The organism is Acetobacter musti (assembly GCF_011516835.1).
GTDB lineage: Bacteria > Pseudomonadota > Alphaproteobacteria > Acetobacterales > Acetobacteraceae > Acetobacter > Acetobacter musti.
In genome coordinates this window covers 1-46,313 of sequence record NZ_WOTB01000027.1, presented here as the reverse complement: position 1 = coordinate 46,313, position 46,313 = coordinate 1, and the positions used below count along the sequence as shown (strand labels likewise).

The window sequence follows — 46,313 nt, the reverse complement described above, 5'->3', positions numbered from 1 at the left end:
GCAGCACACGGCGCTCAGAATCGAGCACATTGAGGAAATTCGTCATCCCGTGACGATACTGCTCCGACGCCAGTACATAAGATCGACGGTTGGTGCCCACCTGCGCAGACAATTCTTCCCGCCGGGCCTGATCCTTCGAATACACCGTCAGTGCATCATCAACGTCCTTCCACGCAGATAATACCGTCTTGCGGTAGGCAATCGCGGCGTCTTTCTGCGCCGCCTTTTTCAGCTCAAGCTGCCCCGACAGACGCCCCCCCTGAAAAATCGGGAGCGTAATAGATGGCCCGACATTCCAGGCCCGCGCGTTCCAGAATCCCATGTCGCGGAACGACAGGGACTGAAAGCCAAAACTCGCGTCGATCGTGACCTTGGGATAGAAATCCGCCTCAGCCTGCCCCACTTCAGCCGTCGCCGCATGAAGCTGGGCGTCCGCAGCACGAATATCGGGGCGCCGCCGCGCAAGATCCGATGGAATCCCGACAGGAACGCGGGGTGGAACCGGAGGAATGGCAGCCGTCGATGACAGTTCGGCAGTCAGGGTGCCTGGCGGCGACCCCATCAGCAGGCTGATCGCATTGATCTGCAAAGTAACCTGCTGTTCCAGCTGCGGAATATCCGCCGATATGGCCTCGACCTGCGAACGGGCAGTCTGCTCGTCAAGCTCGCTGACAAGACCAGCCTGATATCGCGCCGTGCTCAGCGCCAGCATTTTCTCCGCATCGTCCCGGTTGGCGCGCATCACTCGAAGACGCTCCTGCAGACCCCGGAGCATCATATAATCGCTCGCCAGATCCGCCTCACGCGCAATCAGCAGTGAACGCCGCTGCTCGCCGCTTTCATCAAGATAGGCCTGTGCCGCCTCATACTGACGACGCACCCGCCCCCACAGATCGACCTCCCAGGTCGCATCGAGCCCATCCCGCCAGCGATCAAGCAACGGAATACTCGCATTGCTGGCCGACTGATTCAGCAGTTCCCCGACACCGCCTCCCGTACTTTCACCGATACGGGATACGATCCGCTGAAGCGTCTTCGTGCTGTACTGGTTACGGGCATAGGACCCGTTGGCGCTGAGGCCGGGAAACCGCTCAGCGCCGGCAAGGACAAGCTGCGCCCGACTCTGGGCCAGTTGCTCGGCAGCCCGCTGGACATCCAGATTCTGCGAGGCGAGCCGCTGTTCAAGTGACGAAAGCTCTGCATCGTGGAACACATTCCACCACTCAGCATCAGGCGCGTCAGGCACTGTGATGCTGGCGGTTTTCTGATCAGCCGTCAGAGTGGACCGCCATCGTGGCGGCGTCCATGTCTGCGGTTTCTGGTAATTCGGTCCCACGGCGCAGCCCGAAAGAAGCATGGCAAGCCCGGTCAGAACCCACTTAGACTTTACTGTTCTCACCTTCCGCCTCTCACAATCGACGTCCCTGCCATGCTTCCTCTCCGGTACCGCTGTCACCGCCGGGCGGATGACAGAATGGAAAATCCATCCTGTCTGCCATTCCTCTCCGTATCTGACATGGGCAGTTTCCGGAGGTATTCTGATCCGTCCTTGACGCTGACCGAACCGATCGGTCAGCATGCAAACCTATCGGCTTTCGTCCGGTCGTCAATCTCGGAACGAAGTCAGACACAGAGGATGGTATGAAACCCAAAGGCTCCGGAAACGGGGACGCGAAAAATAATCTGACCTGTCCCCTGACTTCGGACAGGGACGACACAGCTGCATCTGCGGACGATATGACCGCCAAGTGCCAGCAGATTCTGACGGGTGCGGGTGAGATTTTCGCTGAGTTCGGCTATGAGGGAGCAAGCATGTCCCTCATAGCCAGGCGCGCGGGCGTCTCCAAAGGCACGCTGTATAATTATTTCGATGGCAAAGCTGCACTCTTTGCTGCGTTTGTCAGGCGGAAAGCATGTCAGGAACTTCCTCATGCCTTCCGTTCCGTCCGCGAAGATCTGCCTCCCCGTGAAACACTGATTGATGTCGGCCGTGCGATCATTGCTCTGATGACGTCTCCGACAGCGCTGATGCTGTACAGGATTGTTGTCTCTGAAGCCGCGCATTTCCCTCTGCTCGCGCAGACATTCTGGGAAAACGGACCGGCAGTGGCAATCGGGACGCTGGCAAAATGGCTGACTGAGCAGAGTTCCAGAGGTCAGCTCAGAACAGATGACCCGGTCTTTGCCGCCGAACAGTTTTTTGCGCTCTGTCAGACGCGCATTGCAATGCGCCGGCGCCTTCAGTTGCCGGTCGATATGTCGGAAGCCGAAATTGAGCACATCGCCACAAGTGCTGTGGACATGTTTCTGGGCCTGTATCGGGCACCCTGACTGCGAAACTGTTCATGTCTGCCCGGTCATGTGATCGAACATGCCCCGGAGATTATGCATAACCGGGACGGAAACAGCGCCTGGCACATCCCGGAGATTGCCGCAGAGATGTCTGCTCTGTAGAGTCTGATCTCTCGTCGTATGTGACGATATTCCCTGCCATACAGACTGCGATGGTGATCACAGCGCTTCAGGCGGGAACCTCACAACATCAGAATACGGTTTTCACTATGCCGCAGCTGTCGGATAATCCTGCCCTTCCGGTTAATCTGAAATCGCTCTGGACTCAGATGGTTATCGAGTCCCAGGTCTGTTGCGATCCGCTGGTAATGGGCCTGCTGGCGACCGGTATCAGCAATCATGACAACTTCGCCATGGCGCTGGCGGCCATGATCGGGCGAAAGCTGGGCGACCACTTCGTGAGCCGGGAAGATCTGACCGGCCTTGTTCTGGAGTGTTATGACGCCTTGCCGGAAACGGTATGTGCAGGCGCGGCGGATCTCCGGGCGATCCGGGAGCGCGATCCGGCATGTCCTGACTATGTTACACCGTTTCTGTTCTTCAAAGGATTTCACGCGATACAGTGTTACCGGGTTGCGAGCTGGCTCTGGCATTGCAACCGCCGTCATCTGGCACTGCATCTTCAAAGTCGGGCATCCGAACTGTTTGCTGTCGATATCCACCCGGCGGCTGTGCTTGGGCGTCGGATTCTGTTCGATCATGGCACGGGAATCGTCGTCGGCGAGACTTCCGTCATTGAGGATGACGTTTCCCTGCTGCAGGGAGTGACACTGGGTGGAACCGGCAAGCACGCGGGGGACCGGCACCCGAAAATCCGGCGTGGGGTTCTGATTGGCGCGGGCGCCAAGGTTCTGGGTAATATTGAAGTTGGCGAGGGAGCCAAGGTTGGCGCGGGATCGATCGTTCTGGAAGCCGTACCGCCTTATACGACGGTGGTAGGAAATCCTGCTAAACGCGTCGGAACACGCCTTCTGGAGCTGCCGTCTCTGACGATGGATCAGACGCTTCCCCCGATTGATTACATGATCTGACTTTCCGGCGACTGAACCCGGTTACGAAAAGAAACAGCTTTCCCATACGCGGAGCGCCTGAAGCATTGCAGCATAATCATGTACACGCAGCACTGTTCCAGGCAGGCACAGACCAGGCAGTGAACTTGCAACGGTGCCGGGATCACGCTGCGACGCCTGGCTGACGCCGGTCAGCGTGCCGATGAAGCGTTTACGGGAGGTTCCCAGAACAAGCCGGCAGCCAAGATTTGCGAAAATCGGGAGACGACGCAGCAACTCGCAGTTTTGCTTCACATCCTTCGCGAAGCCGATTCCGGGATCAATCATGATCCTGTCTTTAGAAATGCCTGCACGTAAGGCACTCTCAATACGAACAGCGAGTTCCCGAACGACATCAGCCGCGACATCTCTGTAGGAAGTAAGGTCGTTCATTGTCTCCGGGGTACCGCGCATATGCATCAGAATCATCGGACACGACCTCTCCGCGAGAAGAGGGAGCGCGTCAGGGTCATATGTCAGCGCGGAGACGTCGTTGATCAGAGCAGCTCCGGCATCCAGCGCTGCTTCCATTGTTCTGGCGTTTCGGGTGTCAACCGAGATGGAAACACCCTGCCCGCATATTTCGGCGAGCACAGGAGCCAGCCGCCGCCATTCCTCCTCCGGCGTGACAACTTCCGCCATAGGACGGGTACTTTCGGCGCCCAGGTCAATGATACCGGCTCCGGCTGCCATCATGTTCCGGGCGCACCGGACCGCGTGCTCAGCGTCAGTATAATTTCCGCCATCACTGAAACTGTCCGGAGTGACGTTCAGTATTCCCATCACCATGGGGTCTGGTTCGAGACCGGCTGCCGGCGGCAGATGTGTGACGACGGCCAGTTCCTCGTGCCAGGAGGCCGGGATGCGGTCGACAGGTATGGGGGCTGTCGTCGTTTCACCTTCAATCAGTGTTGCGATCGTGAAGGCGCATTTTCCGCCAGCGAGCGGCAGAGCAATGCCTTCACGGATCGCGTCACCGGCGTCACTCCCATACAGCAGTCCTGCAGGCTCGATCAGTCTCGGACTGTTCATCATTTACTCTGTTCCCCGAGGCCGCAAAAAAAGGCGTTTGTATACTTTGCAAATATTTAGGTGTGGAGGCTTCTCGGGGCTTTGCCCCGAACCCCACAAAGGGACACAGTCCCTTTGATCCCGGTTTGTTAAAACAAATAACCGTCGTACCAGGCAGGGCAGAACCCGGTTCCGCCTCCCGGTTACAAAATATCGAAACACCATAAAAAAGGCGGGAGCATAACTGCTCCCGCCTGTTCCGGATTATCAGCCCTCAGCCGGGCTGTGCGGACGCGCCCTCCAGCGGGGGAACCGGTCGGCCGCCGGGCTTTCCGATCACCGGGGGAACAGATGAGCGGCGGTTCTCCGGCATGGCATCGTCAACCTCAACGCGCTCAATCGGCTCACCACGCAGAACCTGACGAATCTCTTCACCACTGAGCGTTTCATACTCAAGCAACGCTTCGGCCAGACGATGCAGTTCGTCAATATGGTCGATCAGCAATGTACGCGCACGGACATAGGCGGCATCAATGAGCTTTTTGACCTCGGCATCAATTTCACGGGCTGTTTCTTCCGAGACATTCTTGCTCTGTGTGACAGAGTGACCAAGGAAAACCTCCTGACCGTTATCACCATAAGCGATCATTCCGAGCTTCTCGCTCATGCCCCACTCGGTAACCATGCGGCGGGCCTGATCGGTCGCCATCTTGATGTCACCTGAAGCACCGGTACAGACATTCTCCGATCCGAAGATAATTTCTTCAGCCGCACGGCCGCCCATAGCGAGATCAAGTTCCGCCAGGCATTTGAATTTACTCTTCGAATAGCGGTCACCTTCCGGCAGACTCATCACCATACCCAGCGCACGGCCGCGCGGGATGATGGTCGCTTTATGGACCGGGTCCGTTCCTGGTGTCAGAATGGAAACGAGAGCGTGGCCGCCTTCATGATAGGCGGTCATCTTCTTTTCATCCTCACTCATGACCAGTGAACGCCGCTCCGTGCCCATCAGCACCTTGTCCTTAGCGTTCTCGAACTCGCTCATGGCGACGGTACGCTTCCCCTGTCGGGCCGCAAGCAGAGCCGCCTCATTGACGAGATTGGCCAGATCCGCACCGGAGAAGCCTGGCGTTCCGCGCGCAATGACTTTTGGATCGACGTCAGACGCGAGCGGCACCTTGCGCATATGGACGCGCAGGATCTGTTCACGGCCATTGACGTCCGGATTGGGCACCACGACCTGCCGGTCGAAGCGGCCCGGGCGCAACAAGGCCGGATCAAGAACGTCCGGACGGTTCGTGGCGGCGATCAGAATCACACCTTCATTGCTCTCGAAACCATCCATTTCGACAAGCATCTGGTTGAGTGTCTGCTCACGCTCGTCGTTGCCGCCGCCGAGACCTGCACCTCTGTGGCGGCCGACCGCATCGATCTCGTCGATAAAGATAATGCAGGGGGCAGCTTTCTTACCCTGCTCAAACATGTCGCGGACACGGGAAGCGCCGACACCAACGAACATCTCGACGAAATCCGAACCGGAGATCGTGAAAAACGGCACATTTGCTTCACCGGCAATGGCACGCGCCAGGAGCGTTTTACCAGTGCCAGGAGGGCCAACCAGCAGGACGCCTTTCGGAATTTTACCACCGAGACGGGTAAATTTCTGCGGGTCCTTCAGAAATTCGACAATTTCCTCAAGCTCAGCCTTGGCTTCGTCGATACCGGCCACATCGGCGAATGTGACCCTGCCCTGCTTCTCGGTCAGCATCCGGGCCCGGGATTTACCGAAGCCCATGGCCCGGCCCCCTCCGGATGGCATCTGACGCATCATGAAGAACCACAGACCGATCAGAACCAGGAACGGCGACCAGTTCAGCAGGTAACGGAGGAAAGGATTTCCCTCAGCCTCAAGCGGCTTGGCGATCACCTCCACACCCTTATCGGTGAGACGCGACACAAGCCGCGGGTCATCAGGCGCATAGGTTTCAAACGCAGTACCGTCGGTCAGTTTGCCGGCGACATTGTGTTCCTGGATGGTGACGGAACGGACACGACCCTGATCAACATCCGCGACGAAATCCGAATAGGGCAACTGCTCGGTCGCATGCTGGACGCTGCCTGGCTGAAACATATTGAACAGCAGGAGGAGGAGCACGATGACACAGACCCAGAGGGCCAGATTGCGTCCAAAATTGTTAATCACAGCATCTGTTCCAAGCTATTCCTGCCTTATGTTCGCTCAAACGGCGCTGGGCCATGAGACCGGTTTCGGGCGGCGATTGCAATCCTGAGTCATCAGATGGGGCTTCCATCCTGCTATGAAAGGCATCTGTTACCTAAATATACGTTCATTCGCGTTCGCCACGAAAGTGTGCTCCGGTTATGGCGGAGAAAACGACGACCACATTGCGCAGGTGGTCGCGGCGACAGGAGGAGTGAACCGGAAGGCGGCGCTTTGCAGCGCATCCTCCTCGCAGAGGCCAAGATGTGGAACACAGACGCGCCGCTGTCCACGCCACAGGGCGGGGAGCGTGGCGGTAAGAGAGGCCGGCAGCCCATCGCGAATCTCGCGTTTCATTCCCCGGCCTGCGGCACCGATTGTGAGGCCGTTCAGATCACCGTCATACTGAAGCGTGAAACGCCGGTCCCATGTTGCGCCGGCTCTGGCCGGGATTGCTCCTTCCATCGCTGTATATTCCCGGAACAGAATCCATTGCTCTGACTGACCCGGGGTTAAGCGAGCCCGCAGAAGGCGCACTCCGGCAAGAGTGCCTGCTTTGTTCCGAGCTCTGAGAGCGGAGACAGAGCGTGCGGAGGGAGGATAATCTTTCGCTCCTATACAGCGGATCAGTGCGGACAGCGCTTCGCAGCCAGGCAGCGTTTCACCACAGACAGCCCAGCCCATGGACGAAAAGCTGATATTATTCGCAAGCTCAGAAGCGATCCGGATTTCACGGGCATGTCTTACTTCGCCGGTCTCAGCGCTCAGCAATAACAGATCGCGACGTTGCCGCCCCGTGAGACTTTTTCTGACACGAACACGTTCCGCCCGCTCGTTTTCATTGGACGGGTCATCGCACCATGAAATCCCGGCCTGACGGAGTGTCGTTCTGAGAGCGGCGCGAGACACGTTGAGTAGAGGCCGGACGAGCCGCAGATCCGCCATTTCCGTGGTCCAGGCCATTCCGGCAAGACCGTCCCCCTCCCCTCTGGCTTTCCGCATAGCAACGGTTTCTGCCTGGTCATCTGCCTGATGACCCAGCAGTAGATTCACTGCCCCTGCGTGCCGACAGGCTTCGGTCAGAGCGACATACCGGGCATGGCGGGCACGCTCCGCAATTCCGGAGCCGGGTCTTAATGTGTCAAGGGTCAGAAGATGACCCTCAATCCCGATCTCGCACAGGGTCCGAAGTGCTGCGACAGCTTCAGCGCGCGATTCCGTGCGCAGACCGTGATCAACGACGAAGGCTACGAGATTATGACGCCATTGGCGGGAAAGCCAGGCGAGCGCCAGGGAATCTCCTCCGCCGGACACAGCCAGCGCGACTGGTCCGGCAGCCGGAATGTCGGGACTCCAGGGACCGAGCCGGTCCATCACCGCATTGAAGCGGGTCGGGGTGACGGCCTCATCTTCATGCCTGAGTGGACCTGGAGTCATCGAAGCCTGAACTAAAACGGGAAGACTGATCGTCTGACCGGCTGTGCGATATTAAGAACAACCGCCCCGTTTACTATAAACAGAAGCCGCCTTCGCCACCCGCTCAGATGGTGAAGGGAATTCGGCGTGCAGTTTGTCCAGCGCCTGACAGGCTGCTTTCTTCTTATCGAGAGCAAGCAGAGAAGCACTCACACCAAGCAGTGCTTCCGGAGCCCGTGTGCTTTTCGGTGCCTGCTTGTACGCATCATAATAAGCTGTCGCCGCCTGCCCGTACTGCTTCTGTCCGGCGAGTGACTGCCCCAGCAGGAACTGTGCGTCTACTTTCTGTGTACCTTTCGCGTGAGCGACCGCAGCCTCGGCATTTTGCTGAGCGGTGGTATAGTCCCGATGCATCAGGGCAGTATTGCCGGCCTTCAGATAACTTTCGGGCGTCTGAGTCGTACCGGACGATGCGGTGTCGGTATGAGGTGCCGCAGTCGTTTCCTTTGCGGGCAACGGGGCAGCGGCTCCGCCACCGCTTTTCCCGTTCTGCATCGCAAACTGCATATCGCCCATCTGTTTGGACAACGCTGCGCTCTGTTCTTTGAGCTGATTGGTCAGTTCGTCGATCTGACCGTGCATTTCCCGATTTTGCTCTTCAAGGTTGTTTACCCGGTCAAGCAGCTGGGCCGTAAGATCACCGCCTGTTCCGGCATTCGGACTGCCCGCAGCAACAGGGGCAGGAAGCGATCCTCCGCCACCCGTTCCGGATCCGGACTGAAGCTGACTCAGCTGCTGTTTCAGTTCCATGATCTGGTCCTGGAGAGCGATACCTTCCCGGCTACTGACCTGGGCGTGAGCCGCCAGCGGACAAGACAGGGCAAGGACAGTTGCGCACGTCAGATTCAGACGATGCCTCCTGAAAAGGTTTTGCTGGAAATATCCTGTCAGTGCGAGCATCGCGCGGCTCATAGTTCCGGTTCCCTGCCGTTATTTTCTGCTGCGGTTCCGACGGCTCGGACTCTCGCCGGTCGCTGAATGGAAATCTGTCCCGGCCGGTTCAGGCGGCCATATTGCTGACTTAAACTGGCCCGATGGCAAAATTCCGGCTGATCACATACCGAAATTCAGGCAACAGGACAAAAAAAGCCGGACAGACGCGTTGCGCATCTGTCCGGCCTCCCAGATAACCGGACGAGATCTGTCCGGAGAAAAATTTACTGAACCGACGTGATAGCGTTACGGTTCTGGCTCCAGACATCTTCGCCCTCACCGGTCGCTGTCGGACGATCCTTACCGTAAGAGATTGTCGTCATGCGTGAACCGGCCGCACCCTTCGCGACGAGATAATCATGAGCGGCATTTGCACGGCGCTGGCCGAGGGCGAGGTTGTATTCCTCGGTGCCGCGGTCATCGCAGTTACCGGCGATCTGGACGGTCACCTGCGGATACTTCGCAAGCCAGTCAGCCTGCTTGTCGAGTGTTGCTTTCGCATCGCTCGTCAGACCGCTCTGATTAAGATCGAAGAAGACGCGATCGCCGACATTGGCAACCAGGTCGGCTTCGCTTCCCGGCACCGGGCCGCTGGGCTGAACGGCCGCGCCCGTACCCGTGGCAGCGCCAGTATTGGCGTGATCGTTCGCACAGCCAGCCAGAAGGGCTGCCACAGCGAGGGTACCGATAAGTTTCAGTCTCATTTGCTTTGATCCTGGGATCAGTTCCACAACCGGAACATAATAGGGATTAAGACACAGGAACACGCTGGATTTCTCCAGCAATCTCATCTGGGAAGCCGCGTACGCGAAACAATTCGCGCATGCGACATCCACTACCGAAGACTACCTTTGCCTAAGCCATACCCCGAAGCCCTGGTCAAGCGTGTTCTGGTGCAGATACGCGCTTTTATCAGCTCACTATTGCAGGAATGGAACATCTTGTCTGAGCAGCGTGCTGCTCAGACGTCTTTACTTTCAGACATTCAGAGGCGACCAGGTGGGGCTGGACGCTCCTTCAGGTGTTGAGATGGCCTGTTCATGGAATCCGGTAATATCGATAGTGTGAATACCTGCGCTGCCATTTTCGCCGCCTGTTCTTCTGCAGAATGCGAGAACCCGACCGTTTGGACAGAATGTCGGCGATTCGACAGTGTAACCCTGCGTCATAATCCGTTCACCGGTGCCATCCGGGTTCATGACGCCGAGCGAGAACTGTCCTCCGGCGATGCGGGTAAATCCGATCAGATCACCGCGTGGCGACCATACCGAGTCGCCATAATTCCCGCTGCCATAAGACAGACGACGGACACCGCCGCCGGACGCGCTCATGATATACAAAGCCGGCGAACCACCCCGGTCCGAGTTGAATACGATCTGAGACCCGTCCGGACTGAAGCTGGGGCTCACATTGATGGCCCCCCCGGATGACGTCAGCTGGCGTTTCGCACCGGAAGCAATGTTCACGGAGTACAGCTCCGATCCGCTGCCGCGTGCGACCGGAACGATGATTGTGCTGCCATCAGGACTGTAATGGGGGCCGAGCGGCACACCGCTGAAGTCCCCGAGAATATGCTGGCGGCCGCTGGCAAGATCAAAAATGTAGATACGCGGAACGGTCGTTCCGTAGGACAGGAACGCGATCTGGTCCCGCACGGGATTAAAGGCTGGCAGCTTGGTCTGGCTGCTGCTCAGCACACGATAATTAGCGCCATCCTGATCCATAACGGCCAGGCGCATCCGCGGCGAATGGACAGAACCGGAGCGGGAGATAAAGCCGATCCGTGTATCGAAATATCCTTTCTCACCCAGCATGCGTTGATAGATGACGTCACCGATAATATGAGCAATACGCCGCCAGTTCGCTGAGCTGGTCGTGTAAGCCGTTCCCTGAATCTGCTGGGCCGTCAGAACATCCCAGAGCCGGAATTCCACCCGCACGGTGCCGGAACCGGAGGCGGTCCCGGTTACAGCTGCGCGGGCTCCCATCGCCTTATAGGGCGCGAAGTCGGGTGTCCCGGAATTCGTTGCGGCGGGAATGACTTTAAACAGACCGGTATTCGAAAGGTCGGCCGTCAGAACACTGGTGATCTGTTCACCGATACCAGGCCCGAATGACGGAATAATGATCGGGATCGGGGCCGTACGGGCCTGGTCGACCGTAATTTCCGCTGCCGGCGCATCGGCAGCCCGCGCTCCGAGCGGCATAACGGTCAGGCCACCGGCGAGTCCTGCGCCGAGCAGCGCACCGCCACCGAGCAGCGAACGGCGTCCCATTCCCTCCGGACCGAAAGTGCGGGTCAGCGCCTCGGCCTGACGATCGGAAATATAGCTGTCGCGAGTCGAACCCATGGTCATTTAGTCCTCTCTTTTCTGTTTCCGGATTTTATGGCCGGAAGACGAATTTCAGCTGATGCGTCTGGCCCAGCAGATTCTTCGGAATTGGCAGTTTCGAACAGGTCGGGCTGAGCACAGCGGCCCGCGCACGCTCCGCAAGAGCGCGATAGGACGGGTCTGCAGCCATTTTCGCCTGTGTTTCCGGAGCAAAAGCGACGATGCGGGCCTCACCTGTCGCATCGACTGTCACGATCAGATGGGCGGAGAACGTCGCGTAGTCCTTTGCCGCCGTGTCCTCGGTGTAACAACGACGGACCTCGCCGCCGATGGCACGCTGATCGCCGGCACTCATCTTGCCGGTGACATCGCCATCCGGCGTTCCGCCACCATCAGGCGCCCCTCCCTGGCGCGGGTTGGCACTGGCCTTTGGTGCGTGAGTCTGTTTCGTATCGGAACGGAACGAATCAAGCGTCTCCAGCAGAGAGTGGGTATCCGGCTCCGTTTTCTTCGCCTTGTTCGGCTGCGTGATATGCGATGGCAGCGCTACGTCAGGCAGCGCGTCCGTCGGCTGCGTCTGCGGCGAAGGCGGCGCGACGGCATGCGATTTCTGCGGCGGGGCCGGAGGTGTCGGCGGCGCTTTGATGGCATCCGGAGACGGCGCTTCCACCTTTGGCGGAATCGGGGTGTCAGGCAGCGGTGGCGCCTCTGTCTGCGGTGGTGGAGGCACTGGCGGCGGCGGTGGTGGCGGCGGAGGTGTCTCCTCTTCTGGCGCAGGCTTCAGCGGCGCGGGCGCCGGAGGTGCCTCCACCTTTTCGGGTGCCGGTGCCGGGGCGGGCTTCGACGACGGTGTCGAGGACTTCGCCGGAGGGCCGTTATCGCTCGACGCGCCCTCGAACTCCATCTGGATCGGAGGGGGTTCGGGAGGTTCCGGCGGTTTCGGCAGAGGCGGAATAACGACCAGAAACGCCATCAGCACGAGGAAGTGCAGCGCGCCGGAAGCCGCGAGCGAACGTCTCATCAGGACGGTGTCGGAACGGCGGGGCCGAACCATGGAGTTTCTCCGCTCCGCGCTCAGACCGGGCCGCCAGCCGTCTCGCAACGGCAAGCGGACCGGTATGCAGACAGAAGTGACCTTACGACCAGGAGCATGAAACGAGTCCTACTGCCCTGCTGCAGGCTGCTGCGCGAGAAGAGCAACATGCGTGAATCCGCCTGCGGTGATCTGTCCCATGACCTGCATGACCTTGCCATAATCGATATGGGCATCGGCACGAACGAAGATGCGATGGGCCGGGTCATTATCAGCAGCGGCTTTCAGCTGCTCGACGAGTTCATCCGGCGAGACCGGGTTATCGCCCAGATAGAGCGAACCATCGGATTTGATCGAGACCGTAATCGGTTTTGTATCCGTATTAACGGGTTTGGCATCTGTCTTTGGCAGGTCAACATTGACGCCGCTGGTCATCATCGGGGAGGTGACCATAAAAATGATCAGCAGCACCAGCATGACGTCGACAAGCGGCGTGACATTGATATCCGACATCGGACGCCTGCGACGGCGTGAACCGCCTCTTCCCCCTCCTCCGACAGACATGCCCATGGATCAGGCCCTCTCTTCGGACTGGCGGGAGAGAATCGCTGCAAACTCCGTGCCGAAGCCGTCGAGCCGATCCTGAAAACGCGCCAGCGAATTATTGAGTACGTTATAGGCGATCACGGCGGGAATGGCTGTTGCAAGGCCGATCGCCGTGGCGAAGAGCGCTTCGGAAATACCAGGAGCGACAACGCTCAGATTGGTATTATGCATCGCCGCGATGGAGCTGAATGAGTGCATGATGCCCCAGACCGTGCCGAAGAGGCCGATAAACGGCGCGACAGGCCCGACAGTGGCGAGGAAAATCATCCAACGCTCAAGACGGTCCATCTCACGGGTAATGGTAATGTTCATCGCGCGGTCGACCCGCTCCTGAACACCGCCATGCACCAGGTCTATGCCGGGGATGCGGGCGGAACGACGCCATTCACCCATTGCCGCGCCAAAGACGGCCGCCAGCGGATGTGTCGGCTTGGCTCCTTCACTTTCGTAAAGGTCGTCAAGATTACCACCTGACCAGAATTTATCCTCAAACACCGTGGCCTGCCGTTCGATGCGACGCATGGTCACGATCTTGCTGAAAACGATAGCCCATACACCGATGCTGCTGCCGATCAGCCCGATCATCACGAATTTGACGACGATCGACGCCTGCATGAACAGGCCCCACAGCGATAAGTCCCCGGCCGCAGCCACGCCAAGATTTGCTGCGTCTACCGCATGATCCAAAAACGCCTCCTGTCCTTACGGCCCTGCCGTCCTGTCATCGTCACACCGGCCGAACCGGCCCGACTCGGCAGGACATCAGATGATGTCGCGTTCCTTACTGGCTTCCCGCTAAAAGCAGAAGGGACCTTCGATCATCTTCCGGAACCCGCCTGTCGGGCACCCGGCGTTTCATCCGCGAGCCGGGCAAGAAGAGCACGCCAGGGTGGCGGAAATCGGGCAGCCTTTCCGTCGGCGACACGAATACATGCGAGACGGACATCGATATGCACGAACAGGTCCTCTCCATGATAGATTCCCTGATCCAGGCGACAGCTCGCGGCTCCCTGATCGGTGAGACGGGTTTTCACGGTCAGGATGTCGTCAAGACGAAACGGCGCCCGGAAATCGATCGTCGCATTTCTCAGCACGAAGGCCAGCCCGTAATCATGGATGAGATCCGAGGCGGCCATGCCGAGGCTGCGGATCGCCTCGGTCCGGGCGCGTTCGGCAAACGCAAAATAGCGGGCGTGATAAACGACGCCTCCCGCATCCGTATCCTCATAATAAACGCGAAAGTCGATGCTGTGCGTCGTCAAGAGCTTAGCCTCCCTGAATCTCGTCATCGGCAAGCAGATCGAACTGGCTCGCCTGCGATGAAGCCGGTGGAACGAGACCAAGATGCCTCCAGCCCCTTTCCCCGAGCACGCGGCCCCGGCTGGTCCGGAGCACAAGGCCTTCCTGAATCAGATAAGGCTCAATGACGTCTTCTATGGTATCTCTTGCCTCGGCAAGAGCCGCGGCAAGGGTTTCGACCCCTACCGGACCGCCATTGTGGAATTCGGCGATACGCCTCAGATAGCGGCGGTCCATCGAGTCCAGCCCGAGGCTGTCGACTTCGAGACGCGTGAGCGCGGCGTCAGCAAGCCCGGCCCCGACGGCCTCGCCGCCTCCGTTTCCCACGGAAGCGAAATCCCTTACACGGCGCAGCAGCCGGCCGGCGATGCGGGGCGTTCCGCGTGAACGACGGGCGATTTCAAAGGCTCCCTCATCGGTGAGGGCGAAACCGAGTTTCCGGGCGCCGCGCGATACGATCAGTTTCAGCTCTTCCGGCGTATAGAACACCAGCCGGAGCGGGATGCCGAAACGATCCCGGAGCGGCGTTGCCAGCAGACCGGCCCGCGTCGTGGCCGCGACGAGGGTAAATGGCGCCAGATCGATCCGCACGGAGCGGGCGGCCGGCCCTTCCCCGATGATAAGATCGAGCTGGAAATCCTCCATTGCGGGATAGAGGATTTCTTCGATCGCAGGCTGAAGACGATGAATCTCGTCTATAAACAGAACATCGCGCGGCTGCAGATTGGTCAGAATCGCGGCGAGATCCCCGGCACGCTGAATCACCGGGCCGGATGTGGCGCGGAAACCGACGCCCAGTTCACGGGCAACGATCTGAGCCAGAGTTGTTTTTCCGAGCCCTGGCGGCCCGTGCAGAAGGACGTGATCGAGCGCTTCGGCGCGGGCGCGGGCCGCCTCGATAAAAATCGCGAGATTTTCGCGGCTCGTTTTCTGACCTGTGAAATCTGCAAGGGTTTGTGGGCGAAGTGCCCCTTCCCCGAGATCTTCCTCGTTGCGGACAGGATCCATTGTCCGCTCTGCTTCGGGACGGTCGCTCATCGGGCCAGTTCTTTCAGAGCATCACGAATGACCGTATCAAGCATGACCCCCTCCCCCGCTCCCGCGATGATTCTGGCGACGACGGGCCAGGCTTCCGCACGGCGAAATCCGAGACCGGCAAGAGCGAGCAGAGCATCGCCTTCGATGGTGGCCGGCTGCTGTGACTGAGCGATGATCGAGGCGGTTGCCACCCCGGAGCCACCGCCGGGCATTTTCGGAGCTTTATCCCGGAGTTCCGTTAGCAGACGTTCGGCGAGACGCCCGCCGACGCCCGGCGCCCGGGTGAGGCTGGCTTTATCCGCACTGCTGATTGCGGCGATCAGTTCAGAAGGGGACATCGTGGAAAGCAGGCCCAGAGCGACTCTGGCGCCAACACCCTGGATTCCGGTGAGCAGACGGAACCAGTCCCGTTCCGCACTGTCAGAAAAGCCGTAGAGCAGGATCGCGTCTTCACGCACAATCGTTTCAACGAGCACGCGTGCGAGTTCGGGCGGAGCCGGCAGGGCGGAAAGCGTCCGGGTGGAGGCGAAAACCAGATACCCGACACCATTGACGTCGATGACACAGCGATCGGCTTCGACCTGCGCGAGGCGACCGGCAAGCGAGGCGATCATCCGGCGGCTTCCGGGGTCGGCCGGGAACGCGCCGGGCCAGACCGGCGACCTGGGCGCGTGCCGGCCGGACGGCTTTGGGCCGCAGCCTGTCCGGCGGCGATGCGCAGTGCGCTTGCACGATGATGTGCATGACAGATCACGACAGCAAGCGCGTCCGAGGCGTCTGCACGGCGGATGGTGGCACTGGGCAGCAGGCGACGGACCATCATTTCGACCTGTTCCTTTGTAGCGGCCCCTGTGCCGACAACGGCGCGTTTGACAGCCATTGCACCATATTCCGAAACTGAGAGCCCTTCCAGGGCCGGAGCCAGCAGAGCGACACCGCGGGCGTAGCCGAGCTTCAGGGTCGAGGAGCCGTTACGATTGACGTAAGTTTCCTCGACGGCAGCTTCCTCCGGCTTATACGTCTGAATGAGTGCGGTCAGCGCATCATAAAGGGCACAAAGACGGGCTGGCACGGGATCTTCCCCATCGGTTGCAATTACACCGTCGGCAACGTGGATCAGATGGTTTCCCTCCACGTCGATAATCCCCCAGCCGGTGAAGCGGAGGCCGGGGTCAATACCGATGAGGCGTGTGCGTGACGTCATGTCCGTGTCTTAACGACCGTTTTGCACGGAGACCAGAGCTGTTCATGATTTGTGCTACTGATCTCCGTATGGTGTGCCACAGCTTCCGACGACGCATAAGGTTGCGAAGCCGGGCAGGGCATGGCAGCGACAGGCCGGAGAAGTTCGGATACGGAGCAGCGTTACACGGGTGCAGAAAGGTCTGACGATGGCGCGGGTCAGATGCGTGATGATGCAGAAAGATGAGAATCTGCTGCTCGATTCGTGGTTTCGCTATTACGGCTATCTGTTCGGTTTCGAAAATCTTGTTGTCCTGGACAACGGCTCCACAGAGCCATCAGTCGTCGAGACACTCCGGACCTATGAGCGTGCCGGGGCTGATATCCGACGCGGATATAATCGTATCGAAGATTTCCACGCCAAAGGAACTCACGTCCGGGACGTTATCGCGGAATGGGAGTCCGGCGCCGGTTATGATTTTGCCCTTCCTGTCGACTGTGATGAATTTTTCGCCACTTACACCGCCGATGGTCTCTCCTGCTCCCGGGCAACCATTCATGCGAAGCTGGATGCGCTCATCGGAGTCACTCAGGCTCTCCGCTTCAATGCCAGCCTGCTGAATGTCCCGGGCCGCCCGGGATGCTTTCAGCCCCATCATTATCAGAAGACCTTTCTGGCCGCCGGAACCGGCATCCGGCAGATCGATCGCGGGTTTCATGCGATCACCTCCCGCGCCGGGGAGGGATGGGTGGATACGGATTTCACTTTTCTCCATATGCATCATAAGCCGTTTGCCGACCTTCTGCGTCATGCCCGTGACAAACTGATGCTGTCTGTTCCGCTCGATAATCCTGATGCGCTACGCGCCCATAAAGGGCTGGGCAGCCACCTGACCGCTTATTTCTTTATGACAGAACAGGAATACCTTGATCGTTTTGCCAGCGGCGTCTTCCTGCGTGTCCCCGGATTCGTAAATCACATGCGGGCGCTGGGAATCGTGGACGCGTATCTGGGAACGCTGCAATCACTCGAGCCATCAGAACCGCGGGATGCTGTCGAGATTGTCGGTGTCAAAGCGGGAGAATTTGAGCACGTCGTGCCATTTGACGGACAGGCTTATCTTCGGTTCAGCCCTGACGTGGCGGCGGCGCATCTTGCTCCGCTCCGTCACTATGTCGAACATGGAATGGCAGAAGGTCGCCGCTTTACAGAGTTTACGTTGCCCGGAATGCAATAAAATCGTGGCGATGAAGTTGCGAAAAAGGCTGGTCCGGGGCATGCGCATCCACCGTATCCCGAATGACCGGAATTGATTTTTATGCGGGAAGCACATCTGCGCTCAATGCAGCACAACAGATTTTCAGTACCGTTGCATGGTCCCAGTATCTCCGTATGGCAAAAATATAACATCGTACAGATACAAAGAAACACATTGGTTACATATAAATACATATCTGATGTTGCGTAACATATTCGCCCTTGTTGATGCCCTCAGTTCAGTACCGTTATACCCGGACGTGTCTTAGAACGCGTGTGTCACACGTCGGCAGGGAAATTTTTATGCAGCTGTCACTTTCGGATATTCAAAGCGTCGTTGCATCAGATCGGAAGGTCAGTTTCTCACGCGTTCTGCCAAGGTTGTTTGGCGTCAGACTGCTTGGCGACATGCATGAACGATGTTCCGAGCTGGGTATTCCGCTGCCTCAGGGACAAAAGCGCATGGCGCGGCATGAAATGATCCGCGAAGCTGGCGTACTCTTTATCCACGTTCCGAAGAATGCGGGCACGGCAGTGTGCCGTACCCTGTATGGTCAGGAACTGGAGCACCGCAGCATCCGTTATTTTCGGCGCAGTGTCTCTTCGCTGTCGGGTATACCCAGCGTCGCGATTATCCGGGACCCGGTGGATCGTTTCATTTCGGCGTACCGCCATGCAAAAGGCGGTGGGGGACGACACCGTGACCTCGCGGAGACATTTGCCGCCCGGTATATGGCTTTCAGATCTCTCGATGACGCGCTCGATCATGTTGAACGCGCGACCGACTGGTATGATGTGGACCATATTTTCCGGCCGCAGAGCTGGTATGTCACCGATGGCCGGGGCAAAGTTATCGTCGACAGACTGTTTCACATCACTGAGCTTCAGGCGCTGTCACGCCACCTGTTTCCATCCGGAAGGTCTGACATTCCACGCCTGAACGATTCAGTCACACCTTTTCTGGTGCCGACGCGGCGCCAGACTGAACGCATTCAGGCGCTGTATAGCCGGGATTACGAAATTCAGAAGCAGGTTCTGACGGCAGGCTGAAGCGTTTCGCAGGCGGCGTCCACTGACTGAGTTGCAATGAGTCCCGATCGTGTTGTGTTTATTGATCTGAAAAATCTCACGCTAACACACGCTGAGTCTCGCCATAATCCCTGTTCAGAGAAGTGCATCGGTGTTCTGTTCCACGACGAAAACCAGGTTTGTCTGATTATGTAAGCCCCGCGCTTCATTACCGGCACATGTTGCCGCGCCTGAAACCCGCTTTTAACATCATCCCAATAAGCAGTGTCTGCCGGACTGTCCTTTACGGGACGTCAGAACGGGATGGGAAAAATTTTCGATGGCGCGGGTAAAGTGCGTGATGATGCAGCGGAACGAAACGCTGCTGCTCGACGCCTGGTTCCGACATTACGGTAATCTGTTTGGCTTTGAAAATCTCGTCGTTTTCGACAACGGTTCATCTGACCCGACGGTCAGGGAGATTCTCGCCGCGAACGAACGGCTCGGGGCTACCATCTTCCGGGATTTTACACGTGGAGTCGATTTTCACTGCAAAGGTGAATATGTCGCGCGGGTGATCCGTCACTGGGACGAGACGGAGGATTATGACTTCGCTCTTCCTCTTGACTGTGACGAATTCATTTCGGTCTACACCGAAAGCGGGCTCGACTGCTCGCGTGAAGCTATCCATGCACATTTTGATGAACTGGCGGGAGAACAGCGTGTTCTGAAGCTGGATTATTGCCTGATGAATGTGCCGGGACATCCCGGATGTTTTACCTCCCGTCTGTTTCCGAAGCGTTTTCTGGCCAGTGGCACCGTCGATTATATCGACCACGGATTTCATGCCCTCACCTCGGGAAAACAACCAGGAGAACGGGAGACCCGCTTCACATATCTGCATATGCACAATAAGCCTTTCAAAAACCTCATTGAACATGCCCGGCAGAAACTGAAACCATTCGTTGATGTTGATGATCCTGTTGCGTTACGCACATTTTCAGGATGTGGCATCCATCTCGTCGATTATCTTTTCATGACTGAACAGGATTATTTTGCCCGCTATGAACAGGGTTCGTTTCTGCGCCTGCCTGGTGTCGCCAACCATTTCCGGGACCTAGGCGTACGAGATGCATTTTTCGGTGCGGACAGACAGATGGAACCTGCTGAACCGCCGGACGGAGCCGGTGTGCTGGAACTTGCGGCCGGGCTTCCGAAAAAACTGACATTATTTGATGCGCAGATGTACCTTCTCCTGAACCCGGATGTAGCGGCAGCTGGTCTGCCCGCATTACAGCATTTTGCTACATTCGGATTAGCAGAAGGCCGGCGAATAACAGACCTCCCATCAGATGAAGCACGGAGACAGGCGGAAGAAACTTACAGGACATTTTGTACGGCCTGAATCCCGCTGCCATCCGATCTGTCTGAGGCAGCGGATTTACGGAGGGTCCGAGATGATTGCAATCCGACCTGAACGGCTTCTTCCTGCATCTCGCTGTGATCTGGCGATTCACAAAAACGCAGAAAGCAGGCTTACTGCGCAGGAAATGCCTGTTTTCCGCTGTGCCAGACAGAGACGATCTGATCGACGGCAGTGATGTCATCTGTCGGATCGGCTTTCAGGATAACAAGATCGGCACGTTTACCAGGCGCAATCGTACCCCGATCGGTAAGATGCATAAGGGAAGCCGCCTGTTCTGTAGCAAGATGCAGGGCTTCGAGCGGCGTCAGTCCGGCTCCCGTAATCAGTCGCAATTCACGGTGCTCGGCAAAACCGGGAATGCGGAGTGGCGTGGCGCCAGAATCGGTCCCGAAGCCGACATTAATGCCGGAATGAATAAGAAAAACGAGATTTTTCTGGTTCATGGCGACGGCTTTGCGGGCTGCGTCGGCCAGCGGATCGGCCAGTGTTTTCTGACGCCAGGCAGGATCAGCGAATTCCATTCGAAGAGCCGGATTCAATGCCGGGGCCAGTTCAGGATCATTCAGAAGATCTGGTTCCTGAGCAAACAGATAAACCGATTCATCCAGGCTGATCGTAGGAATGTACCACGTGCCAGCACTTTTCATGGCGCTGATGAGTGCCTTGTCAACCGGCTTGTCGCGAACACCGTGCGCGAGGATATCGGCGTGTTCTCCAACAAGTTCTTTTGCATAATAGAGATCGTGAATATGTGCTGCAACACGCAGGTTTTTTTCATGTGAACGGGTAATGACTGCTTCCGTAATTTCCGGCTTCATGACGGGAAGTCCGGTTTTTCCTGGAACGCCGTTTTTGAAATTATCGACCCATATTTTAACCAGATCGGTGCCTTCAGAAGCCATTTTATCAACGTCAGCGCGGGCTTCTTCGGGAGTGGCTGGGCGCAGAACCTGTGAATCACCAACATGCATCATGCCAACAGGCGGCGCGCCGTCGGGCACACCGATCCCCTGATCGACGCCAAACAGGTCGGCACCGGGATTGAGGCCGGCGTGCTGTTCACGACGAAGATCGTCAAACAGGGGAGATTTTGTCACACCCAGCGCGACAACAGTCGTAACACCGTAACGCTCGAACTGACGAAGCTGCGCCAGAATATTGTCACGGGTGAAATTATCACTCCCGGAAGTCGTGCCGGAGACAAGCCCGACATGACTATGATCGGAAATCAGTCCCGGGATCATGGTCTCTCCGGCGAGATTCATAATTTTCGCACCCGGAACTGAAGGTGCCTGGGCTGCGGGTGTGACGGCCGTGATTTTACCATCCTGCACAAGCACAGCCATGTCTGTACGGGCGGGGGCGCCGGTACCATCTATAATGCGTACATGTTCAAACAGGATCGGCGTTTCGCTGGCGCAGGCGGGAGCGATCACACCCAGGGTCAGAGCGCTCATACCGAGAAGCAGTAATTTTTTCATCGCGGTCACATTTCCTGCTGCAGGTGTGTCATTGCATTATGTCTGAACGCATCAGCGTGACGCCCGGATATACTGCTGTCCAGCCATTCCCGATGACTTCGTGGCAAGAGTCCCTGGGAAGGAAGAGCCTTCCGGTCTCATGATCATGCTTCCGGACCCGTTCAGATCTGAGAAAGCAGGATGTATTTTCTGACTGACAGACAGTTTCACTGTCGGAGAAATCTGCGACGGATGTGTTTGCGCAATCAGAAAGCCGTAAAATCAGTCGGGCGCAGAAACTGGCTGCCTGAAGCACTGTGAGTCAGGTGACTTCTGTCTGTTTTCACATTTTTGCGCCTGTCTGACGGACTTGTGATCGTATTTTATAACCGACGCGGATGATCAGCAGAATGCTTCCGGACAGAACATAAAGCAGTGCCTCCGGATGCCACGTTTTGAACGCCATAAGGAAATGCGCTGATGCTGCGACCAGCGCCACATAGACGATACGGTGAAGGCGTCTCCAGTTTCGTCCCAGTTTGCGGATTAAAAACTGGCTGGAAGTGGCGGCCAGCGGGATCAGACAGAGAAAAGCGATCATCCCGAAAACCAGGAACGGCCGCCTCGTCAGATCGCGCCAGAGAATGGCAAAATCGAACTGTAGGTCCAGCGCGATATAGGTTGCGACATGCATGAGGGCGTAGACGAAGGCCAGAAGTCCCAGCGTACGGCGATACCTGATGAGACTGTAACCAGTCACAAGACGCAGCGGAGTTATCGCCAGCGACGCCAGCAGGAAACGAAAGGCCCATAACCCAAGAAGGTGTTCGAAACTGCGAACCGGATCCGGGCCAAGTTCGTTATCTGCACCAAGCCAGAATGACCGGAATGCCGGGACAAGGCCTGCGATCCAGAGCGTCAGGATGATAACCCCCGGGGGGGTCCATCTTATACTGGAAGCCATCTCAGAAGCACCAGGAGATCATTCGGATGAGTCCGCGCTAAAAAAAGGTTTTCAGATCCATCCCGGCGTAAAGGTGGGCAACCTGATCGCCATACCCGTTAAACAGACGCGTCGGTTGTCTCCTTTCACCGAAGAACCCTCCACTTCCGATGACCCGTTCACTGGCCTGGCTCCAGCGCGGATGATCAACATCAGGGTTCACGTTGGCATAAAAACCATATTCTTGCGGCGCAAGCTGATTCCATGATGTTGGCGGCATAGTTTCCATGAGTGTCATTGTCGTTATCGATTTGATCCCCTTAAAACCGTATTTCCACGGCACGACGAGACGCAGAGGAGCGCCATTCTGGGAGGGAAGCGTCTCACCGTAGAGGCCAACGGCAAGTAACGTGAGGGGATTCATGGCTTCGTCAAGCCGCAGGCCTTCCACGTAAGGCCAGCTGATACTTCCGTAACCGCTCCGCTGACCAGGCAATTCATCGGGCCGCAGAACCGATGTGAACGCGACGAATTTCGCTGAGCCAAGAGGCTCAGCCTGACGGAGAATGTCTGCAAGCGGAATCCCGTCCCATGGAATCACCATGGACCAGGCTTCCACACATCGCATGCGGTAGATCCGGCTTTCGGGCTGATGTGTGGCGATGAGCTGATCGATATCGATAATCACCGGTTTCGCGACAGCGCCCTGAATACGCAGTGTCCAGGGGCGGGAATGAAACGACCCGGATAATCTCGCCGGATCGGACTTATCGAGACCAAATTCGTAGAAGTTGTTGTAATGCGTAATATCCGCAAGAGACGTCGGCGTCTCTGCCTTACCGAAACCACCGGGACGCGTCGCCAGACTCGCGGCCTTCACAGTGCCAGTTGCAGCTCCGGCGGAGAGGAAACCGGTCACAGCGAGAACCATGCGACGTCTCAGATAATATTCTTTTGGAGTAATTTCGCTCGGTCTGGGTTCGGAAAATGAACGGGAGATCACGATGTCTCTCCTGATAAATGGAAGCGGTGTCCAGGCAGAGAGAAATCTTACAAAATTCCCCGTCTGCCGGTTTCCGCGGGGTTTGGGCCAGGGCCAGATCTGGACCATGCCGGCTTTTACGCTGTGAGGTTACGGCTGAGCATGCAAGAGAAAACCACGCAGGCGAAAAAGCCGTTTCCGGACTCAGCAATATGACCGGAATATCATCGACGACCCGACGCGGCTGAAATCCTTATGATACGGGATGCGTATCACCCAGCTTACGGGGAAAAGCAACCGGACTGAACACTGTCAGGAGGATGCCGATCAACGCAATACTGACCGACGCGAGGCAGAGTACGCTGAAGCCAAGCGTTATAAGCAGATGACCGCCAATAGCGGACCCAAAGAGAATTCCGATATTACTGCTGGAATTGATGGCGGCGCCGGCGACATCCGCACTGGTTGCGCGGGCACGAATCGCACCGGCCATGACAAACGGGATTACGGCCGCATAACCGGCGCACCAGAGGCCCACTGCCGCAACCGACATCCATCCGGAAAGCATGTGATCGTAGACGAGGCTCATGCCTGTCAGCATGGCAATCCCCCCTCCAAACAGCCCCGCGGCCGGGAAACTGTCCACGAGACGACCAGCACCCCATAAACCAGATACGCTGACGGCACCCGTAATAAGCAGTGCAATACTCAGATCACTTTCGGGCAGTCCATGAGCAAGCAGAAGCGGCGCTACATATGTATAGAGAAGATTATGAGCGAAAAAGAAAATGGTATTAACAGAAATAACGATCGCAAAAATACGTGCGGCGTGACGGGATCTCAGGGTTGGCAGACGTGGAGAACCTCCTGCAGGAGCACGGACTCGCGGCAGGAACAGGGCGATAAAGATCGTCAGCATCACGGCAAGGCCAGAAATAACCCAGAGAGCAGTGCGCCATCCCGCAAGTTCGCCGATTGCCGCTGCTCCGGGCACACCCAGGACCGAACCGAGGGACGTTCCCCCATATACGAAAGAAATAGCCCGCCCGGTCATCCGTTCGGGCACGAGATAAGAGGCGTAGGCGGCGGCGATGGACATCAGCACCGCGTGGGATAATCCCCCCAGTGCCCGACCGAGGCACAGAACGGGGAAAGTTGGTGCAACAGCGCATATCAGATTGGAGACAACATATCCTGCAAGACAGAGCAGCATCAGCATTTTTCGGTCCATGCGCGCCGTCACGATTGTAAGTGGAACCGCTCCGAGACCGACCAGCAGGGCGTAAGCGCTGACGGCGAGACCAGCGTGGCCTTCTTCGATATGAAACGCCTGCGACATGTCAATCAGAAGTCCAACCGGCGCAACTTCCGTCGTGACAGCAATGAATGTCGAGGCAAACAGAGCGCAAAGACCCGCGATGGCCTGACCGGGCAGAGTTTTAAAAAGCATCGATTTCCTGACAGAAGCGGCGAACCGGCTATGCCGGATATGATCGGCTTTTTGCACATTCTGAGACAGAACGGAAAGCGCCGTAATAAATTTGCGTCATAAAAAATCTGTCACCCGACCGGTTTGGCTCCGTCATTCCGCAAGGAATCGCAATCTGCTTTGATTGTTACAATATATTAATTCAAATCCAGAAAGATAAATTTATTTATACTTGGTTAAATTATAAAACTACCTAAAATAAACCGGTATTTCAAAAACATAGCACTTTTATTTAATTATTAGAAAAAATTATATCTTTATAAGAAATAAAAAGCATTTACAATATTATTGGAAACTTAATATTATACTTGTGATTAATTCGAAAATACTTTCCTCACACACCAGAAGTGCTTTACCTACTCAGTTTCATTTTAGGAGAATCTCACCGGTCGAATTTATACTGGGCCAGAATGATCTGCCTGCACCTTGCAAGGTCAAAGACTGCCAGCGTCCTGCCTGTCGGGATCAGGGCATCGCACCAGCGCCACCAGTTCCGTAAAATCCGGAAATATGGTGGCGCGGATTGATCTCACGTGTCTGACATGCCGTCAGTACCAGAAGCAGGAATAAAGCAGCTTTCATGTTACAATTGCTCCCGGGTCAATCTGGCCGCAGACGCAGTTTTCTTCGCAACGCAGTATTATCTGGCAGTACTGCCGACAAATGAACGGGCAAGCACGGTCCGGTTATGGCTGAGGAGAAACAGATGGTGCGGAAGTCGTCGCAGGCGGCGATACCGGACTCCCTTCCTGGACTGTTACAGAGGGAGATACAACGCGATTCATCACAGTGAACGAAACAGCATCCATTGTAGTCACATCTACGAGATCGCCAGCCTTCAACGTGGACAGCAGAGGCTGAAACGCCTTTTGCTGCACCGAGACAGTCTGATTTTCACCCGATGCCCGTGCAATGGTGACGACTTTCTGAGCGGCATCAACGGCAATGACCCGGACACGTTTACGTCGGAAAGAAATCAGAGTGCCGTGCGGATGACGGTTCCGGAAACCATGTGCAGCAGAAACTGTCGAGACTGGCGCCGGACTGTCAGGTGCTGCAAGCGTAGCATCAAGAGTCTGGAAGAAACGGATCCTGATCTGATCACCCGGCTGCAGGTGAGGCAGATTATGCGTACCTTGCGGGATTTCGATCGTTATCAGGCCGCCATCGTTATCCCGCAGCAACAGATCGCCTTCTGCCGGATCGATTGTTTCAACGGTCGCAACCATCGTCTGAGCGCCGGTAATGGTGCCCTGAGCATGGACCGTACCACTACCCGGCGCGCCGCCGCAGGACAGTGCAAGCGCAACAAGAAAAATGCCACCGCGCCGCTTAACAGAAGGAAACAGAACTCCGGAGATCATAGCTTTACCTGTGGTTCGTCGTATTCACTTCGCAGCACATTACAGCTTCCCGCTGATTGCCGCCACTCCCTGCCGCATCAGCAGATCAGACCGATGACCTGACTGTCCCAAACCGGAAATATTTTTCATTAGCTGCCAGAAACACGACCTCATGGATCATCAACCGACCGGATCCGCGACTGTCCGAATGACCTGTGTTATTTCATTCTGCCGTTTCAGGTAACCTGGCTGAAGTTACCGAACGCCGGGCTCCGAATGGAGTAAGCCCGGTGTAGCGGCCTTACCGGCAGCCGTCGCGATGGAAGACTGGCCGCCTGAACGGCGCTTCAGTTCCCTGCGAAGGAATGATGTCACCGGACGCTCTATAGCAATACAGACGATGCAGCCAAGCACCACACCCGCGATAGCTGCCGAGGCACACGCAACACTTTCACTCACATAAAACGAATGACTCAGAAAAAGGATTACCCGCCTTACGATATCGGCGGCAATTTCCTGAAACAGATAAATGGAATAAGAAGCTTCCCCGAGAAATAATAGGACCGGAACCGCTGTTATCCTGCCGGATCGTTCAGCGAATACAACAGCGATAAAGATAGCAGAAATAATGGTTGCAGGCAGCAGCACATGAAAGAACAGGGTAGCCAGACTTAAAGCGGCAACGACTATCGCCGACAACATTACCTGATCACGTGGATGCTGATTTTTCAGACCGAGTCCGAAAACTCTTCCAAAAATACATCCTGTTCCAAATTCAAGTATACGCGGATCCGTATATGTCAATGCAGCTGCAGACTGAAAATTATTAAGACCACCTGCCGCAGACAGAGCAACAAGAGTCGCTATTAAAAACAGAATTCTGACAGATGATGTAAAAATAAGAAATAATGCGAATAATGCGTAAAAAAACATTTCATAATTAAGCGTCCACCCCAGATACAAGGCTGGATATATCTTGTTCTCTTTATCGAAATCCGGAAAAAAAATTACCGACTTAAAAACATGACTCGCATTGCTTGTAACAAGATGCGGGACATAAATATGCACAACAGCCAGTGCCAGCGTTACAGCTGTAGCAATAAAATAAAGAGGAACAACCCTGATGACTCTGTTTAGAAAAAATCCGGCCGGGGTTATCTTTCTTCCGTCTGTTAATGCAACTATAATAAATCCACTTATAATGAAAAACAGATCGACCCCATATCGCCCAAGCTGCGTAGCAGGAATAATATACTGAAACTGATGAAAAACCACGACACAAAGAGCAGCGGCAGCCCGCATATACTGTATTGTTACAATTTTTGGTGTTCCCTGATTATACAAACCTGAATCTCCGAACACCTGTCAGAAAGAACGGGGATTTTTACAAAAATCACATTACTGCTATGATCTGATTCAGATTACGTCAACAGAAAACTCTAGGGAAACGTTTCTATTATAATAAAATAAATAACATTTGATGAAATTAAATAGATTTAATTTATTATTTTTTATTTGTATAAAAAATAATACTTCATTGTTAAAATAAACAATTCCGGAAATTATAAGATTCAGAAATGATCTGTCGCTTCTTATCATAGAGTATGTTCGAAAGGTCAGTAAATAAAATCTGGCAAGAGATACTCCGGATGACATGTTCAATCCATGTAAACAGCGATGCGCTTTGCAATCGCCCGCATCAGCGGACCTCACTTTACGCCCCGATAACTCCAGTTTCAGGATATGCAAAATCTGAATCGAAGAAGATGCTCGCTTTAACAATTCGGCGCAGCAAAAGACGTTTTAGAAAAATGGTAAAAGCCGCCCCGGAATGGGACGACTTTCATTGGTTTAAATAACGGGTCAGACTGTCGGACGATGATCCCACGCCGCTCCGACAGGCCAGGCTGCCTGAGCATAAATCTGTCCATAACCATGCACTTCAGAAAGGAATGTCCGATCACCTTCGAGACTGATCTTCACTGTTGGGGCAAGCGTACCTCCAATTCTGAAAGTCTGAGGATTATTGGGATCATTCCCGGGAGCAGGCAGTGTATCGATAAACGCCTGCACATAACCATCAGGATCGACGAAATGCGAATACGTTTCATACGGAGCGGCTGACGGGTTACCCAGAACCAGACCAGACGAGTTCAGAGGCTTATAGGGACCAAAGAGTCCGGTTTCTGAAACAAAACCATAGACGCCATCCGGTCCCGAGAGGCCGCCGCTGTATGTGCTGTGATGACTGATGGTAAACAGATAGGTATAATTATCCTTAAATACCACGTGGGGACGTTCCATCTGATCGTTTACCCCGAGGGCCGTCACCAGTGGATCAAGCTGTGTCCATTGATCACGCGAGAAATCACCACGTTTGTAAGCACCGTCGTCCAGCACCGCAATTCCGATTGACGCTGCACCATACTGCGCACCGGCGGAAACACTGAAACCAGGCGGAAGAACGCCCTGCTCCTCACTGCCTATGGTAAAGGCACCGCGCATTCCGGGAACATTGCTTTCGTAAAGACAGTAGATGCGCCCGTCGTCCGGATTCATAAACGGATGCGGGTCACGGAAATCGAAATACTCATCCTGCTGGGCATTAGCATTATGCACGCCATCCGCAGAAAACATCTCTGTCGTAGTCTCGAAACCGTCGAACCAGACACCATTTGCATCGGCGTAAATCTGCCCGCTCGATACGGACGGCACGGACTGATTAACCGGAGAATCCGCTTCCGATGTATAGAACATGTCGACGACATTGCCAGTGCCTTCGCGCATGACAAGACCACCGGACCATTCATGCGGACGGAGGTCAGCTGTTGTTTTCAGAAGACGGCCGCCCCACTGCCAGTCATCGCCGCTACCGGTTTTAGAAAACCAGTACCCGATATAAGCGCGATCATTCCGGGAATGCCACTCGTCGTAAATATCTGCGTCTGAGAGATCAATCTTATCAACCGCCAGCGACCAGATTACATGCCATCCTTTAAATGTGACTGTCTGACCATGGATATTTCGCAGTGCACCTGTATCCCAGATCATTACCGCTTCATCCATCGTTGGAAAATCCTGATCGATCACCGGCATGGTCGTTGTCGGGTCGTCAGCGTGAACTTTCAGCGCATCGGCGATTGTCCACCGTGACGTGTAGGAAGTCATTTATTGCTCCGAATGGGGTTGTGTCGAATCATCGACGTGGCGGATGATGCCCGTCTTCACCCGGAGATTTGCGTTTCAGTTCATGGTGGAAATCTGTGGTCTCATGCAGCCTTTTCGATGCAATACTTGTATTAATTTGATATGTTAGACTTTATTTATTATTAAAATATAATTTATATTTATTAGTTTATTTTTCTAAATTAAATAATACAGATATTTTTTTACGGTATACAATGCCAATTCCTGACGAAATTACTTTCGATCTGGCAAAAAATTTTCAGATCGGCAGAATGCCATTGATGTGAATTGGGAGGCAGCAGAATCGATATGACATAGCAAGCGTCGATATCCTGGCACCTGACAGGTTCGGAGCGACTATTGATCGTACCCGTCATTCTGCCTGCAAAGCGGTCCGTAGAAAACGGACAGTAAGTATCCTGGGAAATGGTCAGCAGGCTCACATATATCTATGCGGGAACGACAGTTGCCAGTTGTGCGCAATCAGGGAGACTGATTGCCGTCGGGCGCGGTAATCAGTTACGCCTTTCCACAACAAGCCGGCACAGCTCAATAACCAGAGATCAAACACCCGGAATGGAATAGTCCGCGTATTGATGCGCCGGTCGTTCAGAACCGGATATTGTGAAAACTAATTCCGGATAGCTGCTCTCGCAGAAGCCTGAAACCGCACTCTTCGATCTGCGCTTCGTGATTGCCTGAACAATCTTATTTAAATGTATGTTTTATTGGTTTTTTTGGCGGACCCGAAAGGATTCGAACCTTCGACCTTCGCCTTCGGAGGGCGACGCTCTATCCAGCTGAGCTACGGGTCCATTGCTGGTGTTCCTACCTCAGTCGGGACCGGGTTGCCAAGAGGGTTTCGCGCAGAGGCGAAAAAACGCGCTTATTGCGGAGTCAGAGTATCAATCCGGGAAGGCGTAAGAAAGAAAGGGTCCGTATCAGCGGAGCCGTTCGCCCCCGGATTTGCCTCATGGAGACTGGCCCATGTGGCAGCGGAGGCATCTCCGCCGGACGGAAGCGGCGCGTCCGGTCTGCTGAGCCAAGAAAGAATATCAGCTACAACACGATAGCCGGATTTATCGCGGAGAAGCAGGTGATGGCCGCCGGGAATAATGTCGCGGCGCACAGTCTCTGGAAGCTGTCGCCAGACCTGCGCCATAGCGCTGACAGGCACCAGCTGGTCATGATCTCCGTAGATGATCAGTTCTGAGCCGTGCTGCTTGCCTGCGCTGTCAGCGGCTTCTGACATCAGAGCAATGAGGCCGCGCAAAGCGACAAGTTTTGTAGAGTGAAGAGTGAGAGGATCAAAATAGAGGCGACGAAGAGCTGCGATATTGTCGCTGGCCGTAACATGTACAGGCAGTTCCCGTCCGGTCACACGTCCATTGGGGGCCAGAGCGGCGAGCAGCCGGACAGGAATGTCGGCACCAGGCCCAAGTTTCCAGACGGCGGGAGCGAGCAAGATCGTTCCGGCAATCTTCGGCATGGGGGCAGCGACAGCTGGCCGGGTCATGGTCAGCATGGCAATCGCGCCTCCCATGCTTTCTCCCATAAGATAAAGCGGGACATCTGCATGTTCCCGGACAATCAGCGTCAGCTCCTCGACGGCGTCCTGAACCATACGCCCTGCTCCGGGCCACCCTTCCCTGCCAGGTGCGGCACCAAAACAGCGGATGTCCGGAGCCCAGAGCGTAAAACCACTGGCAGCAAATGCTGGTGCTGCCATTTCCCATGCATCGCGACTGTCGTTGAAACCGTGAAGGGCGAGAATAATTCCACGTTCGGAACCGGACGACGGCCAGATCCGGACCGGAATGCGCGCACCGTCCGACAGTGTGATGATACGATCAGGTGGAACGAGACGAGCATCCCGGGCATAGCGTGCCGGGACGTGGATGACAGGCTCGCTGGCACAGGCGGCCAGATTCAGACAACTCATCACCACCACTGCTATCCGGGCATAGCGGCCGGTCATAGTGCGATCATCCTGCCGGCGCAGAAACCGACATAAGGACACAAAGACGTGGGGACGGTTTGAACTCACAGCGTTCCTGCGTATCATCCTCCTGCATTCCGGGCCACCGGGCCCTGCTTTCAGGACAGGATATTTTCATGCTCATCCAGCCGGCAAACCCGTCCCCCCGACCGCGCCTGGGGCATGTTGAAACGGTGATCGTGCAAACGCACAAAATCTCCTGTGATGGAGGTCTGGGGGCTCTTGGTCATCCGCGTGTGTGGCTGAAAATTGGCGGTCATCAGACATTCTGTCCGTACTGTTCGCGACTGTTCGTCGTGGACCCAAACGCAGAACCGGAAACAGGACACTGACACCGACAGGCAGTCACTGACAGTCAATAAACAGGTCTTCTGACTGAAATCCGGGCAAGCCCCGTATCTCTGTAATCGGGCTTAGCCGCGGACAGCACCGGATTTTCTCCCCCGGCGCGCAATCTTTTCACGCCTGTGTTATCTGACGCTTTCATGACGAGCAGGACGTATTCTGATCGTCTCCCCATTTGCGGGGTTTTGGCTGTCCGCTTTTCGTTTTATCCGGGAACCTTTCCGGGTCAGACGGAGACGTCCGGCCGGGCTTCAGTTTTAGGGCGATTCATTCATGGCCGATACGGGCGCGCCGCACCTTGTTCTGGTTGACGGCAGCGGGTTCATTTTCCGGGCATTTCATGCCCTGCCTCCGATGACAAATCCGGATGGCGTTCCGGTCAACGCTGTCTTTGGATTCTGCAACATGCTGACCCGACTGATGCGCGAGCATGTCGGGACACATCTTGCGGTTATTTTCGATGCAGGCCGGGTGACATTCCGCAATGAAATTTACCCCCAGTATAAGGCCCATCGGCCAGACCTTCCCGAAGATCTGATTCCCCAATTCGGTCTGATCAGAGAAGCCACAGCCGCTTTTGGCGTGCCTGGAATCGAACTCGATGGATTCGAGGCTGACGATCTTATTGCCAGTTATGCACGATCGGTCGCTGAAACGGGCGGTCAGTGTACGATTGTTTCCTCTGACAAGGATCTGATGCAGCTGATCGGGCCTCATGTCGACATGATGGATCCGATCCGGCAGAAGCCAATCGGACCAGCCGAAGTCGAAGCGAAATTCGGGGTCGGACCGGACAAGGTTATTGATGTTCAGGCTCTCATGGGCGATCCGACCGACAATGTTCCGGGCATTCCCGGGATCGGACCCAAAACAGCGTCGGCGCTGATCAACGAATTCGGCTCCCTGGAGACCGTTCTGAGTGCAGCTCCGGAAATGAAGCCTTCAAAACGAAAAACCTCGCTCATCGAGCACGCTGAAGCCGCACGAATTTCGCTGAAGCTGGTTACTCTGAAGACGGATGTTCCATTACCGTTACCGGTGTCTGATCTGGCGGTAGACGACCCGGATGCCACAATCCTGGGTGACTGGCTGGATCGGATGGGCTTCCGCTCAATCCGTCACCGGTTTGGACTCGGCGATGGTTCTCCGCTGACCCAGGCAACGGCGCGGGCGTCGATGCGTGCTGCGGCAATCTCTCTTCCGCAGACCGCCGTACCGCCGGCAGAGCCGGAAAAACTGCCTTACGGGCCGTATGATACCGTAACGGACCTCGCGGCGCTGGCGACATGGATTGAGGCTGCGGAGCAGACAGGTGTCTGCGCTGTCGACACCGAGACAGACGGGCTTGATCCGTTGCGGGCGCGAATGGTCGGACTGTCTCTTGCCGTGGCTCCGGGACGCGCCTGTTATGTGCCATTTCTGCATGAAGGCACGCTCGAAGCTCCGTCGGGCATACAGATCAGCGTGCAGGATGCATTGGCTGCGCTGAGACCGCTGTTTGCTGATCCGTCCGTTCTGAAAGTGTTTCAGAACGCGAAATTTGATCTGCTGGTATTCCGGCGTGCCGGAATTGAAACCATCACCCCGATCGACGACACGATGCTGATTTCCTATGCGCAGTCGGCTGGCCTGCATGGTCAGGGCATGGATGAGCTGTCGAAACTGCATCTTGGTCATGCCCCGATCACATATGATGATGTCACGGGGAAAGGGCGCAACCGGATTCCTTTCCAGCAGGTGACGCTGGATCGCGCGACAGCCTATGCCGCGGAAGATGCGGACGTCACATTGCGGTTATGGCAGGTGCTACGCCCGCAGCTTCGGACCAGCCAGGCGCTGGCGCTTTACGAGGAGATGGAACGCCCGCTGATTACCGTTCTGGCCGATATGGAGCAGATCGGAATTAAAGTCGATGCGACAGAATTGCGCCGTCTGTCGGAGAATTTCGCGGGCCGGATGACGGTTATCGAAGCCGGAATCCATGATCTTGCCGGGCGGAGTTTCAACGTCGGTTCGCCCAAGCAGCTTGGAGAAATCCTCTTTGATGAGATGGGCCTCAGGGGCGGCAAACGTGGCAAGACCGGGGCATGGAGTACGGACTCCTCCGTGCTCCAGGAGCTGGCGGATCAGGGCATTGAACTGGCGGACAGGATTCTTGCCTGGCGGCAGCTTTCGAAGCTGAAGAGCACCTATACGGATGCTCTGGTTTCGCAGATGGACCCCGCAACAGGCCGGGTTCATACATCGTTCCAGATGGCGATTACGACAACAGGTCGTCTGTCGTCCAACGATCCGAATCTGCAGAATATCCCGGTGCGCACGGAGGAAGGCGCGCAAATCAGACGCAGTTTTATCGCGCCTGAAGGCAAAGTCCTGTTATCAGCAGATTATTCGCAGATTGAGCTTCGTCTTCTGGCCAGCGTGGCAGATGTACCGACACTGCGTGAAGCGTTCGAACTGGGACAGGACATTCACGCGCGGACAGCGTCCGAAGTATTCGGAGTAGCGCTGGAAGGGATGGATCCGCTGACACGCCGTCGAGCCAAGGCAATCAATTTCGGAATTATCTACGGGATTTCAGCCTTCGGTCTGGGTAAGCAGCTTGGGATTCCTGCGGGCGAGGCCCGCGCTTACATTGACGCCTATTTCGCGCGCTATCCGGGAATTCGCGCCTATATGGACGCGCGCCGCGCCGAAGCAAAAGCACATGGCTATGTTACGACACCGCTGGGGCGGCGCTGTTACGTTCCCGGAATTACGGCAAAAAATGCCGCGCAGCGGAATTATGCCGAGCGGCAGGCCATCAATGCGCCTTTACAGGGGGGAGCTGCCGACATCATCAAGCGGGCCATGGTCCGGCTTCCACGTGTTCTGGAAAAGGCGGCGCTTCCGACAGTCATGCTGTTGCAAGTGCATGACGAACTGCTGTTTGAAGTGGAAAAGCAGGCAGCTGAGGAGACAGCTTCGGTGGTAAAGCGCGTTATGGAGGAAGCGGCGTCTGTGGCAGTGCCGCTTGTGGTTGAAACAGGTATTGGCGCCAACTGGGCGGAGGCGCACTGATGATGACGACGGATAACGATCCCGTATCCCGGCTCGCGGAAGAGAAACGCCGGAGCCGGAAGCTGCTGACGCTCGTCGGGACCACTTTTTTTGCGGCTGCCGTCATGACTTATGTGGGCTACCGGATATCGGACGCGATGGGACCGATGGTGGATTCCGAAGGAAATGAAGTCGGGGGTCGTTTCCGTCTGATGGATGCATCCGACGGCACAATGACCGACATGACATTTCGCGGACGCTGGATGCTGATGATGTTTGGCGCGGTTCATTCCGTTGGTGACAGCAGCACGAAAATGCTGACGCGTCTCAGTCAGGCGCTTCATATTCTCGACCCGGACGGACACCGGATCGCACCGGTTTTCATCAGCCTTGATCCTCAGCGGGATCTGTCCGAGCAGTTACGCCGCTATGCATCGCAATTTCCGGCAAAAATTATCGCCGGCACGGGCGCGCCGGCGACGCTGGAAGCTGTCACAAAGGAATTTCATGCGACGATAGAAAAACGTCCCGATCCTGACTGGGGTTATTCCTACATGACGTCACCTCAGATCGTCATTATGAACCCTGACGGACGATTTGCCGGGATGATCCCGTCGACGGCCAGCCCGGAGGAAATACAGGCAAAGCTGCGTCCTCTTCTTGCCCGGCAGTAATATGATTTTTCGATTTGCTTTTGCTGCAGGCGTCACGTTTCTGATCATGACGGGGCCGGCCGGAGCAACAGGAGCCGGCACAACCGGAAATTTGCCATCAGGTGCTCCGGCCGGTCCCCACGCTGGTGGCACATTACACCTGACATCGCAGACTTCCGGCGGGACGCTCGATCCTCAGATCAGTTATCTGCATCTGAACTACCAGATCGAGGCCCTCGTCTATGACGGGCTGACGACTTTCGCGAAATCAGCCGGCAGTCTCGACCGCCAGGCCGTTCCCGATCTCGCCGATTCACTTCCTGCCCCGGAAGATGGCGGTCTCACATACCGATTTCATCTGCGGCCGGGAATTCATTTCTCGAACGGCAAATTGCTGACCCCCGACGACGTCGTCGCATCAATGAGACGAATTTTCAGAGTGAACAGCCCGACCGCCGGGCCGTATTACAGTCATATCGTCGGCGGAACCGCGTGTCTGCATGATCCGGAACATTGCACGCTGGCAGAAGGCGTTATTGCCAATAACGCCGCAGGTACGGTGACCTTTCATCTTACCCATCCGGATTCTGAATTCTTTGACCGTCTGGCATTTCTGCACGGGGCGATTGTGCCTGCGGACACGCCGGCGCATGACACAGGGAATGTCGCTCCACCTGGAACCGGCCCTTACTACATCGCGTCGTATGACCCGAACTCCGCAATGGAGCTGAAGCGCAACCCATATTTCCGCGAGTGGGATCATCAGGCTCAGCCTGCCGGTTATCCGGACGCAATTCATTATGCCTTCGGTCTCGATCCTGAAGCGGAAGTAACGGCAATCGAGAACGGGCAGTCCGACTGGATGTATGAGAATGCGCCGCTTGACCGCCTTGCGGAAATTGGCGGGAGATTCGCGGATCGTGTGCGCATTATCGACTTTCTGAATCTCTATTACGCAGCTCTGAACGTAAACATCCCCCCATTTAATGATCTTCGGGTCCGGCGCGCCTTCAACTACGCTATCAACCGGAAGGCCCTTGTAATTCAGAGCGGAGGGCCGACGGTAGCCATCCCTTCGTGCCAGATGCTTCCTGCGGGGGCTCCCGGCTTCGAGCCGGGCTGCGCCTACACGCTGGGCGCATCGCCGGAAAATCCTGCGCCGTCCTGGAAAGCCCCGGATATGGCTCTGGCGAAGCGCCTGGTTGAAGAGAGTGGCACCAGAGGCCAGCGTGTGACCATCGTCTCTCCTTCTGAACCCGGCTATGTGGCGCGCGCAAATGAGTTGCGGAGCACACTTGCGGCACTGGGATATATTACGTCCGTGCGCCCGATCACTCAGGCGGTTCAGTTCAACTATATTCAGAACAGTGACAATCGCGTTCAGGTCGGCCTGACCGGATGGAATGCCGATTACCCTGCGGCATCAACCTATCTCCAGGCTCTGTTCTCCTGCGGAACATTCACGCCGCACTCGGACAACTCCATTAATATTTCCGGCTTTTGCGACCACGATCTTGACGCACTGATGGACCGGGCTGCTCAGGTCTCGGTGACAGATCAGAAAGCCGGAAATGCGCTCTGGGCAGAGGCGTCACGCGCTCTCATGGCAAAAGCGCCCGCCGTACCTCTGAATCAGGTGCGCTGGGTTACGCTGCTTTCACCGCGCGTTCATGGGAATTTTATCGCGCCAATCTACGAAGTCGTCTTTTCGCAATTTCAGCTCCGCTAGGATCAGGCATGCGCTGCCACTTCAGGCCGTCGGGTATAGACAGGGATTTTCCGGAACGGGCAGCGTCATTCTTATCATTGCAAAAACCGGAACCGATCTTCCGCATGAAGGTCTGCATATCGTCTGACATTGGAGCCTCTGTCCCTTTTCACCGGAAACGGCCCGCATGATCGCTTACATTGATATCCCACGGCTTTCCAACGGATCGCCAACACTTTATGCAACGCAAATGTCATATCGATGTCTGGTTCTCGCCAGCATGCCCGCTGATCTGGCCGCCGGAGATGTCGCCGAGGCAACCTGCCTGTCTTTTGTCCGGCGTCTGTCTTTCCCGAACAGCAATGATCCTGTCTGAAGGGGGATCGTATTCATGGTGATAAAAACAGGCTCCTCCGCCGTATCAGGGGTGGCCGCAGGCCCCTGGCGGACAGCCGGACAGGCGCTTGTCAGGAATCGTCCGGCCATGAGTGCGCTGGCGATCCTGCTGCTGGTAACCTTCGCCTGCATCATGGCGCCGTTCTATGCCCATGATATCGCCCATACCGATCCGTTCACGTCCAATGTCGCGGGATCGTTCAGTCTGAACGGTCAGAATGTAGATATCATGCAGCCTAACGACAATCCTCTTCATCTCGGTCTCAGCCCGGCCGGCCCGACCTGGCATCCTTCGGCCTACTTCCTGGGTGCTGACAGTCAGGGGCGGGATGTTGCGGCCCGTCTGCTGTATGGCGGTCGCAACTCACTGCTGATTTCATTTTCAGCAGCGTTGCTATGCATCGGAATGGCAGCCCTCGTCGGCGTGCTCTCCGGTTTTTTCGGTGGTGTCGTTGACATGGTCCTCTCGCGGCTGATGGACATTATGTGGGCCGTGCCCGTCTACCTGTTTGCAATTTCACTTTCGATCGTGACGATCAGCCAGGGACTGAAAATCGGACCGTTTACTGTCGAGAGCGACAATTTATTGATTCCGATCGTGATTATCGCTCTTGTTTACGTCCCTTACGCGGCACGACCTGTCCGGGGCCGGGTTATGACGCTGAGGAACGCGGAGTTCGTCATGGCGGCAAGAAGCCTCGGCGTCCCGCGCTGGCGGATTTTGCTGGTTGATATTCTGCCGAACATTTCCGCCACGCTGGTGGTCCTGGCCCCGCTGCTGACCGCCTTGGCTCTGCTGGCTGAATCCGCTCTGTCTTTCCTTTCCATCGGGGTGCAGGCACCCGCTGCCTCGTGGGGCACGATCATTCAGGATGGTGAGGGGCTGATATATACCCGGCCGATGGTGGCGATAGCGCCCGGTCTGGCGATCGTGACTGTGGTTCTGACGCTCAACATTCTCGGTGACGGTCTGCGGGATGCGCTTGATATACGCGAGACCAGCCGGAAGGGATCGTGATGCTGACAGCGCTTCTCAGGCGTCTCGCGCAGACGCTGTTCGTGTTGTTCGGCATTTCGGTGCTGGTCTTCCTGGTATTTTTTGCTACGCCCGGTGCGGATCCAACAGCGCGGATTGCCGGAAAAAATGCTTCGCCGGAAACGATGGAGAAGGTGCGGCACGAATACGGTTTCGACAGACCGCTTCCGGTTCAGTACGCGACGATGATGAAGAAGCTCTTTATCACACGGGATCTGACATCCTATGTGGATCGTGGCGAACCTGTCGTCCCAGAAATCGTGATGGCGGCTCCGGTGACGCTGTCTCTGGCAGCCGGCGGAGCGGCGATCTGGGTGATCGCCTCGGTGACAATGGGGACGGTTGCAGCAGCTTTTCGAGGCACACTGATTGACCGGGGGCTTATGATCCTTGGTCTGATCGGGATTTCCCTTCCCGTTTTCTGGCTTGGTCAGGTGGCAAATCTGGTCACGCAGGCACGCTATCATGACACCTGGATGTTCTCGTGGGTTCCGGGGCTGGGGTACATCCCTTTTTCGGAAAGTCCGACGGGCTGGTTCAGGGCGCTGATTATTCCCTGGATCGTGCTTGCGGTGCTGTTCACCGGAATTTACGGCCGCGTGCTGCGGGCGGATCTCGTAGCGGCATCGGGTGAAGATTTCATGCGCACGGCACGGGCAAAAGGTCTTTCGCCTGCGCGCGTGCTGCTGGTGCATGGCCTGCGGACTTCCATGATTACTTTTGTTTCCCTGTTCGGGCTCGATTTCGCCCAGCTGATCGGCGGGGGAGCCCTGCTGACGGAAGTTGTGTTCGGACTTCAGGGCGTCGGGCGCCTGACGTATCAGGCGTTATCCAATCTTGATCTCCCGCTGATCATGGCAAGTGTGATGTATTCGGCGGTATTTGTCGTACTCGCGAACGCCGTTGTTGATGTGATTTATGTTTTTCTTGACCCAAGAGTTCGCGATGCCTGATGACCTGCCGCTTCTGGAGGTGCGTGACCTCTCCGTCAGTTTTCGCTCGCGCGGGCGCGACGTACCTATTGTCGAGAATGTTTCTTTTTCCGTCGACAGGCAGGAAATTCTGGGCATTGTCGGAGAATCCGGTTCTGGCAAAAGCGTGACCGCCATGGCGATCATGGGGCTGATTGACGCACCTGGCGTGAAGATTACGGGATCAGCACTGTTTCGCGGGCAGGAACTCGTCGGATTATCACAGAGATCCTTTCGCCATCTGCGCGGACGGGAAATTTCGATGATCTTTCAGGATCCGATGACAGCTTTTACACCAGTCTATACGATTGGCTGGCAGATTGACGAACAGATCCGGGTTCATGAAGCAATATCGAGAACCGGGGCGCGGGCGCGTACGGTGCAGTTACTGGGCGACATGGGCGTCCCCGATCCGGAGCGGACCGCAAACCGTTATCCTCATCAGCTTTCGGGAGGCCTGCGACAACGCGCAATGATTGCAATGGCCTTATCCTGCAACCCTTCACTGCTGATTGCCGATGAGCCCACGACAGCACTGGATGTAACAGTTCAGGCACAGATCCTGGATCTGCTTCGTAATCTCCGGCACAATTACGGATCATCGGTATTGCTGATTACCCATGACATGGGTGTCGTGGCGGAAACGTGTGACCGCGTTATGGTTCTGTATTCTGGCCGGGTCGCTGAACGCGGTCCTGCTGAAGCTGTTTTCCGGCAGCCAGGCCATCCTTATACGGGTGCACTTCTGGATTCCATCCCACCTCTGACCGGCCCGCGGCCGGAACGTCTTCCTTCAATAGCGGGCGCTCCACCGCCTCCCTTAGAACGCCCTTCGGGGTGTGCATTTGCGCCACGCTGTCACTATGTTCACGAAAGCTGCATGATATTACCGTCACTGATCGCGTATGGAACTCAGGATGTGGCCTGCGTGTTGCCGGCTGAGGGGCATCCCCTCCCCCCGCGTGCTGCAGGTGCGGCATGAACACAACGCTTCTGCACGCCGAAGGTCTCCGCAAGGAGTATAAACTGCCACGGGGTCAGACACTGAGAGCCCTCGACAATATCTCGCTGGAAATCATGCCGGGAGAAGTCCTGGGACTGGTCGGAGAGTCGGGTTGTGGCAAATCGACACTCGGACGATGCCTGTTACGACTGACCGAGCTTTCATCAGGAACAATCACATTTGACGGGTGTGATATTTCATCGCTCAACGAACGTGCGATGCGTCCGCTGCGTCGCCAGATGCAGATGGTGTTTCAGGACTCTTACGCATCGCTCAATCCGCGCCGGCGGATCGGAGATCTGATCGCCGAGCCTCTGCGTGTACATCCTGACAACAACGGAAAGAAGCGGAGCAGTTCCACGATAGAGGCGCGCCTTGCTGAGCTGACGGAACTGGTTGGATTGTCGACATCAGCTCTTTCCCGATACCCTCATGAATTTTCCGGAGGCCAGCGGCAGAGGATTAATATTGCACGTGCGCTCGCGCTTTCACCGCAGCTCATTGTCGCAGATGAACCTGTTTCAGCACTGGATGTTTCAATTCAGGCCCAGATCATCAATCTGTTTACAGATTTAAAGGAGAGGCTTGGCCTGACTTACATTTTTATTGCTCATGACCTCGCTGTGGTAAGACAGATCTCCACTCGCGTTGCCGTCATGTATCTCGGAGCAATTGTCGAGCAGGGAGAAACTGACGCAATTCTGCACACGCCGGCTCATCCTTACACGGCAGCTCTGATTGCCGCAGTACCGGAACCGGTAATTCGTAAAAATGCATCACGCACGCTCTTGCGGGGCGATGTCCCCAGTCCTGTGTCCCCACCTTCCGGTTGCAGATTTCATACACGATGTCCGAAAGCGCAGGCTGACTGCGCGATTGTGGTTCCAGACCTTCGGCCATTACCGGACGGGCGCGTCGTTGCATGTCATTTTCCGCTGGTGAATGATCCCTGATTTTATACTAAGGTACAGACGCGATATATTGCCGACATCACAAAGTATTTTATATCTTTGTCCAGACAGGTCATCGCCTCTGACAAGTATGATGCGGGCGGTATAACACGTGTGTCATGCATAGCAGGATGTCGAAGCACTCGGATTTTGTCTGACCACAAAATCTCCGACAGGTTTCAGTCACCTGGCGTCAATCGTCTCAGATATGAATATCGCTGGCGCATGATGGATCACGGAGTAAAAACTCACGGATCGGCATCGGTTCACGCATTTCTGCGCGACATCGTTTCCACAAACGGAAAAATCTCCTTGGTATTATGTCGTTTTTCGTAAAATTTCTGAAACTCTCAACCCATATGAGCAATTTATCATACAAATTCCAGCTTCATATAATTTCGATATCGAAATGATAATTACTATATTAATTTGTTTTTCCGCTATTATTTACATAATATTATTTAATATATTAATAATAGAAAGATAAAAACAAAACATTATTATAGTTTTACCGGATGCACCGGGTAATCATTATTTGTGAGGGTTATCATGTACGCATTGTTGTTTTCCGAACCCGCCCTTGATCGTGATGTGGTCCGTGTCGCCACACGGGAAGGGATTTTTTCTTCACCACTGGTCCGCGCCTGTGCCCGCGGAGACCGTGAAGCGATCCGCGGGCTTCTGATTGGTTTCTGGCCTTTTGTGCAGGCATTTGAACGTGCAATTGACCAGCGTGTCGGACATTTACCGCTTCGTCCGCTGGTTGAACGTTTTGGCCAGTCCCGCGTAAAGGCTTTTTTCGGTGAGGCGCGGGAGGCTGTCCGCGAAATGAAAGATGAGGAAGGATCGCATGCCCTTCTCTGGATCGCAGGGGCAGAAGAACTCGGTATTGATCTTAATGCGGGAGACTATCCTGTATTCGGTGCCGTCGAGGAACTGATCAGGGCATCCACCAGCGCTGACCCGGTAGAGTTTTTCTCGTGGCTCGCCGGCGTTGAATATCTTGCAGAAGAGCTTTCAGCCTATCTGTGTCATGCACCGGCCTTCACGAGCGCTTTTCCGTCTCGCCGCTGGCTCTGGGGTGAGGCGCATACCGCACACGACCATCATGGGCCGTCTCATCTCGAAATCGATGAAGACCTCGCCCGCGCCTATCATCCGTCAACCGACCCGGCCGTGGTCGCAGGCACACTCGCTGCCAATATCGGACGCTGCGTCCAGCTGTTCGATATCGCAGCCAACGAAATCGCCGAACAGATGGCCCCGCAGCTTCAGGCTGCGTAGCTCTAAATAATTTGAACCCAGAAAGAGAGATATGGTAATATAACGTTAATTCTTTTTCAAGAGGTTCGGTATCCTGCCGGTTGTCAGCACGACAGTCGGCAGGATCATCCTTCAGACAGAAGCGGAATAAAGCGATACGCCCAAAAATACCCCATCTGTCCTCTGCTGCCCGAACCAGGAAAGACGATGACCAGCCGGAAAACGGCTTCAGACAACTGACGAAACGTCTGATGCATCAGTTCAGAGGACCGCCGGTCCCTCCACGGCTGCAGCGAACCGTTCGTCTGCAACGTCGGACTATGCTCCTTCGGCTTCTGCCCTTTCATCTCGGAGCCAATCTTGTCAGCGCGCCTCTGACACTTGCATTTTTCTGGACCACTCATCCGGTTTATGCGCCTGCGCTTCTGAACGTCATCGTAACCCTCGTCCTTGGTTACGGCATTTTTATCGGATGGCGGCCATCGAAAGCGCTTTCCCGCCGGGCATTCATCACTTTTAATCTGGCACTCGGCCTGTGCTGGGCTTCGCTCCCCGTGACAGTGTTTCCCCATGGCTCCCGGCATGAGCAAACTCTCGTCGCCGGCGTGATTGTCGCTCTCATAGCGACGTCACTCTCGGTCTCCCCGGTCATGTCAGGCACCATTTCTCTCGCAGGCGTTATTATCGCCGGCTGCGTCATTGCCCTGATCAGGGCGTGGCACTTTAGCCCGGGGCCGCTGTACCCGGTTCTTCTGACGGAACTGGCGATCTATGCGGGTTTCATTTTTGGCCTCGGCCAGGCCGTGTCCGTTCTGCTGACACGTTATGTGCTGGCAAGTCTGGATCTCGCGGAACAACGTGACATCGTGCGCCTTATGCTGCGGCGTTCGGATCAGAGTGTAGGCGAATGGGTCTGGGAAACCGACGCTGAAGGACACCTGATCAGTTCCGTCGCGGCACTTACGGGAATTATTGGCGGAGATGTCCCGCCTGATGGGTGCCTGTTCCTGCAGGAGCTTGGTGGCACAGCGCCAGCCAGTCCTCAATGGCTGCATCTGGCACACTGCATGAAATCGAAACTTTTTTTTCGTGACCTTGCCATACCGGTAATCCGCAACGGGCATGAGCACGTTCTTTCCCTTACAGGTCACCCGCTTTTCGAGAACGGCGACTTTGCCGGCTACAGAGGTGTAGGGGCTGATGTTACTGCGGGTTACAGGGAGGACCAGCGCGCTTCTTTCAGGGCAGCACATGATGGCCTGACCGGCCTTCCAAATCGTTATGCATATGATGATGCCCTGCGTACGGCTCTGGTCGAATTATCACGTGAACATGCGCCGTTTGCACTCCTTGCCGTCGACCTTGACGACTTCAAGGGCGTGAATGATTCGCTCGGGCACGCGGCGGGAGACCGCACACTTGTCGAAGTTACCAGACGATTACAACGTTGTCTGAATGATAAAGACACGTTGTTCAGAACAGGCGGCGATGAACTGATTCTGATTCATCATCACGCGACCGTTGATTCCGCGGTTGTGCTTGCTGAAACAATGCTCCGGTTTGTCTCCGAACCCCTCAAAATCGAAGAAACAGTTGTCAGGCCTTCAATCAGCATAGGGATCGCCCTGGCCCCCCTTGCAGGATCAGGCGAGAGCGCTCTTCAGGAAGCTGCCGATCTGGCGCTCTATGAAGCGAAACGTCTCGGCGGAAACACGTTCCGCGTCTTCGAGCCCTCTTATCGTGCCCTGGCAGATTCAAGACGCGATCTGATCCGCGACCTGCGCGAAGCGGTTCATGACAGGCGTTTTGAACTTCACTACCAGCCGGTTATCAACGCTCAGACACGTCATCTCGTTGGCTTCGAAGCTCTTGCCCGCTGGAGTCACCCCGTTCTTGGTCCGGTGCCGCCTGACCGGTTCATCCGCCTGGCGGAGGAAGCGGGACTCATGGGAGAACTGGGATCATGGTTGCTTCAGCAGGCCTGTATGACAGCCATCCGCTGGCCTGACCCCCTGTGGGTTTCCGTCAACATCTCGGTCGAACAGCTTTATCATCAGAATTTTATCAGCACTCTGCGAAATAATCTGCGGTTATCCGGTCTGCCACCGGAACGCCTGCAACTCGAAGTGACAGAAACGATTTTCATGGAAGCTGATGCGGCTACGTATGGCGTTCTCCAGTCACTGCAGTCGCTCGGGGTAAGTGTCGTGCTCGACGATTTCGGCAAGGGTTACTCCTCACTCGGATATCTGAGATTCTTTCCGTTTTCGAAAATAAAACTGGATGCCAGCTTCGTACGCGACATGCTGTCTGATTCACGCAGTGCGGCCATTGTCAGTGCTGTAATCGCGCTGGCAGTCGATCTGGGCGTGGCCGTCACAGCGGAAGGGGTCGAGACTCCCGAATATTTTGAAAGACTGCGCGACAAAGGATGCACGGAAGTTCAGGGATATTTGTTTGGACGGCCTATGAGCCAGGAGAAGGCTTCACATCTGGTGGAAAAATTTCAGCAAACCGGATCCTTCGCCATAGACAGGCGAAACAGTGCTCTTTCCGCGAACACAGCCTAATCCGCTTCACGTTCCGGTTGCGAATGAATGTCCGATAATTGTTTTCGTTCAAAATCCTGAATGACGTCAGCCAGCGTGCGCTGATCAAGCACCGCAAAGAAGGCATCAAGGGCTTCCGCCAGGACATTTTTCAGATGGCAGTCAGGCATGAGCCTGCACTGTGAACACGAACCGGTGCCTGCCGGTCTTCGCATGCAGCTGACCAGCATCATATCCTCTTCTGTCGAACGGATCACGTCGCCAAGACTGATCTGATCCGCGGGCCGGGCCAGCCGCAGCCCTCCCTTCCGACCACGCGTTGTTTCGACAAAGCCGGCGATACCCAGACGGTGAATGATCTTAACCAGATGATTTTCCGAAATATCATACGCCTGGGCGATTTCACGGATCGCGCAAAGACGATCAGAAACGGTCCCGAGGTAGATCAGGCTTCGGAGAGCGTAATCGGTGTGCAGTGTCAGATGCATAACTTAAAGATACGCTGCAAACCGGCCAGGCGTTAGCAAAATATGAAGAAGCGTCCCCGCTGACAACTCTGACCGGCCAGTGAAGACGTATCTTCATCCTGTTGATTTAAGGACAGGCGGCAAGGTGGCCACATCCGATGGTATAAATATTCATGAATAGTCGAATTTGATTAGGGCCTGTTAGCACTTGATCCAGTCTGCGGCGGCAGCGATGTGGATGACCGCGAGGAACGAGGTTGCTGTTTTTTCGTATCTGGTTGCGACAGCGCGCCATTCCTTGAG

39 protein-coding genes, 1 tRNA gene and 1 pseudogene are annotated in these 46,313 nt (G+C 55.8%); 16 read left to right on the top strand and 25 right to left on the bottom strand.

Annotated elements, in window-relative coordinates; all coding sequences use genetic code 11:
• A partial coding sequence (locus GOB93_RS16285) for an efflux transporter outer membrane subunit (RefSeq protein WP_173584558.1) occupies nt 1-1,357 on the bottom strand: 1,357 nt, incomplete at its 3' end.
• A 380-nt stretch (nt 1,358-1,737) separates the two neighbouring features.
• Here GOB93_RS16285 and GOB93_RS16280 point away from each other — a divergent pair.
• Nucleotides 1,738-2,331 carry a TetR/AcrR family transcriptional regulator gene (locus GOB93_RS16280; protein ID WP_173584551.1) on the top strand — a complete coding sequence of 198 codons (594 nt, stop codon included), beginning with the start codon at nt 1,738-1,740 and terminating at the stop codon, nt 2,329-2,331.
• Between the two features lie 290 nt (nt 2,332-2,621).
• Nucleotides 2,622-3,383, top strand: coding sequence for a serine O-acetyltransferase (cysE, locus tag GOB93_RS16275; protein WP_408742412.1), 762 nt, complete (start codon nt 2,622-2,624; stop codon nt 3,381-3,383).
• 21 nt (nt 3,384-3,404) lie between these two features.
• Here cysE and folP read toward each other — a convergent pair whose 3' ends face one another.
• From folP to ruvC, 13 genes are all read right to left on the bottom strand, one after another.
• Nucleotides 3,405-4,436 carry a dihydropteroate synthase gene (gene folP, locus GOB93_RS16270; RefSeq protein ID WP_338422403.1) on the bottom strand — a complete coding sequence of 344 codons (1,032 nt, stop codon included), beginning with the start codon at nt 4,434-4,436 and terminating at the stop codon, nt 3,405-3,407.
• A gap of 250 nt (nt 4,437-4,686) precedes the next feature.
• Entirely contained in the window at nt 4,687-6,615 is a 1,929-nt protein-coding gene (gene ftsH, locus GOB93_RS16265; RefSeq protein ID WP_338422404.1) for an ATP-dependent zinc metalloprotease FtsH, read from the bottom strand.
• Nucleotides 6,616-6,795: 180 nt separating this feature from the next.
• Nucleotides 6,796-8,073 carry a tRNA lysidine(34) synthetase TilS gene (gene tilS / locus GOB93_RS16260; RefSeq protein WP_173584548.1) on the bottom strand — a complete coding sequence of 426 codons (1,278 nt, stop codon included), beginning with the start codon at nt 8,071-8,073 and terminating at the stop codon, nt 6,796-6,798.
• A gap of 51 nt (nt 8,074-8,124) precedes the next feature.
• Nucleotides 8,125-9,012 carry a hypothetical protein gene (locus tag GOB93_RS16255; protein ID WP_408742411.1) on the bottom strand — a complete coding sequence of 296 codons (888 nt, stop codon included), beginning with the start codon at nt 9,010-9,012 and terminating at the stop codon, nt 8,125-8,127.
• A gap of 257 nt (nt 9,013-9,269) precedes the next feature.
• Nucleotides 9,270-9,749 carry a peptidoglycan-associated lipoprotein Pal gene (pal, locus tag GOB93_RS16250; protein ID WP_173584547.1) on the bottom strand — a complete coding sequence of 160 codons (480 nt, stop codon included), beginning with the start codon at nt 9,747-9,749 and terminating at the stop codon, nt 9,270-9,272.
• A 273-nt stretch (nt 9,750-10,022) separates the two neighbouring features.
• Nucleotides 10,023-11,396: a Tol-Pal system protein TolB gene (tolB, locus tag GOB93_RS16245; RefSeq protein WP_408742409.1), complete on the bottom strand. Its 1,374-nt coding sequence runs from the start codon at nt 11,394-11,396 to the stop codon at nt 10,023-10,025.
• Between the two features lie 34 nt (nt 11,397-11,430).
• Nucleotides 11,431-12,432 (bottom strand): energy transducer TonB, encoded by a 1,002-nt coding sequence (locus GOB93_RS16240; RefSeq protein WP_173584545.1) that lies wholly within the window; start codon nt 12,430-12,432, stop codon nt 11,431-11,433.
• Between the two features lie 108 nt (nt 12,433-12,540).
• Nucleotides 12,541-12,981 carry a protein TolR gene (gene tolR / locus GOB93_RS16235; protein WP_173584544.1) on the bottom strand — a complete coding sequence of 147 codons (441 nt, stop codon included), beginning with the start codon at nt 12,979-12,981 and terminating at the stop codon, nt 12,541-12,543.
• 3 nt (nt 12,982-12,984) lie between these two features.
• A complete protein-coding gene (tolQ, locus tag GOB93_RS16230) occupies nt 12,985-13,704 on the bottom strand; it encodes a protein TolQ (RefSeq protein ID WP_173584543.1) in 720 nt (239 codons plus the stop codon).
• A gap of 131 nt (nt 13,705-13,835) precedes the next feature.
• The gene (ybgC, locus tag GOB93_RS16225; RefSeq protein WP_242010851.1) at nt 13,836-14,279 is read right to left on the bottom strand and encodes a tol-pal system-associated acyl-CoA thioesterase; all 444 of its coding nucleotides are present in this window, start codon (nt 14,277-14,279) and stop codon (nt 13,836-13,838) included.
• Nucleotides 14,280-14,283: 4 nt separating this feature from the next.
• Entirely contained in the window at nt 14,284-15,354 is a 1,071-nt protein-coding gene (ruvB, locus tag GOB93_RS16220) for a Holliday junction branch migration DNA helicase RuvB (RefSeq protein WP_173584542.1), read from the bottom strand.
• Nucleotides 15,351-15,968: a Holliday junction branch migration protein RuvA gene (ruvA, locus tag GOB93_RS16215; protein ID WP_173584541.1), complete on the bottom strand. Its 618-nt coding sequence runs from the start codon at nt 15,966-15,968 to the stop codon at nt 15,351-15,353. Before ruvA ends, ruvB begins: the two co-directional genes overlap by 4 nt.
• Nucleotides 15,965-16,558 (bottom strand): crossover junction endodeoxyribonuclease RuvC, encoded by a 594-nt coding sequence (ruvC, locus tag GOB93_RS16210; protein WP_173584540.1) that lies wholly within the window; start codon nt 16,556-16,558, stop codon nt 15,965-15,967. The genes ruvA and ruvC overlap by 4 nt, the downstream gene beginning before the upstream one ends.
• Before the next feature lie 73 nt (nt 16,559-16,631).
• Between ruvC and GOB93_RS16205 the strand changes: the two genes are divergently transcribed.
• The 3 genes from GOB93_RS16205 (at nt 16,632) to GOB93_RS16195 (ending at nt 20,207) form a co-directional block, all read left to right on the top strand.
• Nucleotides 16,632-17,774, top strand: a complete 1,143-nt coding sequence (locus tag GOB93_RS16205; protein WP_338422402.1) for a glycosyltransferase family 2 protein — start codon at nt 16,632-16,634, stop codon at nt 17,772-17,774.
• 323 nt (nt 17,775-18,097) lie between these two features.
• Nucleotides 18,098-18,844: a sulfotransferase family 2 domain-containing protein gene (locus tag GOB93_RS16200; protein ID WP_242010850.1), complete on the top strand. Its 747-nt coding sequence runs from the start codon at nt 18,098-18,100 to the stop codon at nt 18,842-18,844.
• Between the two features lie 298 nt (nt 18,845-19,142).
• Complete coding sequence (locus GOB93_RS16195) at nt 19,143-20,207, top strand: glycosyltransferase family 2 protein (protein WP_173584539.1); 1,065 nt, start codon at nt 19,143-19,145, stop codon at nt 20,205-20,207.
• 131 nt (nt 20,208-20,338) lie between these two features.
• On the opposite strand, the gene GOB93_RS16190 is transcribed toward GOB93_RS16195, so the two are convergent.
• The 9 genes from GOB93_RS16190 to GOB93_RS16150 all read right to left on the bottom strand — a co-directional run bounded on the left by GOB93_RS16190 (nt 20,339) and on the right by GOB93_RS16150 (nt 31,609).
• Complete coding sequence (locus tag GOB93_RS16190) at nt 20,339-21,709, bottom strand: amidohydrolase family protein (protein ID WP_173584538.1); 1,371 nt, start codon at nt 21,707-21,709, stop codon at nt 20,339-20,341.
• A 322-nt stretch (nt 21,710-22,031) separates the two neighbouring features.
• Nucleotides 22,032-22,652, bottom strand: coding sequence for a protein-methionine-sulfoxide reductase heme-binding subunit MsrQ (gene msrQ, locus GOB93_RS16185; RefSeq protein WP_173584537.1), 621 nt, complete (start codon nt 22,650-22,652; stop codon nt 22,032-22,034).
• Between the two features lie 37 nt (nt 22,653-22,689).
• Complete coding sequence (gene msrP / locus GOB93_RS16180; protein WP_338422401.1) at nt 22,690-23,634, bottom strand: protein-methionine-sulfoxide reductase catalytic subunit MsrP; 945 nt, start codon at nt 23,632-23,634, stop codon at nt 22,690-22,692.
• Between the two features lie 232 nt (nt 23,635-23,866).
• The gene (locus GOB93_RS16175; RefSeq protein ID WP_173584535.1) at nt 23,867-25,063 is read right to left on the bottom strand and encodes an MFS transporter; all 1,197 of its coding nucleotides are present in this window, start codon (nt 25,061-25,063) and stop codon (nt 23,867-23,869) included.
• Between the two features lie 725 nt (nt 25,064-25,788).
• Entirely contained in the window at nt 25,789-26,466 is a 678-nt protein-coding gene (locus tag GOB93_RS16170; protein WP_173584534.1) for a preprotein translocase subunit YajC, read from the bottom strand.
• Between the two features lie 234 nt (nt 26,467-26,700).
• Nucleotides 26,701-27,789, bottom strand: coding sequence for an acyltransferase family protein (locus tag GOB93_RS16165; RefSeq protein WP_173584533.1), 1,089 nt, complete (start codon nt 27,787-27,789; stop codon nt 26,701-26,703).
• A 519-nt stretch (nt 27,790-28,308) separates the two neighbouring features.
• Nucleotides 28,309-29,613 (bottom strand): glycoside hydrolase family 68 protein, encoded by a 1,305-nt coding sequence (locus tag GOB93_RS16160; protein WP_173584532.1) that lies wholly within the window; start codon nt 29,611-29,613, stop codon nt 28,309-28,311.
• A gap of 756 nt (nt 29,614-30,369) precedes the next feature.
• A tRNA-Arg gene (locus tag GOB93_RS16155) sits at nt 30,370-30,446 on the bottom strand.
• 71 nt (nt 30,447-30,517) lie between these two features.
• Complete coding sequence (locus GOB93_RS16150) at nt 30,518-31,609, bottom strand: alpha/beta hydrolase (RefSeq protein WP_242010849.1); 1,092 nt, start codon at nt 31,607-31,609, stop codon at nt 30,518-30,520.
• A 137-nt stretch (nt 31,610-31,746) separates the two neighbouring features.
• On the opposite strand from GOB93_RS16150, the gene GOB93_RS16145 reads away from it, so the two are divergent.
• The 11 genes from GOB93_RS16145 (at nt 31,747) to GOB93_RS16095 (ending at nt 45,564) form a co-directional block, all read left to right on the top strand.
• A complete protein-coding gene (locus GOB93_RS16145) occupies nt 31,747-31,962 on the top strand; it encodes a zinc-finger domain-containing protein (RefSeq protein WP_173584530.1) in 216 nt (71 codons plus the stop codon).
• Nucleotides 31,963-32,248: 286 nt separating this feature from the next.
• Complete coding sequence (gene polA, locus GOB93_RS16140) at nt 32,249-35,035, top strand: DNA polymerase I (protein WP_173584529.1); 2,787 nt, start codon at nt 32,249-32,251, stop codon at nt 35,033-35,035.
• Complete coding sequence (locus GOB93_RS16135; RefSeq protein ID WP_242010848.1) at nt 35,035-35,688, top strand: SCO family protein; 654 nt, start codon at nt 35,035-35,037, stop codon at nt 35,686-35,688. Before polA ends, GOB93_RS16135 begins: the two co-directional genes overlap by 1 nt.
• A 1-nt stretch (nt 35,689) precedes the next feature.
• Nucleotides 35,690-37,396, top strand: a complete 1,707-nt coding sequence (locus tag GOB93_RS16130; protein ID WP_173584528.1) for an ABC transporter substrate-binding protein — start codon at nt 35,690-35,692, stop codon at nt 37,394-37,396.
• Nucleotides 37,397-37,562: 166 nt separating this feature from the next.
• On the top strand, nt 37,563-37,751 hold the full coding sequence (locus tag GOB93_RS16125; protein ID WP_173584527.1) for a hypothetical protein: 189 nt from the start codon (nt 37,563-37,565) through the stop codon (nt 37,749-37,751).
• Nucleotides 37,752-37,766: 15 nt separating this feature from the next.
• Nucleotides 37,767-38,789 carry an ABC transporter permease gene (locus GOB93_RS16120; RefSeq protein ID WP_173584526.1) on the top strand — a complete coding sequence of 341 codons (1,023 nt, stop codon included), beginning with the start codon at nt 37,767-37,769 and terminating at the stop codon, nt 38,787-38,789.
• Complete coding sequence (locus tag GOB93_RS16115) at nt 38,789-39,760, top strand: ABC transporter permease (RefSeq protein ID WP_173584525.1); 972 nt, start codon at nt 38,789-38,791, stop codon at nt 39,758-39,760. The genes GOB93_RS16120 and GOB93_RS16115 overlap by 1 nt, the downstream gene beginning before the upstream one ends.
• Nucleotides 39,753-40,760, top strand: a complete 1,008-nt coding sequence (locus GOB93_RS16110; RefSeq protein ID WP_173584524.1) for an ABC transporter ATP-binding protein — start codon at nt 39,753-39,755, stop codon at nt 40,758-40,760. Before GOB93_RS16115 ends, GOB93_RS16110 begins: the two co-directional genes overlap by 8 nt.
• The gene (locus GOB93_RS16105; protein WP_173584523.1) at nt 40,757-41,734 is read left to right on the top strand and encodes an ABC transporter ATP-binding protein; all 978 of its coding nucleotides are present in this window, start codon (nt 40,757-40,759) and stop codon (nt 41,732-41,734) included. The genes GOB93_RS16110 and GOB93_RS16105 overlap by 4 nt, the downstream gene beginning before the upstream one ends.
• Nucleotides 41,735-42,280: 546 nt before the next feature.
• Nucleotides 42,281-43,015: a hypothetical protein gene (locus GOB93_RS16100; protein ID WP_173584522.1), complete on the top strand. Its 735-nt coding sequence runs from the start codon at nt 42,281-42,283 to the stop codon at nt 43,013-43,015.
• A 299-nt stretch (nt 43,016-43,314) separates the two neighbouring features.
• Nucleotides 43,315-45,564 (top strand): putative bifunctional diguanylate cyclase/phosphodiesterase, encoded by a 2,250-nt coding sequence (locus GOB93_RS16095; RefSeq protein WP_173584521.1) that lies wholly within the window; start codon nt 43,315-43,317, stop codon nt 45,562-45,564.
• Here GOB93_RS16095 and GOB93_RS16090 read toward each other — a convergent pair.
• Both GOB93_RS16090 and GOB93_RS16085 read right to left on the bottom strand, forming a co-directional pair.
• Nucleotides 45,561-46,031 carry an RrF2 family transcriptional regulator gene (locus tag GOB93_RS16090; protein ID WP_173584520.1) on the bottom strand — a complete coding sequence of 157 codons (471 nt, stop codon included), beginning with the start codon at nt 46,029-46,031 and terminating at the stop codon, nt 45,561-45,563. The two genes, GOB93_RS16095 and GOB93_RS16090, sit on opposite strands and share 4 nt — an antisense overlap.
• A gap of 180 nt (nt 46,032-46,211) precedes the next feature.
• Nucleotides 46,212-46,313, bottom strand: a pseudogene (locus GOB93_RS16085) (IS5-like element ISMex42 family transposase); the annotation flags it as partial.

Bases quoted from the DNA above. Each gene is read 5' to 3' on its own strand.
- GOB93_RS16090 (WP_173584520.1), bottom strand. From the start codon at position 46,031: ATGCATCTGACACTGCACACCGATTACGCTCTCCGAAGCCTGATCTAC.
- GOB93_RS16240 (WP_173584545.1), bottom strand. From the start codon at position 12,432: ATGGTTCGGCCCCGCCGTTCCGACACCGTCCTGATGAGACGTTCGCTC.
- ruvA (WP_173584541.1), bottom strand. From the start codon at position 15,968: ATGATCGCCTCGCTTGCCGGTCGCCTCGCGCAGGTCGAAGCCGATCGC.
- tilS (WP_173584548.1), bottom strand. From the start codon at position 8,073: ATGACTCCAGGTCCACTCAGGCATGAAGATGAGGCCGTCACCCCGACC.
- GOB93_RS16190 (WP_173584538.1), bottom strand. From the start codon at position 21,709: ATGAAAAAATTACTGCTTCTCGGTATGAGCGCTCTGACCCTGGGTGTG.
- GOB93_RS16160 (WP_173584532.1), bottom strand. From the start codon at position 29,613: ATGACTTCCTACACGTCACGGTGGACAATCGCCGATGCGCTGAAAGTT.
- GOB93_RS16195 (WP_173584539.1), top strand. From the start codon at position 19,143: ATGGCGCGGGTAAAGTGCGTGATGATGCAGCGGAACGAAACGCTGCTG.
- msrQ (WP_173584537.1), bottom strand. From the start codon at position 22,652: ATGGCTTCCAGTATAAGATGGACCCCCCCGGGGGTTATCATCCTGACG.
- GOB93_RS16150 (WP_242010849.1), bottom strand. From the start codon at position 31,609: ATGACCGGCCGCTATGCCCGGATAGCAGTGGTGGTGATGAGTTGTCTG.
- GOB93_RS16255 (WP_408742411.1), bottom strand. From the start codon at position 9,012: ATGCTCGCACTGACAGGATATTTCCAGCAAAACCTTTTCAGGAGGCAT.
- GOB93_RS16175 (WP_173584535.1), bottom strand. From the start codon at position 25,063: ATGCTTTTTAAAACTCTGCCCGGTCAGGCCATCGCGGGTCTTTGCGCT.
- folP (WP_338422403.1), bottom strand. From the start codon at position 4,436: ATGATGAACAGTCCGAGACTGATCGAGCCTGCAGGACTGCTGTATGGG.
- tolB (WP_408742409.1), bottom strand. From the start codon at position 11,396: ATGGGTTCGACTCGCGACAGCTATATTTCCGATCGTCAGGCCGAGGCG.
- ruvB (WP_173584542.1), bottom strand. From the start codon at position 15,354: ATGAGCGACCGTCCCGAAGCAGAGCGGACAATGGATCCTGTCCGCAAC.
- GOB93_RS16145 (WP_173584530.1), top strand. From the start codon at position 31,747: ATGCTCATCCAGCCGGCAAACCCGTCCCCCCGACCGCGCCTGGGGCAT.
- GOB93_RS16200 (WP_242010850.1), top strand. From the start codon at position 18,098: ATGCAGCTGTCACTTTCGGATATTCAAAGCGTCGTTGCATCAGATCGG.
- pal (WP_173584547.1), bottom strand. From the start codon at position 9,749: ATGAGACTGAAACTTATCGGTACCCTCGCTGTGGCAGCCCTTCTGGCT.
- GOB93_RS16120 (WP_173584526.1), top strand. From the start codon at position 37,767: ATGGTGATAAAAACAGGCTCCTCCGCCGTATCAGGGGTGGCCGCAGGC.
- GOB93_RS16115 (WP_173584525.1), top strand. From the start codon at position 38,789: ATGCTGACAGCGCTTCTCAGGCGTCTCGCGCAGACGCTGTTCGTGTTG.
- polA (WP_173584529.1), top strand. From the start codon at position 32,249: ATGGCCGATACGGGCGCGCCGCACCTTGTTCTGGTTGACGGCAGCGGG.
- GOB93_RS16170 (WP_173584534.1), bottom strand. From the start codon at position 26,466: ATGATCTCCGGAGTTCTGTTTCCTTCTGTTAAGCGGCGCGGTGGCATT.
- GOB93_RS16280 (WP_173584551.1), top strand. From the start codon at position 1,738: ATGACCGCCAAGTGCCAGCAGATTCTGACGGGTGCGGGTGAGATTTTC.
- GOB93_RS16100 (WP_173584522.1), top strand. From the start codon at position 42,281: ATGTACGCATTGTTGTTTTCCGAACCCGCCCTTGATCGTGATGTGGTC.
- tolR (WP_173584544.1), bottom strand. From the start codon at position 12,981: ATGGGCATGTCTGTCGGAGGAGGGGGAAGAGGCGGTTCACGCCGTCGC.
- ruvC (WP_173584540.1), bottom strand. From the start codon at position 16,558: ATGACGTCACGCACACGCCTCATCGGTATTGACCCCGGCCTCCGCTTC.
- GOB93_RS16125 (WP_173584527.1), top strand. From the start codon at position 37,563: ATGATCGCTTACATTGATATCCCACGGCTTTCCAACGGATCGCCAACA.
- GOB93_RS16105 (WP_173584523.1), top strand. From the start codon at position 40,757: ATGAACACAACGCTTCTGCACGCCGAAGGTCTCCGCAAGGAGTATAAA.
- GOB93_RS16135 (WP_242010848.1), top strand. From the start codon at position 35,035: ATGATGACGACGGATAACGATCCCGTATCCCGGCTCGCGGAAGAGAAA.
- GOB93_RS16110 (WP_173584524.1), top strand. From the start codon at position 39,753: ATGCCTGATGACCTGCCGCTTCTGGAGGTGCGTGACCTCTCCGTCAGT.
- cysE (WP_408742412.1), top strand. From the start codon at position 2,622: ATGGTTATCGAGTCCCAGGTCTGTTGCGATCCGCTGGTAATGGGCCTG.
- GOB93_RS16095 (WP_173584521.1), top strand. From the start codon at position 43,315: ATGCTCCTTCGGCTTCTGCCCTTTCATCTCGGAGCCAATCTTGTCAGC.
- GOB93_RS16130 (WP_173584528.1), top strand. From the start codon at position 35,690: ATGATTTTTCGATTTGCTTTTGCTGCAGGCGTCACGTTTCTGATCATG.